Annotated in this window: 53 protein-coding genes (2 of these 53 only partly in view); 31 read left to right on the top strand and 22 right to left on the bottom strand. The window is 71.0% G+C overall.

The window, feature by feature from the left end:
• The 3 genes from ACZ4UV_RS01070 to ACZ4UV_RS01060 form a co-directional block, all read left to right on the top strand.
• Positions 1-144, top strand: the 3' portion of a protein-coding gene (locus ACZ4UV_RS01070; protein ID WP_451018646.1) for an FUSC family protein. The gene continues 1713 nt to the left of window position 1, outside the view; 144 of the gene's 1857 nt are visible here — the last part of the coding sequence; the start codon falls outside the window, past its left edge; the stop codon is at positions 142-144.
• Positions 145-409: 265 nt separating this feature from the next.
• Positions 410-1054 carry a DUF899 domain-containing protein gene (locus tag ACZ4UV_RS01065; RefSeq protein ID WP_451018647.1) on the top strand — a complete coding sequence of 215 codons (645 nt, stop codon included), beginning with the start codon at positions 410-412 and terminating at the stop codon, positions 1052-1054.
• 165 nt (positions 1055-1219) lie between these two features.
• Positions 1220-1399, top strand: a complete 180-nt coding sequence (locus ACZ4UV_RS01060) for a hypothetical protein (RefSeq protein WP_093504414.1) — start codon at positions 1220-1222, stop codon at positions 1397-1399.
• Positions 1400-1403: 4 nt separating this feature from the next.
• On the opposite strand, the gene ACZ4UV_RS01055 is transcribed toward ACZ4UV_RS01060, so the two are convergent.
• The 3 genes from ACZ4UV_RS01055 to ACZ4UV_RS01045 form a co-directional block, all read right to left on the bottom strand.
• Entirely contained in the window at positions 1404-3395 is a 1992-nt protein-coding gene (locus ACZ4UV_RS01055) for an ABC transporter ATP-binding protein (protein ID WP_467835162.1), read from the bottom strand.
• A 348-nt stretch (positions 3396-3743) separates the two neighbouring features.
• Positions 3744-4181 carry a hypothetical protein gene (locus ACZ4UV_RS01050; RefSeq protein WP_351485656.1) on the bottom strand — a complete coding sequence of 146 codons (438 nt, stop codon included), beginning with the start codon at positions 4179-4181 and terminating at the stop codon, positions 3744-3746.
• Positions 4178-4837 carry an ATP-binding protein gene (locus ACZ4UV_RS01045; protein ID WP_451018649.1) on the bottom strand — a complete coding sequence of 220 codons (660 nt, stop codon included), beginning with the start codon at positions 4835-4837 and terminating at the stop codon, positions 4178-4180. Before ACZ4UV_RS01045 ends, ACZ4UV_RS01050 begins: the two co-directional genes overlap by 4 nt.
• A gap of 422 nt (positions 4838-5259) precedes the next feature.
• Between ACZ4UV_RS01045 and ACZ4UV_RS01040 the strand changes: the two genes are divergently transcribed.
• From ACZ4UV_RS01040 to ACZ4UV_RS01030, 3 genes are all read left to right on the top strand, one after another.
• Positions 5260-6120, top strand: a complete 861-nt coding sequence (locus ACZ4UV_RS01040) for a helix-turn-helix domain-containing protein (protein WP_351485660.1) — start codon at positions 5260-5262, stop codon at positions 6118-6120.
• Entirely contained in the window at positions 6121-6396 is a 276-nt protein-coding gene (locus ACZ4UV_RS01035) for a DUF397 domain-containing protein (RefSeq protein ID WP_089100964.1), read from the top strand.
• A 104-nt stretch (positions 6397-6500) separates the two neighbouring features.
• Positions 6501-7283, top strand: coding sequence for an SAM-dependent methyltransferase (locus ACZ4UV_RS01030; RefSeq protein WP_467835158.1), 783 nt, complete (start codon positions 6501-6503; stop codon positions 7281-7283).
• An 83-nt stretch (positions 7284-7366) separates the two neighbouring features.
• Here the strand turns inward: ACZ4UV_RS01030 and ACZ4UV_RS01025 are convergent, their stop codons facing one another.
• The 3 genes from ACZ4UV_RS01025 to ACZ4UV_RS01015 all read right to left on the bottom strand — a co-directional run bounded on the left by ACZ4UV_RS01025 (position 7367) and on the right by ACZ4UV_RS01015 (position 10446).
• Entirely contained in the window at positions 7367-8854 is a 1488-nt protein-coding gene (locus tag ACZ4UV_RS01025) for a glutamate synthase subunit beta (RefSeq protein ID WP_451018650.1), read from the bottom strand.
• 242 nt (positions 8855-9096) lie between these two features.
• On the bottom strand, positions 9097-9576 hold the full coding sequence (locus tag ACZ4UV_RS01020; RefSeq protein WP_451018657.1) for an anthrone oxygenase family protein: 480 nt from the start codon (positions 9574-9576) through the stop codon (positions 9097-9099).
• Between the two features lie 168 nt (positions 9577-9744).
• Positions 9745-10446, bottom strand: a complete 702-nt coding sequence (locus ACZ4UV_RS01015) for a DUF2293 domain-containing protein (protein ID WP_451018651.1) — start codon at positions 10444-10446, stop codon at positions 9745-9747.
• A gap of 185 nt (positions 10447-10631) precedes the next feature.
• Between ACZ4UV_RS01015 and ACZ4UV_RS01010 the strand changes: the two genes are divergently transcribed.
• Complete coding sequence (locus ACZ4UV_RS01010; protein ID WP_451018652.1) at positions 10632-11264, top strand: nucleoside/nucleotide kinase family protein; 633 nt, start codon at positions 10632-10634, stop codon at positions 11262-11264.
• A 45-nt stretch (positions 11265-11309) separates the two neighbouring features.
• Here ACZ4UV_RS01010 and corA read toward each other — a convergent pair whose 3' ends face one another.
• Positions 11310-12437, bottom strand: coding sequence for a magnesium/cobalt transporter CorA (gene corA / locus ACZ4UV_RS01005; RefSeq protein ID WP_451018653.1), 1128 nt, complete (start codon positions 12435-12437; stop codon positions 11310-11312).
• A 219-nt stretch (positions 12438-12656) separates the two neighbouring features.
• Between corA and ACZ4UV_RS01000 the strand changes: the two genes are divergently transcribed.
• Positions 12657-13451: a methyltransferase domain-containing protein gene (locus ACZ4UV_RS01000; RefSeq protein WP_451018654.1), complete on the top strand. Its 795-nt coding sequence runs from the start codon at positions 12657-12659 to the stop codon at positions 13449-13451.
• Between the two features lie 41 nt (positions 13452-13492).
• Here ACZ4UV_RS01000 and ACZ4UV_RS00995 read toward each other — a convergent pair whose 3' ends face one another.
• Both ACZ4UV_RS00995 and ACZ4UV_RS00990 read right to left on the bottom strand, forming a co-directional pair.
• Positions 13493-14452, bottom strand: coding sequence for a carbohydrate kinase family protein (locus ACZ4UV_RS00995; protein ID WP_451018655.1), 960 nt, complete (start codon positions 14450-14452; stop codon positions 13493-13495).
• A complete protein-coding gene (locus ACZ4UV_RS00990; RefSeq protein ID WP_467835153.1) occupies positions 14437-15354 on the bottom strand; it encodes a pseudouridine-5'-phosphate glycosidase in 918 nt (305 codons plus the stop codon). Before ACZ4UV_RS00990 ends, ACZ4UV_RS00995 begins: the two co-directional genes overlap by 16 nt.
• A 97-nt stretch (positions 15355-15451) precedes the next feature.
• Between ACZ4UV_RS00990 and ACZ4UV_RS00985 the strand changes: the two genes are divergently transcribed.
• Positions 15452-15880: a VOC family protein gene (locus ACZ4UV_RS00985; protein ID WP_390038289.1), complete on the top strand. Its 429-nt coding sequence runs from the start codon at positions 15452-15454 to the stop codon at positions 15878-15880.
• A gap of 45 nt (positions 15881-15925) precedes the next feature.
• Here the strand turns inward: ACZ4UV_RS00985 and ACZ4UV_RS00980 are convergent, their stop codons facing one another.
• Both ACZ4UV_RS00980 and ACZ4UV_RS00975 read right to left on the bottom strand, forming a co-directional pair.
• Entirely contained in the window at positions 15926-16480 is a 555-nt protein-coding gene (locus tag ACZ4UV_RS00980; RefSeq protein WP_467835150.1) for a methylated-DNA--[protein]-cysteine S-methyltransferase, read from the bottom strand.
• Positions 16481-16531: 51 nt separating this feature from the next.
• Positions 16532-17401, bottom strand: a complete 870-nt coding sequence (locus ACZ4UV_RS00975) for a glycerophosphodiester phosphodiesterase (protein WP_467835148.1) — start codon at positions 17399-17401, stop codon at positions 16532-16534.
• A gap of 277 nt (positions 17402-17678) precedes the next feature.
• On the opposite strand from ACZ4UV_RS00975, the gene ACZ4UV_RS00970 reads away from it, so the two are divergent.
• From ACZ4UV_RS00970 to ACZ4UV_RS00940, 7 genes are all read left to right on the top strand, one after another.
• Positions 17679-18545 carry an MHYT domain-containing protein gene (locus ACZ4UV_RS00970; protein WP_351485682.1) on the top strand — a complete coding sequence of 289 codons (867 nt, stop codon included), beginning with the start codon at positions 17679-17681 and terminating at the stop codon, positions 18543-18545.
• A 40-nt stretch (positions 18546-18585) separates the two neighbouring features.
• The gene (gene uvrB, locus ACZ4UV_RS00965) at positions 18586-20733 is read left to right on the top strand and encodes an excinuclease ABC subunit UvrB (RefSeq protein WP_467835145.1); all 2148 of its coding nucleotides are present in this window, start codon (positions 18586-18588) and stop codon (positions 20731-20733) included.
• Positions 20734-20890: 157 nt separating this feature from the next.
• Positions 20891-21469 (top strand): TerD family protein, encoded by a 579-nt coding sequence (locus ACZ4UV_RS00960; protein WP_351485686.1) that lies wholly within the window; start codon positions 20891-20893, stop codon positions 21467-21469.
• 211 nt (positions 21470-21680) lie between these two features.
• Entirely contained in the window at positions 21681-23606 is a 1926-nt protein-coding gene (locus ACZ4UV_RS00955) for a TerD family protein (RefSeq protein WP_451020799.1), read from the top strand.
• Positions 23607-23828: 222 nt separating this feature from the next.
• Entirely contained in the window at positions 23829-24830 is a 1002-nt protein-coding gene (locus tag ACZ4UV_RS00950; RefSeq protein WP_351485690.1) for a TerC family protein, read from the top strand.
• A gap of 130 nt (positions 24831-24960) precedes the next feature.
• On the top strand, positions 24961-25263 hold the full coding sequence (locus tag ACZ4UV_RS00945; RefSeq protein ID WP_467835141.1) for a hypothetical protein: 303 nt from the start codon (positions 24961-24963) through the stop codon (positions 25261-25263).
• A gap of 116 nt (positions 25264-25379) precedes the next feature.
• A complete protein-coding gene (locus ACZ4UV_RS00940) occupies positions 25380-26480 on the top strand; it encodes a calcium:cation antiporter (RefSeq protein WP_467835139.1) in 1101 nt (366 codons plus the stop codon).
• Positions 26481-26495: 15 nt separating this feature from the next.
• Here the strand turns inward: ACZ4UV_RS00940 and ACZ4UV_RS00935 are convergent, their stop codons facing one another.
• The gene (locus ACZ4UV_RS00935; protein ID WP_451020795.1) at positions 26496-27806 is read right to left on the bottom strand and encodes an MFS transporter; all 1311 of its coding nucleotides are present in this window, start codon (positions 27804-27806) and stop codon (positions 26496-26498) included.
• A gap of 157 nt (positions 27807-27963) precedes the next feature.
• Here ACZ4UV_RS00935 and aroQ point away from each other — a divergent pair, with 157 nt between their 5' ends.
• Positions 27964-28437 (top strand): type II 3-dehydroquinate dehydratase, encoded by a 474-nt coding sequence (gene aroQ / locus ACZ4UV_RS00930; protein ID WP_451020794.1) that lies wholly within the window; start codon positions 27964-27966, stop codon positions 28435-28437.
• 4 nt (positions 28438-28441) lie between these two features.
• Here the strand turns inward: aroQ and ACZ4UV_RS00925 are convergent, their stop codons facing one another.
• The 5 genes from ACZ4UV_RS00925 to ACZ4UV_RS00905 form a co-directional block, all read right to left on the bottom strand.
• Positions 28442-29194: an amino acid ABC transporter ATP-binding protein gene (locus ACZ4UV_RS00925; protein ID WP_467835135.1), complete on the bottom strand. Its 753-nt coding sequence runs from the start codon at positions 29192-29194 to the stop codon at positions 28442-28444.
• Positions 29191-30120 (bottom strand): amino acid ABC transporter permease, encoded by a 930-nt coding sequence (locus tag ACZ4UV_RS00920; RefSeq protein WP_451020792.1) that lies wholly within the window; start codon positions 30118-30120, stop codon positions 29191-29193. Before ACZ4UV_RS00920 ends, ACZ4UV_RS00925 begins: the two co-directional genes overlap by 4 nt.
• On the bottom strand, positions 30117-31001 hold the full coding sequence (locus ACZ4UV_RS00915) for an ABC transporter substrate-binding protein (RefSeq protein WP_351485702.1): 885 nt from the start codon (positions 30999-31001) through the stop codon (positions 30117-30119). The genes ACZ4UV_RS00920 and ACZ4UV_RS00915 overlap by 4 nt, the downstream gene beginning before the upstream one ends.
• A 353-nt stretch (positions 31002-31354) precedes the next feature.
• The gene (locus ACZ4UV_RS00910; RefSeq protein WP_390038311.1) at positions 31355-32011 is read right to left on the bottom strand and encodes an MBL fold metallo-hydrolase; all 657 of its coding nucleotides are present in this window, start codon (positions 32009-32011) and stop codon (positions 31355-31357) included.
• Positions 32012-32066: 55 nt separating this feature from the next.
• On the bottom strand, positions 32067-32756 hold the full coding sequence (locus ACZ4UV_RS00905; RefSeq protein ID WP_451020791.1) for a maleylpyruvate isomerase family mycothiol-dependent enzyme: 690 nt from the start codon (positions 32754-32756) through the stop codon (positions 32067-32069).
• A 224-nt stretch (positions 32757-32980) separates the two neighbouring features.
• Here ACZ4UV_RS00905 and uvrA point away from each other — a divergent pair, with 224 nt between their 5' ends.
• On the top strand, positions 32981-36013 hold the full coding sequence (gene uvrA, locus ACZ4UV_RS00900; protein WP_467835130.1) for an excinuclease ABC subunit UvrA: 3033 nt from the start codon (positions 32981-32983) through the stop codon (positions 36011-36013).
• Positions 36014-36171: 158 nt separating this feature from the next.
• Here uvrA and ACZ4UV_RS00895 read toward each other — a convergent pair whose 3' ends face one another.
• A complete protein-coding gene (locus ACZ4UV_RS00895; RefSeq protein ID WP_467835127.1) occupies positions 36172-37089 on the bottom strand; it encodes a carbohydrate kinase family protein in 918 nt (305 codons plus the stop codon).
• Positions 37070-38179, bottom strand: a complete 1110-nt coding sequence (locus ACZ4UV_RS00890) for a LacI family DNA-binding transcriptional regulator (RefSeq protein ID WP_451023031.1) — start codon at positions 38177-38179, stop codon at positions 37070-37072. Before ACZ4UV_RS00890 ends, ACZ4UV_RS00895 begins: the two co-directional genes overlap by 20 nt.
• A 298-nt stretch (positions 38180-38477) precedes the next feature.
• On the opposite strand from ACZ4UV_RS00890, the gene ACZ4UV_RS00885 reads away from it, so the two are divergent.
• Positions 38478-38906, top strand: coding sequence for a Rieske (2Fe-2S) protein (locus ACZ4UV_RS00885; RefSeq protein WP_451020246.1), 429 nt, complete (start codon positions 38478-38480; stop codon positions 38904-38906).
• A 26-nt stretch (positions 38907-38932) separates the two neighbouring features.
• Here ACZ4UV_RS00885 and ACZ4UV_RS00880 read toward each other — a convergent pair whose 3' ends face one another.
• Positions 38933-39883: a hypothetical protein gene (locus ACZ4UV_RS00880; RefSeq protein ID WP_390038323.1), complete on the bottom strand. Its 951-nt coding sequence runs from the start codon at positions 39881-39883 to the stop codon at positions 38933-38935.
• 814 nt (positions 39884-40697) lie between these two features.
• On the opposite strand from ACZ4UV_RS00880, the gene uvrC reads away from it, so the two are divergent.
• From uvrC to pgi, 12 genes are all read left to right on the top strand, one after another.
• Complete coding sequence (uvrC, locus tag ACZ4UV_RS00875) at positions 40698-42881, top strand: excinuclease ABC subunit UvrC (protein ID WP_467835123.1); 2184 nt, start codon at positions 40698-40700, stop codon at positions 42879-42881.
• On the top strand, positions 42878-43924 hold the full coding sequence (gene rapZ, locus ACZ4UV_RS00870) for an RNase adapter RapZ (protein WP_451020248.1): 1047 nt from the start codon (positions 42878-42880) through the stop codon (positions 43922-43924). Before uvrC ends, rapZ begins: the two co-directional genes overlap by 4 nt.
• A complete protein-coding gene (locus ACZ4UV_RS00865; protein WP_093504485.1) occupies positions 43921-44988 on the top strand; it encodes a gluconeogenesis factor YvcK family protein in 1068 nt (355 codons plus the stop codon). The genes rapZ and ACZ4UV_RS00865 overlap by 4 nt, the downstream gene beginning before the upstream one ends.
• Positions 44979-45968, top strand: a complete 990-nt coding sequence (gene whiA / locus ACZ4UV_RS00860; protein WP_089100932.1) for a DNA-binding protein WhiA — start codon at positions 44979-44981, stop codon at positions 45966-45968. Before ACZ4UV_RS00865 ends, whiA begins: the two co-directional genes overlap by 10 nt.
• A 168-nt stretch (positions 45969-46136) precedes the next feature.
• Positions 46137-49091: a M14 family metallopeptidase gene (locus ACZ4UV_RS00855; RefSeq protein WP_467835118.1), complete on the top strand. Its 2955-nt coding sequence runs from the start codon at positions 46137-46139 to the stop codon at positions 49089-49091.
• A 274-nt stretch (positions 49092-49365) separates the two neighbouring features.
• Positions 49366-50376 (top strand): type I glyceraldehyde-3-phosphate dehydrogenase, encoded by a 1011-nt coding sequence (gene gap / locus ACZ4UV_RS00850; protein ID WP_181806329.1) that lies wholly within the window; start codon positions 49366-49368, stop codon positions 50374-50376.
• A 151-nt stretch (positions 50377-50527) separates the two neighbouring features.
• Positions 50528-51739, top strand: a complete 1212-nt coding sequence (locus ACZ4UV_RS00845) for a phosphoglycerate kinase (RefSeq protein ID WP_390038332.1) — start codon at positions 50528-50530, stop codon at positions 51737-51739.
• 5 nt (positions 51740-51744) lie between these two features.
• Positions 51745-52521, top strand: a complete 777-nt coding sequence (gene tpiA / locus ACZ4UV_RS00840; RefSeq protein WP_451020251.1) for a triose-phosphate isomerase — start codon at positions 51745-51747, stop codon at positions 52519-52521.
• Positions 52522-52638: 117 nt separating this feature from the next.
• Positions 52639-52869 (top strand): preprotein translocase subunit SecG, encoded by a 231-nt coding sequence (secG, locus tag ACZ4UV_RS00835; protein WP_177233337.1) that lies wholly within the window; start codon positions 52639-52641, stop codon positions 52867-52869.
• A gap of 210 nt (positions 52870-53079) precedes the next feature.
• Positions 53080-53415 (top strand): RNA polymerase-binding protein RbpA, encoded by a 336-nt coding sequence (locus tag ACZ4UV_RS00830; RefSeq protein ID WP_003976875.1) that lies wholly within the window; start codon positions 53080-53082, stop codon positions 53413-53415.
• Between the two features lie 186 nt (positions 53416-53601).
• Positions 53602-54795, top strand: coding sequence for an MFS transporter (locus tag ACZ4UV_RS00825; RefSeq protein ID WP_467836441.1), 1194 nt, complete (start codon positions 53602-53604; stop codon positions 54793-54795).
• 71 nt (positions 54796-54866) lie between these two features.
• Positions 54867-56519, top strand: a complete 1653-nt coding sequence (gene pgi, locus ACZ4UV_RS00820) for a glucose-6-phosphate isomerase (protein WP_467835113.1) — start codon at positions 54867-54869, stop codon at positions 56517-56519.
• Between the two features lie 62 nt (positions 56520-56581).
• Here pgi and pgl read toward each other — a convergent pair whose 3' ends face one another.
• Both pgl and opcA read right to left on the bottom strand, forming a co-directional pair.
• Positions 56582-57364 (bottom strand): 6-phosphogluconolactonase, encoded by a 783-nt coding sequence (gene pgl / locus ACZ4UV_RS00815; RefSeq protein WP_390038337.1) that lies wholly within the window; start codon positions 57362-57364, stop codon positions 56582-56584.
• Positions 57361-57671, bottom strand: the 3' end of a protein-coding gene (opcA, locus tag ACZ4UV_RS00810) for a glucose-6-phosphate dehydrogenase assembly protein OpcA (protein WP_451020330.1). 793 nt of this gene lie beyond the right edge of the window; only the last 311 of its 1104 coding nucleotides appear in the window; its start codon lies off the right edge, out of view; its stop codon occupies positions 57361-57363. The genes pgl and opcA overlap by 4 nt, the downstream gene beginning before the upstream one ends.

Genomic DNA, 57671 nt, shown 5'->3' with positions numbered 1-57671 from the left:
ACCACCGCGTGCGCCGTGCACCTCGACGAGACGGGTCGGCTGACCGCCCGGCAGGCCCGGCAGCTCGAAGACCTGGCGGCAGAGCTGGAGCGCGGTGGGCAGCGGCTCGGGGTCGCGGTGCCGCGGATGCCGGTCGCGGCATAGGCGGCCGCGGCCGCGCCGTCCGCCTCGGTCCCCGAACCGTGCCCGCACCGACGCGTGGTCCGCCGCCGCCCCGCGCCGCCGGATGCTCGCCCACCGACGGCAGGAACGCGAACACGGGTGGCGCATCCAGGAGTACGACACCTGACGGACCCACGCCCGGGCCGACAAGGGTGCCGAAAGCACGGAGAAAAACCTCCGGCCCCACCGATGAGTTCTTTTCCCTCCCGCGGTCACCACCCGGACCGACCGTTGTACAGGAGGGCCCATGTCGCTTCCGGAGATCGTCTCGCGTGAGCGGTGGCGCGCCGCGCGTGCGGAGTTACTGCGCAAGGAGGAGGCGCTCACGCGTGCGCGGGACGCGCTGAGCGCCGAGCGGCGCCGGCTGCCCATGGTCGAGGTGGACCCCGAGTACGTCTTCGAGGGCGGCGACGGCAAGGCGACCCTGCTGGACCTGTTCGACGGGCGGCCGCAACTCGTCGTGCACCACTTCATGTTCGCCCCGGAGTGGGAGGCCGGCTGCCCCAGCTGCGCCGCCTTCCTGGACCAGGTCGGCCACCTCGCCCATCTGCGGGCGCGCGGCACCGCGTTCGCGGTGGTCTCCCGGGCGCCGTTCACCAGGATCCTGCCGTTCAAGGCGCGGATGGGCTGGACGCTGCCCTGGTACTCGTCCTGCCACGGCGACTTCAACCGTGACTTCGAGGCGACCATCGTCGTGGACGACGAACCGGTCGAACGGCCCGGCATCAGCTGCTTCCTGCGGGAGCACGACCGGGTCTTCCACACCTACTCGGTGTACGGCCGGGGCCTCGACGGACTCGGCCCGGCCACCTCCCTGCTCGACCTCACGGCCCTCGGCCGGGTGCCGGAGGGCAGCGACCGCGTCCGTTATCACGACGAGTACGAAGACTGACACAGCCGGTCACGGAAGTGGCCGAAAGTCAGCCGAAAGTCAACGGACCCTCACCGTCCGCGCCGAGGGTGTGTCGGGTATGTCTCAGTAGCGTCACCGGGCGAGCCATTCGCGTTCTCCAGAGCGTTAACTCCTACAGGTACGACGCATTTCTGGAGGTGCAGGATGGTGAACGGGCGAACCGTGCTCGAACGCTTTCCCGCAGGCGGACCGCGAGGATCATGGCCTGCGGAGGAGTTCGCGCAGGCCCGGCGGCTGGAAGGGCTGCCTGCCGAGGTCGTGATGGATCTGGCCACGGACACGTTCCTGGTCATCGTGCGCGGCACCGGCGGGGTGGAGGGCTAGACGGCTAACCGGCTTTACGGACCGGCAGCTTCGCCGTGAACTGGTCCGCCTGGAGCGCGTACAGCTCCGCGTAGACCCCGCCGCTCGCCAGGAGTTCGTCGGGGGTGCCCGACTCCACCACCCGGCCCTGGTCGAGGACGTGCACCAGATCCGCGTGGCGGACCGACGCCAGCCGGTGGGTGATCAGTACGACGGTCTGCCCGTTGCCCGCGAGCGCGCGGATCTTCTCGAAGACCTCCAGCTCGGCCCGGGCGTCCAGGGCGGCCGTCGGCTCGTCCACGATCAGGATGTGACCGCGCCGGTAGGCGGCCCGCGCGATGCCCAGCCGCTGCCACTGACCGCCGGACAGCTCGTGCCCGCCGCTGAAGTTGCGGGCCAGCAGGGTGTCCAGGCCGCGCGGCAGGTCCTCGACCACCTCCTGCGCGCCCGCCTCCGCGACCGAGGCGGCCAGCCGCTCGTCGGTGAGCGGTGCCGACGAGCGGCCGACGGCCACGTTGACCTTGGCGGTGAACGGCCAGCGCTTGAAGTCCTGGGCGACCATGGCGATGCGCTCGGCGAGCCGGTGCCGGTCGGCTCGTGCCGCGTCGACGCCGTCCCACAGGATGCGGCCGTGGTCCGGCTGGTACAGGCCCGCCAGCAGCTTGACCAGGGTGGTCTTGCCGGAACCGTTCTCGCCGACCAGGGCGATGATCCGGCCGAGGGGAAGCGCGAGCGTCACGTCGTCCAGGGCGGGGCGGGCGGCACCACCCGTACGACCACCCGGATCATCGCTCGGGTGATTGCTCGGGTGATTGCTCGGATAGGTGAAGGTAACGTTCTCGAAGCGGATCTCCTGAGGGTCTTCGGGCAGCGGTTCACCGCCGAGCGGGATCGCGCGCTCCGCCGCCTCGACGTACAGCCGCTCCAGGTCGCCCACGAACAGCGCCTCCTCGTGCAGCGTGTTGATCTCCAGCACGAGGGTGCTGAGGCTCGCGGAGCCGCTGCGGATCGCGATCACTGCCGTACCGGCCACCGACAGGGCCATCGCCCCGCTCAGCAGCAGCCCGCCGAGCGTCGCGTACGTGGCGACGGTCGCGAGGCCCGTCCAGGCCGCCGCGATCAGGCCGGTACGGGCCGCGAGCCGCGCCAGCCGGGCCTGCTCCGCCTCCGCCGTCTCCGACATGGCCCGGTAGTGCCGCAGCAGGAACGGGCCGACCCCGTGCACCCGGATCTCCGGCGCCGCCTCCGGTTCGGTGAGCAGGGTGCTGATCAGGTGGCCGGCGCGGACGTGCTGCACCCAGGTGTGGAACGACTCGTAGCGGCGCCGGGCGATGGTCAGGGCGCCCCAGGCGCTCGGGATGGTCATCGTGATCAGCAGCGGGAGCAGGGCCGGGTGCAGCACGGTCAGCACACCGGCCGCGGTGATCAGCGAGATCATGGCGTTCACCACACGCGTGCCGTACATGATCATGCGGCGCGCGGAGGAGGCGCCGTACTGGGCCGTGTCCAGCAGTTTGTGAAAGGCGTGGTCCTCGATCGCGGCGAGTTCGACGGCCGCGGCCCGCTCCAGGTACATCTCGGTCGCCACCCGCTCGACCTTGGGCTCCAGGCGGCCGGTGGCGTAGGTGGACGCGGCGCGCAGCAGGGCGGCCACGAACATGACGGCGGCCATGACCACCAGGGCGGGGGCGGAGCTTCGGAGCCGTTCCTCGAGGGCGCCGGTGCCGATCAGCCGGCCCAGCACGCTGTTCACGGCGAGCAGGCTCACCGCCTGGGCGACTCCGACACCCACCTGTGCGGCCAGCACGATCCGCGCGGCTCCGGCGTCCGCCTGCCGGGCCAGCCGCAGACTGGACGCGAGCATGCCGGGCAGCCGGGTCATCATGGCGCGGAAGTCCAGCTCCAGGAAGGCGTTTCCGTGCTGGCTCCAGCCCATGTCGTAGCGGAGCGGCCCGCCGAACAGCAGCTGCTCGGACTCCGACGTCTCGGGCACCGCCGTGTCCCGCTTCTTCCTCACCGCGATCCTCCCCGGGGTCGTGACCGTGACCGTGAGACTGTCCGTGACCGTGAGCCTGTCCGTGTCCGTGAGCGTGTCCGTGGACGAACGGCCACTATCGCGGGCGGAGTCGCCACCGGGCAGGGCGTGCGACGAGGCTCGTGGGGCGCGGGGGAGTGTGCGGGGGTACGGCCCGAGGCAGGCCCGAGCCGCGGGGAGTGCGCGCGGGTGTGCGGACCGGGACATCCCCGAGCCGCAGGGGGTGCGAGGGAGGTGTGGAGCGTGGCAACCCGAGCGGCCTGGGCGGCCCGAGAGCAGAACCGGCGCGATCGGCTCACCCGGGGCCCTGCCGGCCGAAGCGGCGCAGCGTCACGCGCTCAGGGGGCGGGACCACTCCGGTGTCGTACCCGTCACCCGGCACAGGGCGAGGTACAGCGGTATCGGCGGGGTGTACGGCACCGTGCCCTCGGGGCGGTGGATCAGGCGGGCGGTGCCGGGAAGCGGGGCGCCCGGGCCGTAGCGGGCGGGGGCGGGCCAGGTGAGGGCGTCGTCGGAGTCCGTCGGGACGATCCACCACCAGTGCGTGCCATCGGCGTACACGCATCCCACCCGCGGCAGCCGCGGCACCACCAGCGGCCCGAGCCGCGCCGGCACCGCCACCGCGTCGCAGCCCAGCGGTGCCGTCATGCCCTCGGGCACCGGGAACGATCCCGCGGCACCGCCCGCAAACGACGACCGCCGGTCGCGCTTCAGGCGGATCAGCGTGTCGAGGCCCAGCGAATGGCCGGAGCCGGACACGCCGTTCATGCCTGCCTCCGCCGGGGCACGGACCCCAGCGCCTCGGACCGCCCCGCCGCGCCGGAACCCGACGAGGGCCGGGGCACCGACGTGTGCGCCGGTTCGTGGGACGTGCCGTGCGACGGACCCGGAGCGGGGCGCGCGCCCCAGCCCAGGTCGTTGCGCGGCTCGGCGGCGTCCCGGGCGGCGTCGGTCTGGCGCGGCAGCTCCGCCCAGACCAGCAGCCCGGACCCGTGCTCCTGAGCCCCCCACGCCCGGCACAGCGCCTCGACGAGGAGCAACCCCCTCCCGTGCTCCTCCTCCGGGCGCTGCGGGGACGGGTGGGGCTCGTCGGGCGCACAGCCCTCGTCCTGCACGGCGATGCGCACCGTGTCGTCGTGGTCGTGCAGCTCGCACACGACGCGACTGCTCGCGGTGTGCACGATCGCGTTGGTGACCAGCTCGGATATGACCAGGGCGGCGGTGTCACAGGTGTCCGCGCAGACCGACCAGCCGGTCAGCCGGGCACGCACCAGGCGTCTCGCCTGGGCGGGGGAACCCGGATGAGCGGCCAGCTCGAACCGGAACCGGCGCGTGGCAGTGCCCTCACCTGGGGCGACTGCGAGACCGAGACGGTCTGCGGCGGCGTCTGTTCCTAAGGGCGCGGACGGAATCACGCTTGCCACTATCTCCCCGCCGTGAACACTTGGCAAGTGTCACTCTGAAAAATGCAGAGTGCTGTGTGACGCGGTGAAGGGCCGTGGCACACTGCTCGCAACAGCATGTCGAGCGGCGCCAGTTGGGATCAGTGAGGATCCGACGGACCGATCCGGCCAATGCGATCGATGTGACCGAACAGGATGTTCCGGCTGTTACGGCCAATTCGGTCTCACTGGTTGTTCCGGTCACCCCGTCAGATCGTCGAATGAGTCTTCGAATGGCGCCGCTGGGCTGTCGGCGTGCCGGGTGACACCTGTATGCGCGTGACCGTGTGTGGTTGGCCGCGTACGTGCGTGACGGCGTATGGGGTGTGACCGCGTATGCGTGTGTGGCGGCCAGGACGCCGGCGAGCCTGGCCAGGGAACAGGGAACTTCGTGGAGGTGGAGCGTGAGCGAGCCGCGGTCCGCGCCGACGGTGGGTCAGGTGGTCCTCGGTCGGCGCCTCCTCGACCTGCGGGAACGCGCAGGGCTCAAGCGTGAGGAGGCCGCCCGTGTGCTCCGTGTGGCGCCCGCCACCGTCCGCCGTATGGAGATGGCCGAGGTCGCCCTCAAGATCCCGTACCTGCAACTGCTCCTGAAGGCCTACGGGGTGAACGACGACGAGGCCGACCTCTTCGTCCGGCTCGCCGAGGAGGCCAACAGGCCCGGCTGGTGGCAGCGGTTCCACGACATCCTGCCCGGCTGGTTCTCCATGTACGTCAGCCTGGAGGGTGCGGCGAGCCTGATCCGCTCCTACGAGCCGCACTTCGTGCCAGGGCTGCTGCAGACCGAGGACTACGCGCGCGGGGTGCTGAAGTCGGGCGCCGTCGGCCAGACCGAGCCGGAGGAGATCGAACGCCACGTCGCCCTGCGCATGCAGCGCCAGCAACTGCTCACCCGTGCCGAGGCCCCCCGCTTCTGGGTGGTGATGGACGAGACCGCCCTACGCCGCCCGGTCGGCGGTCCGGAGGTGATGCGCGCACAGATCGACCGACTGCTCGACGTCACGAAGCTGCCCAATGTGACGCTCCAGGTCGCCCCGTTCTCCAGCGGGCCGCACCCGGGGACGTACGGGCCCTTCGTGCTGTTCCGATTTGCCATGCCCGAACTGCCGGACATGGTCTACAGCGAGTACCTGACCGGCGCCGTCTACCTGGACGCGCGCACCGAGGTGGCGACCCACCTCGAGGTCATGGACCGCATGGCGGCGCAGGCCGCTACGGCACAACGCACGAAGGAGATCCTCCGGGATCTCCGCAAGGAGCTGTGAATGGATCGCATAAAGCCCCAGTCCGGGCCGCGGAACCGCACTGAGCGGATCTACAACGGCATGCCTGCCCGGGAGCTGGGCAGCGAGGGCTGGCACAAGCCGTGGAGCGGCGGCAACGGGGGCAACTGCCTGGAGGCGATGAAGCTGGCCGACGGCCGGATCGCCGTCCGTCAGTCGACCGACCCGGACGGGCCGGCGCTGATCTACACCACGGACGAGATGACGGCTTTCATCGAAGGCGCCAAGGCGGGGGAGGCCGACTTCCTGCTCTCCTGAACCTCTTCTGTCTCCTTCTGTCTGCTTTTCTTTCTTCTTATTCAACTTCTTTGTAATGGTGCTGAATTGATCATCGACCACGTCAGACGTTTACGGAGTGCCTCGTGATCGACACCGGCAAGCCGCACCCGGCACGCATGTACGACTGGTATCTCGGCGGCAAGGACAACTACCCCGTCGACGAGGAGATGGGCCGGCAGATGCTCGCCCTCGACCCCCGGGTGCCGGTGATGGCGCGGGTCAACCGCGCCTTCATGCACCGCGCCACCCGGTGGCTGGCCGAGCACGGCGTACGGCAGTTCCTGGACATCGGCACGGGCATCCCGACTGAGCCCAACCTGCACCAGATCGCCCAGGGCATCGCGCCCGACGCCCGGGTGGTCTACTGCGACAACGACCCGATCGTGCTCGCCCACGTGACGGCCCTGCTGCGCGGCACATCCGAGGGCGCGACGGAGTACCTCCAGGCCGACGTGCGCGACCCGGCCGCGATCGTGGCCGGCGCGCGGGCGGTCCTGGACCTCGACCGCCCGGTCGCGCTGTCGCTCGTCGCCCTGCTCCACTTCGTCTCCGACGAGGACGGGGCGCACGAGCTGGTCGGCCGGCTGCTCTCCGAACTGCCGTCCGGCAGCTACCTGATGATGACCCACGCCACCGCCGACTTCACCCCGGAGGAGTCGGCGGCGGCGATCGCCAAACTCAAGGCGGCCGGGGTCACGCTGGCGCTGCGCTCCCGCGAGGAGTTCGGCCGCTTCTTCGACGGCCTCGAACTCGTCGAGCCGGGCGTGTCGGTGGTCCACCACTGGCACCCGGAGCTGGGCGAGCTGGTACCGGGACAGGACGACGGGGTGATCCCGGGCTACGGGGCGGTGGCGCGCAAGCCGTAGACCCTTCGGGCACGGGCGTCACGTCCGCCGGGTGACTTCCCGCCCGGCGGCTTCCCACGGTCGCCGCCCGTCGGCCCCGGCCCTTACACCGTCATCGGCCGGTCGTGCGGAGATATCGGAGACGGCAGCCGCGAACTCCCTGTCAGGTAGTGGTCGACGGCCGCCGCCACCGCCCGCCCCTCTGCGATCGCCCACACGATCAGCGACTGCCCGCGAGCCGCGTCCCCGGCGGCGAACACTCCGGGGACGTTCGTGGCGAACCCCGCGTCCCGGGAGACGGTGCCGCGCGGCTCCGTCGCCACGCCCAGCTGGTCGATGAGTCCGTCCTCCCGGTCGGGCCCGGAGAAACCGAGCGCGAGCAGCACCAGGTCGGCCGGGAGCGTCCGCCCGGTCCCCGGCACCGGCAGCCGCGCCGCGTCCACCTCCACCAGATGCAGCGAGCGCACATGCCCGCTCCCGTCGCCCGTGAAGCGAAGCGTCGACGCCGCGAACAACCGCGCGTCCGCGTCCGCCGAGGGCGCGGTCTCCAGGTCCCGCGCCTCCTCGTGCGCCGCCGAGAGCCGGTAGATCTTCGGATACGTCGGCCACGGCTCGACGTCCTCGTCCCGCTCCGCGCCCGGCTGGGCGTAGATGTCCAGCTGGGTCACCGACGCGGCCCGCTCCCGCAACGCCGTCCCCAGACAGTCCGCCCCCGTGTCACCCCCGCCCACGATCACCACGTGCTTCCCGGCCGCCGACATCGGCGACTCGGCCAGATCCCCCTCGCACACCCGGTTGGCCAGCGGCAGGTACTCCATCGCCTGGTGTATTCCGTCCAACTCCCGGCCCGGCACCGAAAGTTCCCGCCACGCCGTCGCCCCGGTCGCGATCACCACCGCGTCGTACCGGGCCCGCAGCTCCGTCGCCCGCAGATCCCGCCCGACCGCCACCGACGTACGGAACTTCGTCCCCTCGGCCCGCATCTGGGCCAGCCGCCGTTCAAGATGGCGCTTCTCCATCTTGAACTCCGGGATGCCGTACCGCATCAGCCCGCCGAGCCGGTCGTCCTTCTCGTACACGGCGACCGTGTGCCCGGCCCGGGTCAGCTGCTGCGCCGCCGCTAGCCCGGTCGGCCCGGAACCGATCACCGCAACGGTCCGCCCGGACAGCCGCTCCGGCGGCCGCGGCGAGGCGAACCCCTCCGCCCAGGCGTGATCCGCGATGGCGCACTCCACGTTCTTGATCGTGACGGCGGGCTGGTTGATCGCCAGCACGCATCCCGCCTCACACGGCGCAGGGCACAACCGTCCCGTGAACTCGGGGAAGTTGTTCGTGGCGTGCAGCCGGTCGCTCGCCGCCCGCCAGTCCTCCCGCGACACCAGGTCGTTCCACTCGGGGATCAGGTTGCCCAGGGGACACGCGTCGTGGCAGAACGGCACCCCGCAGTCCATGCAGCGGTCCGCCTGCTTGCTGATGATCGGCAACAGCGCCCCGGGGACGTACACCTCGTCCCAGTCCCGGACCCGCTCCTCGACGGGCCGCCGCGGCCACTCCTCGCGCGGCGTGGTCATGAACCCCTTGGGATCGGCCATGGTCGTCTTCCTCGCGTGCGGTACCCCAGGCCGTGCGTCATCGGGCGGCACTCTTTCGGCCACGATACGTCCCCTCGGTTACGCCCGCAGAGTGGCCGACAGCGCCTTCCGACGGGGGTTCCTCAGCAGGGAGCCAGCGGGGTGCCAGCCGGGTGCCAGACGGGTGCCAGACGGGATCCAGCCCCTGTCCAGCCCTGGTCCAGCCCGTGTCCAGTCGGGGCCGGTCCGCTGCCACCTCCTCCTCAGGACAGAGCCAGTACGTAGAGGACCGCCGCCGCGGCCGACGCGACGGTGCGCACGTGGTTCCAGAGCGTCCACTCACGCACGTACACCGGCCAGTAGGAGACGGCCTCCGGGGTGCCGGGCTCCAGCTTGGCCAGCGCCTCGTTCCGGGGCACGTTCGCCATCGCGGTCAGCCCGAACGAACCGAACAGATACAGCCCGCTGCCCAGCAGCAGTGCCACCTTCCCGTGGTCCGGCCACACCACGAACGTCACCACCGCGATCATCGCGCACACCACCGCCGACCCCGCGAACACCAGCATGAACACCGGGGTCAGGGCCGCCCGGTTGATCGCGTTCATCGCGGCGACCCCCTGCGCCGGCGGCAACGAGGCCAGCCCGCGCATCACGAAGGTCGAGAACCCGCAGAACACCCCCGCCACCAGTCCGGCCCCCAGCACCCCCAACAGGACCAGCACGTAATACGGCCCGTCGATCACGACCACCACACCCACTCTCGCCCCTGGACGCCTTCGCCTCTCAGATCAATGCCCATGGGCCGCCCCTCCCCATGAGGGTGAAGCCCGTCCACATACACATCCGGCCACATGCGCCCCCACCTCCTTCCCCACTCCTGCCGGTCCTCCTCGCCCCGTCCCCGCCCGCCGTCACCCGGTCAGGCGGATCTGCACCCCGGCCTCCCACTCCCGCAGCACCGCCTCCACGGTGCGCGCGATCCGCCGCCGCGCCTCGTACCGCGGCACCCCGCTCATCAGCAGCTGGTCGTACGGCGTGTCCACGTGCCGTACCCCCGCCACCACCGCCGAGGCCACCGCCCCCTCCGTCAGCGCCCGCCCGGCCGCAGTCCGCCCGACCCGCCCGCTGCCCCGCACCGAGGCGTGCGCCGCGATCCCCCGGGCCCGCTCCACCGGGCAGCCCGGGAACAGGCGCAGGATCTCCGCCGCGAACGCCTCCGTGAACCGCACGTCCTGCGCCGCCCGCCGCTTAGCGTCCCGTGCCCGGCGCCGCCGCCGTGCCTCGGCGTCGGCCAGGCACCGCGCCTCGGCCCGGGCCAGCGCGGCCTCCTCGACCAGGACGCCCTGCCGCTCGTACCGGCTCTTGCGCCGGTTGAACCGGACCACCACCGCCGACAGCGTGCTCTCCTCCCGCGACCGCCGGGTCAGTGCCGTGTCGCCCCGGGGCAGGAACACCAGATGCCCGAGATCGGCGCACTGCAGGCACCGCGGCACCCCGTCCTCCACCACCAGCAGCGACAACGGCCCCCGCCGGCACGCCGCACACCGCTTGTGCCGCAGCGGCTGCACGACCAGAAGTCCACCGGGGTGAGGGGGAGTTGCGAGGCGTGTCATATGCGGTACTTTCCCCTCCCCGGGGACTGATCTCACGTCGTTCGCGCCCTCCCCTTCGGCCGAGCGAAGGCGTCCTCCCGTCCGGCCCGCGGCCTGGCCCGCGGCCCGTCACGCCGACCGCCACCGCTACCGGCCACGGAACCACCCCCGGCGTACCCGAACCGCCGACCCGGCATCATGATCCTGTGCGTCTCGAAGCGATCACCTGGGACCGGCTCGCCGAGCGTCTCGCCGAGCGGCTGGTCGAACTCAAGCCCGCCGACGGGAGTGCCTGGCCACGCGTCGCCTTCGACGGCGCCCCGGCCGCCCGGCCCGGCGACCTAGCGGAGCGCGTCGGTGAGGCGCTGCGCGTACGGGGCCTGCCGTCGCTCGTCGTGGGCACCGAGGGCTTCCTACGTCCCGCCTCGCTGCGTCTGGAGCACGGGCGGCGCGACGCGGAGTCGTACTACGGCGGCTGGTTCGACACCAACGCCCTGTGGCGGGAGGTCTTCGGCCCCCTCGACCCCGGCGGGACCGGCCGCGTCCTGCCCGATCTGTGGGACCCGGCCACCGACCGCGCCACCCGCAGCCCCTATGTCCAACTCCCGCCCGGCGGCCTCCTGCTGCTGCACGGACCGCTCCTGCTGCGGCACTGGTTCCCGTTCGACCTGACCGTCCACCTCCTCCTGACTCCCGGCGCCCTGCGCCGCCGTACCCCCGAGACCGACCACTGGACCCTCCCCGCCTTCGAGCGCTACGCGGCCGAGACCGACCCCGCCGGCACGGCCGACGTCCTGGTCCGCGCCGACGACCCGCGGCATCCGGCGTGGAGCGGCTGAGCGGTCCTGCGCCGGACCGGCTCAAGGCCGGTGCGGCCGGGCGGCTCAGAGCCAGCCGTTGCGCCTGAAGCCGCGGTACAGCACCAGACACGCCACGGATATGACGCCGATGACGAGCGGATAGCCGAACCGCCAGTGCAGCTCCGGCATGTGATCGAAGTTCATGCCGTACACACCGCACACCATCGTCGGCACCGCGATCACCGCGGCCCAGGCCGTGATCTTCCGCATGTCCTCGTTCTGCGCGACCGTCACCTGCGCCAGATGTGCCTGGAGAATGGAGTTGAGCAACTCGTCGAAGGCCGCGATCTGCTCCTTCGCCCGCATCAGATGGTCGAGCACATCCCTGAAGTACGCCTGTATCTCCGGGGCGATCACCCGTATCGGCCGGGTGGTCAGTTCCTCCATCGGCCTGCTGAGCGGCACCACCGCCCGCTTCAGCTCCAAAAGTTCACGCTTCAGCTGGTAGATCCGCCCTGGGTCGGCCCGCGCGCCGTTCTCCGCGAACACGTCCGCCTCGACCTGGTCGATGTCGGCCTGCACCGAGTCCGTGACGCTCAGGTAGTCGTCGACCACGTGGTCCGCGATCGCGTGCAGCACCGCCGCCGGCCCCTTGGCGAGCTGCCTCGGCGTGGCCTCCAACTCCTCGCGCAGCGGCCCCAGTGAGCCGTGCCGGCCGTGCCGTACCGTGATCACGAAGTCCTCGCCGACGAAGACCATGATCTCGCCGGTGTTCACGACCTCGCTCGTCGCCGTCAACTGCTCGTGCTCGACGTAGCAGACCGTCTTGAACACCGCGAACAGCGTCTCGCCGTACCGCTCCACCTTCGGGCGTTGATGGGCCTCGACCGCGTCCTCCACGGCCAGCGGGTGCAGGTCGAACAGCTCGGCGATGTCCGCGAACTCGCTGTCCGTCGGCTCGTGCAGCCCCAGCCAGACGAACCCGTCGCCCCTCTTGCGCACCCGTTCCACCGCGGAGAACAGGTCGCTGCACTCCGGAACCCGCACCCCGTCCTCGTACGTCACGCAGTTGACCACCGAGGAGCCCAGCGGGGACCGTGCGTGATGGTTCAGGTCGACGCGGGGCCGCCGCCTGGCCAGCCGCGCCACCCTGCGCAGGCCGCCGGTCCTGCCCAGCCCCGTGACCTTCCGCAGATTCCCTGCCATCGTCATCCGGATCTCCTTGCATGGATCCACTCGCGCAACGCTTCCCGCCCTGCCCGGCCAGTCTGCCAGCCCGGTGTGAGACCCGGGTAAGCCTGTGGGAGCGGCGAGTTCCGGTTGGTTCCCTCCTGTGGAAGACCCCGCGTGCCCCGCGCGCGCCGACGGCACGCCCGCCGCGGCGGAACGTCTGCCGGGGCGGACAAGCCGGGCAGCTGAAATCATCGCTTCATGACACAGGCCGACGGATATCTGCTCGACAACCGCCAGAGCGAGGCCGGACAGCGCTTCGACGCCTTCGCGGACCTCTTCGACCCGACCACCTTCCGGCACCTCGACGCATTCGGTGTCGGACCGGGGTGGCGCTGCTGGGAGGTCGGCGCCGGCGGCACCTCCGTGGTGTCCTGGCTGGCCGGGAAGGTCGGGCCGACGGGCCGGGTCGTCGCCACCGACATCGACACCTCGCTGCTCGCCACGGCCGCCCACGCGCCCGTCGAGGTCCGCACCCACGACGTCGGGGCCGAGGAGCCGCCGGGGGAGGGCTTCGACCTGGTGCACGCCCGGCTCGTCCTGGTCCATGTGCCGGACCGGGACCGGGCGTTGCGCTCCATGATCAAGGCGCTGCGTCCCGGCGGACTACTGCTGATCGAGGACGCCGACCCCGCCCTCCAGCCCCTCACCTGCCCCTACGAGTACGGCCCCGAGCAGCGGCTCGCCAACCGCCTGCGCCAGGGCTTCCGCAAACTCCTCGCCGAACGCGGCGCCGACCTCTCGTACGGCCGCAAGCTTCCGCGGCTGCTCCGCGAGGCCGGGCTGCACGACGTGGAGGCCGACGCCTACTTCCCCGTCGCCTCGCCCGCCTGTACCGCCCTGGAGGCCGCCACCGTCCGGCAGATCCGGGGTCGGCTCGTCACGGCCGGCCTCGCCACCGACGAGGACATCGACCAGCACCTGGCCAACGTGGCGACGGGCGGCATGGACCTTGCCACGGCCCCGATGATCTCTGCGTGGGGCCGCAAGGCGTAAGCCCGCCGGCCGCGGTCTGCGCCGTGGCCAGCCGTACGGGCTCATGGCCGCCCTGGTCGGTCGCGGGCGGGCGGTCTCGCACCCACGCGTTCCACCGCTCGTGCGCCCGCCCTGCAGCCCAGCGCCGCCGCCTCCTGGGCATCCCGGCCGGCGACCAGCGCGGCGAGGAACGCCCCGGTGAAGGCGTCACCGGCGCCCGTGGTGTCCCGGGGCGTCGCCGGTGCGGCCGGGACACGGGCGAGGACGTCGCCCGACCGGGCCACCAGGGCGCCGTCCGCCCCCGCCTTGGCCACCACCAGCGGCACCTGGCGGCTCAGCTTGGCCGCGGCGTCCGCCGGATCGGGCAGCCCCGTCAGCAGACAGGCCTCGTCCCGGCTCGGCAGCAGGACGTCGACCCCCTCGACGAGCGCCAGAAAGCGGTTTACGCCCAGCGCCATGAGGAACCCGGCCGACGCCGGGTCCAGGCTCACCGGCACGCCACGCGCGCGGGCCGCCGCCAGGGCCGTCGCCACCAGTGCCCGGCTCGGTTCGGAGAACAGCAGGTAGCCGGAGAGATGCAGCCGGGCCACGCCGTCGAGCAGCGCGTCCGACCAGTCGGCGGGCTCCAGCCGCAGGGATGCCCCGCTGTCCGTGAGGAAGGTCCGCTCGGCCGAGGCACCGCTGTCGACCAGGCAGATCACCGTCCCCGTCGCGGCCTCGGGGTCCACCACCAGCCGGGGTCGCACCCCGGCGGCGGCCAGCTCCCGCTCGTGCCACTGGGCCGCGTCCTCGCCCACCCGCCCGAGCAGCCGTACGTCCGCACAGCCCGTGTGCGCTGCCCAGCAGGCCACATTGGCGCCCGCCCCGCCGGGCAGGGTCCGGATCACGGCGGCCGTGTCGGTGCCGGCCGCGAGCGGCCCCCGGTACCGCGCGACCACGTCGGTGACGACGTCCCCGACGACCAGCAGCGCCCCGCCCCCGCCCGGCGCCGACGCCCGCTCGGTCGTCACCCCCTGGCCCACGCCGAGGCGATCCGTGCCGCCAGCCCGACGTTGCCGCGCACGGCCGCCAGATTGGCCTCCAGCGAGGCGCCGTCCGTGTGCCGGACCAGATAGTCGAGCAGGAACGGTGTCACCGCCTGACCGGCGATCCCTTCCGCGTCGCACGCGTGCAGCGCGTCGGCGAGCACGCGCGCGTGCAGCGCGGGGTCGAGCTGCTCCGCCTCCGCAACGGGGTTGGCGACGATCAGCGCCGAGTCCGCCGAGTCCGCCGCGTCCAGCGCGTCCTGCGCCCGCATGACGTCCGCGACCTGCTCCGGGGTCTCGAGCGTCCAGTCGACCGGATGCCCGGAGTCGGACAGATAGAAGCCGGGGAAGCGGTCCGTGCCGTAACCGGCGACGGCCACGCCCAGGGTCTCCAGGCGCTGGAGGGTCGCCGGCACGTCCAGGATCGACTTCACGCCCGCGCACACCACCGTGATCCGGGTGCGTGCCAGCAGGCCCAGGTCGGCGGACTCGTCCTGGGTCGCCGTCCACTCACGGTGCACCCCGCCGAGACCGCCGGTCGCGAACACCCGGAGGCCGGCCAGCGCCGCCAGCTGCGCCGTCGCCGACACGGTGGTCGCCCCGCTCGCCCCCGCCGCCACGGCGAGCGGCAGGTCGCGGTGGCCCAGCTTGCGGATCCCGTCCTCGTTGGCGATCCGCTCCAACTGGTCCTTGTCCAGGCCGACATGGGGCCGCCCGTCCAGCACGGCGATGGTGGCGGGCACCGCGCCCGCACGCCGTACCGTGTCCTCCAGCTCCAGTGCCACCTGGAGGTTGCGCGGGCGCGGCAGCCCGTGCGCGATGATCGTGGACTCCAGGGCGACCACCGCGCGACCCGCGCCGAGCGCCTCCCTGACCTCTTCCGACACCACCAGCACCACGCCTGCCTCCTGTCCGTCGGTCTTCCCTCATCTCTGGCGGGGGCCGTACCCGGCTAAACGCTTGCGGCCTGTGGGGGACGCCACCAGCCTGGGCGGCATGACGAATCACCCGGCACGTCTGGACCATGTCGTCCTCTGGGGCGCCGACCCGGCCGTCGCGGCCGGCTTCTACGAGCGGATGCTCGGCCTGGAGCCGCTGCGGGTCGCCGAGTTCACCGCGGGAGAGGTGCCCTTCCCCTCCGTACGCGTCAACGAGGAGACCATCATCGACCTCGCGCCGCTCACCCTCGCCGAGCGCATGCCGGCACTCCCCGGCGCCACCGGCAGCGCGGGCCACCCCGTGAACCACGTCTGCCTGTCCCTGCCGTCCGACGCCTTCGACGCCCTGCGCGCCCGCCTCGCCGAGCACGCCGTCCCCATGACCGACATCGGACACGACTCCTTCGGCGCCCGCGGCACCGCCCCGCGCAACTTCTACTTCAGGGACCCCGACGGCAACGTCGTCGAGGCACGGCACTACGACTGACCGCACCGGCGGGGCGCCGCACCGCCAGGGCCCGGGGACCACGCCTCAGAACAGCGGTTCGGGCAGTACGCCCTCCAGGGCGAGCAGCTTCCGCTTGGTCTCCAGACCGCCGCCGAACCCGCCGATCCCGCCGTCGCTCTCCACCACCCGGTGACAGGGCACGACGACCGGCAGCGGATTGGCGCCCATCGCCGCGCCCACCGCCTGCGCCCCGCCGGGCTGCCCGACGCGTCCCGCCAGGTCGCCGTACCCGACCACCGTGCCGTAGGGGACCCCGGCGGCCAGTTCGCGCAGCACCTGCCGGTTGAAGCCGGAGATCAGCGACCAGTCCGGCGGCAGGTCGAAGTCCTGCCGCCGGCCCGCGAAGTACGCCCGCAGCTGGGATATCGCCTCGGCCAGCACCGGCTCCGTGGGATCCTCGACGGGCTCGCCGCCCAGCCGGGCCGCCAGCCGCTCCACCGTCCGCTCCCGCACCGCCTCAGTGGCGTGGAACACCACGTTGACCAGGCCGCTGCCGGTCGCCGCGAGCAGCAGCGGACCGATGTCGGTGCCCACGACGGCCCACACCACCCGCTGCCCGTACTGCCCTTCGCTGTCCATGCGCCCCACCGTACGGCCCGCCACTGACAATGCCCGCCGCCCCAGCCCGGGTCAGCTCGCGCACAGCGCGGCCCGTACCACGTCCGGCTTGTTGGTGATGATCCCGTCCACGCCGTAGCCGACGGCCTTCCAGGTGGTGACCGCGTCGTTCACCGTCCAGGTGAAGACGTGAAGCGGCCTGCCGTGCGGCCCCTCGAACGAGTGCACGTCCTTCACATAGCCGGCGGAGATCGAGTCCACCGACGGGTTGACCAGGTCCACGAAGCCCGCGTACCGGTGCAGGGACCCCACGGACGGTGTGCCGAGGTATCCGGTCGTCACGGCGGGCCGGAGATCGTGCACGGTACGCAGACTGTCCGCGCTGAAGCTCTGCACGACGAGCCGGTCCAGATGCGGGCGGTCCAGCCAGCCCTCGCTGCCCAGCAGCTCGAGGATCTGCCGCTCGATGCCGGGATACAGCTCAGGGTTCTTGATCTCCAGGAGCAGTTTCTCGTGGTTGTGCTCGACCCGGCGCATGTACTGCGCCAGCGTCGGCACCCGCGTGCCCCGGTACGAAGGGGAGAACCAGCTGCCCGCGTCCAGTCGGGCGACCTCGGCCGCGGTGAAGTCCTTCACTTTCCACGGCGCCCGGCCGGGGAAGACCTTTGCGACATCGGTGGTGCGCCGGAGGCTGTCGTCGTGGATGACGACGAGCCGGCCGTCCCTGGTGCGCTGGACGTCGTTCTCGACCCAGGTGAAGCCCAGCGAGGCCGCCTTGTCGATGGCGGCCAGCGTGTTCTCGGGGGCGTAGGCGGAGGCGCCCCGGTGCGCGAGCACCGTGGGTTCGGCGGCGTCGCCGGCCCGGGCGGCGGGGACGGGGCTCAGCAGGGCTGCCGTTCCCAGCAGCGCGGTGGCCGTGGCGGCGACTGCGCGCGCGTGCATGCGCACTCCTCACGTCGGGCGAATACGGACAGCACAAGAGTGACAGCAGTGAGTCAACAGCGGTCGGGTGCGGGATGGCCACAGATTCAATGGAGTCGCCCAAGCCCGCTCACCGTTGCCGCACAACTGCGGCAAGGGCGTGTTTCTTTGCCGGAAAATCGTTCGACCATTCCGGTGCGGGTCATACTCTCTGCGTCAACCCTGACCGCTCGGGCGGTCCTGGGACGGGGGCGCATTGCACATATTCCGGGACGCAAAGGGTGAAGGGCAGCCGCGCATGCAGGGCACGGTCGACGGATTCAGCTATGGGGTCGTCACCCCGCTGGTGGCCTATCTGATGGCCTGCCTCGGTGGCGCTCTCGGGCTGCGCTGCACGACCCGGGCGATGCTGGTGGCCCACTCCTGGCGGCCCGCCTGGCTCGCCCTGGGCTCGGCGGCGATCGGCTCCGGCATATGGACCATGCACTTCGTCGCCATGATGGGGTTCAGCGTCAAGGAGACGCCGATCCACTACGACAAACCCCTCACCTACGCGAGCCTCGGCCTTGCCGTCGTCATGGTGGGCGTCGGGATCTTCATAGTCGGCTACCGGGGCGCCACCGGAACCGCGCTCTTCACGGGCGGCACGATCACCGGCCTGGGCATCGCCTCGATGCACTACCTCGGCATGGCCGGGCTGCGCCTCAACGGAACCCTGGAGTACAACACGCTCACGGTGGCCGCGTCGGTCGTGATAGGGGTCGTCGCGGCCACCTCCGCCCTGTGGGCGGCCGGGCAGGTCCGCGGCTTCCTGTGGAGCGTCGGCGCGAGCCTCGTCATGGGACTCGCCGTCAGCGGCATGCACTACACCGGCATGGCCGCCCTCACCGTGCACCTCCACAGCGCCGGTGTGACGTCCCCGGGCGATTCTCCCGCCTCCCTGCTCGCCCCCATGCTGATCGGCCCGCTGGCCTTCCTCTGCCTGGCCGCCGTCGTCGTGATCTTCGACCCGCTGATGGTCACGGGCAAGCCCGACCGGCTCCGTGTGGAGCACAAGCCGGGCGTCCCGGCCGACGAGGTCACCCACCACCCGAGCCGCCGCCCGCAGCTCCGCGTCGGCCGTCAGCAGAGCCACCACAGCGCGCGCACACCGCAGAATCGCTGATCAGAACCGGTTGTCAGCGCGGGGTCGTACGGTGGAACCCATGCGGCCCGTTTCCCACATCGAACGCACGGTGGCGCCCTTCGAGGTCGTCAGCCCGTACCAGCCCAGCGGCGACCAGCCGGCGGCCATCGCCGACCTGGCCAGGCGCATCGAGGCCGGTGAGAAGGACGTCGTCCTCCTCGGCGCGACCGGCACCGGCAAGTCCGCCACCACCGCGTGGATGATCGAGAAGCTCCAGCGCCCCACCCTGGTGATGGCGCCGAACAAGACGCTGGCCGCCCAGCTGGCCAACGAGTTCCGCGAGCTTCTTCCGAACAACGCGGTCGAATACTTCGTCTCGTACTACGACTACTACCAGCCCGAGGCCTACGTCCCGCAGTCGGACACCTACATCGAGAAGGACTCCTCGATCAACGAGGAGGTCGAGCGGCTGCGCCACTCCGCCACCAACTCGCTGCTCACGCGCCGCGACGTGATCGTGGTCGCTTCGGTCTCCTGCATCTACGGCCTCGGTACCCCGCAGGAGTACGTCGACCGTATGGTCCCGCTGCGGGTCGGCGACGAGATCGACCGCGACGACCTGCTGCGCCGCTTCGTGGACATCCAGTACACGCGCAACGACCTGGCGTTCACCCGCGGCACCTTCCGCGTCCGCGGCGACACCATCGAGATCTTCCCGGTCTACGAGGAGCTCGCCGTGCGCATCGAGATGTTCGGCGACGAGATCGAGGCGCTGTCCACCCTGCACCCGCTCACCGGCGAGATCATCAGCGACGACCGGCAGCTGTACGTCTTCCCGGCCTCCCACTACGTCGCCGGCCCCGAGCGCATGGAGCGGGCCGTCAACGACATCGAGAAGGAGCTGGGGGAGCGCCTGGCCGAGCTGGAGAAGCAGGGCAAGCTCCTGGAGGCCCAGCGGCTGCGCATGCGCACCACGTACGACATCGAGATGCTCCGCCAGATCGGCTCCTGCTCCGGCGTGGAGAACTACTCGATGCACTTCGACGGCCGCCTGCCCGGCTCCCCGCCGAACACCCTGCTCGACTACTTCCCGGACGACTTCCTCCTCGTCATCGACGAGTCGCATGTCACCGTGCCGCAGATCGGCGCCATGTACGAGGGCGACGCCTCCCGCAAGCGCACCCTCGTCGACCACGGCTTCCGGCTGCCCTCCGCTCTGGACAACCGCCCGCTGAAGTGGGAGGAGTTCCAGGAGCGGATCGGGCAGGCCGTGTATCTGTCGGCGACCCCCGGCGCGTACGAGATCTCCCGCGCGGACGGCGTCGTCGAGCAGATCATCCGGCCCACCGGGCTCGTCGACCCCGAGGTCGTCGTCAAGCCCACCGAGGGCCAGATCGACGACCTGGTGCACGAAATCCGCAAGCGCACCGAGAAGGACGAGCGCGTCCTGGTCACCACGCTCACCAAGAAGATGGCCGAGGACCTCACCGACTACTTCCTGGAGCTCGGCATCCAGGTGCGCTACCTGCACAGCGACGTCGACACCCTGCGCCGCGTCGAGCTGCTGCGCGAGCTGCGCTCCGGCGAGTACGACGTCCTGGTCGGCATCAACCTCCTCCGCGAGGGCCTCGACCTGCCCGAGGTGTCCCTGGTGGCGATCCTCGACGCCGACAAGGAGGGCTTCCTGCGCTCGGGTACCTCACTGATCCAGACCATCGGCCGTGCGGCGCGCAACGTCTCCGGCGAGGTCCACATGTACGCCGACAAGATCACCCCGGCGATGGAGAAGGCCATCGACGAGACCAACCGGCGCCGGGAGAAGCAGGTCGCCTACAACAAGGCGAACGGCATCGACCCGCAGCCGCTCCGGAAGAAGATCAACGACATCGTCGCGCAGATCGCCCGCGAAGAGGTCGACACAGAACAGCTGCTCGGCTCGGGCTATCGCAAGCTGAAGGACGGCAAGGGGCCCAAGGCTCCCGTTCCGTCCCTGGGCGACAAGGCGGCCAAGGGTGCGAAGGCCGGCAAGGCCGCCAAGGGCAAGGCCAAGGAAACGGTGCCCACCGACCGCCCGGCCGCCGAACTCGCCGAGCAGATCGAGGAGATGACGGAGCGTATGCGTGCCGCCGCCGCTGATCTGCAGTTCGAGATCGCGGCCCGGCTGCGAGACGAGGTCTCCGAGATGAAGAAGGAACTGCGCCAGATGAGGGAGGCGGGCCTGGCCTGACCCCTGGGCCGCCACCGGACCCCGGTATGGGCGCGAAGTGTTGCAAGACCGACACAAAGCGCGGGCCGGGGTTCGGCGCTGTCAGTGGCGCTGCATAGGGTTTCGGGCAACCGCGCACTTCGCGGCCACCGGGGACATTCGACGAGGGGAAGCAGCCGTGACCGTCAACATGACCAAGGGTCAGGCCATCAGCCTGGAGAAGAAGGACGGCGGCTCCCTGAGCGCGGTCCGCATGGGTCTTGGCTGGAAGGCGGCGCCCCGACGCGGGCTGTTCGGTTCGCGCACCCGTGAGATCGACCTGGACGCCTCGGCGGTGCTGTTCGCCGACAAGCAGCCCGTCGACGTCGTGTTCTTCCGGCACCTGGTGAGTGACGACGGCTCGGTCCGTCACACGGGCGACAACCTCGTCGGCGGCGCGGGTCAGGGCGGCGACGACGAGGCCATCCTCGTCGACCTCGCGCGCGTGCCGGTCCACGTCGACCAGATCATCTTCACCGTCAACTCCTTCACCGGCCAGACCTTCCAGGAAGTGCAGAACGCCTTCTGCCGACTGGTCGACGAGACCACCGGCCAGGAACTCGCCCGCTACACGCTCGACGGCGGCGGCGAGTACACCGCCCAGATCATGGCGAAGGTGCACCGGTCGGGATCCGGCTGGACGATGACGGCCCTGGGCGTCCCGGCCAAGGGCCGCACCTTCCAGGACCTGGTGCCGGCGATCCTGCCGATCCTCTGAGCAGTCCGGGTGAAGTCCACTGCGGTTCGGCAGCGCCACCGAAGGGGTGCTGGGGGTACCCCGGCCGAAGGCTGGGGGAGGAACCGCGCGACCAGCCACGAGGGCGCCGCAGTCGACCGACGGCATATCGCGGCACTTCCAGCGGAGCGCTGAGCGGTGGCCCGACGGCACACGAGGACACGAGCACACGACACACAGGGGGACGTGGGCAATGGCGGCCGAGTTGGTGCGCGGGCAGAACCATCCGCTCTCGCGGAACCGGATCGAGATCCGGATCTCGGCCGACGTGCCGGTCGTGGCCGGGGCCACCCTCGCCGACGAGGGCGGCCGCGTACGGGGTGCCGACGGGGTGGCCCATCCGGGCGCGCCCACGCTGCCCGGGATCGAGGTCTCCCGGCAGGCGGCCGCCGAACACCGGCTCGCGGTCGACCTCGACGCCATGCCCGAGACCGTGCACCGGGTCAGCGTCCTGATCGCCCTGCCCGCCGCCCCCGGCGGTCCGCTCCGCTTCGGCGCCCTCGCCGCACCGCGCGCCGCGGTCACCGGCCTCGACGGCACCGAGGTCGCCGGCTACACCCTCACCGGCCTGGACGCCGAGTCGGCGGTGGTCGTCCTGGAGCTCTACCGCCGCCAGGCCGCCTGGAAGATCCGCGCGGTCGGCCAGGGCTACGCGCAGGGACTGACAGGGCTCCTCACCGACCAGGGCCTGCCCCAGGCCGCCGAACTCGCCCGGGGGATCGAGGACGCGGTGGCGCGCGGCCTGGCCCGCTCGGTCCCGGCCCGCACCACGGACACCGACCGCTCCCGGCGTACGGCCGCCTCCGTCACCGGCCCCGACCTGCCGGGCACCGTCCCGACGCCCGACGACGGCGGCAGCTCCGCGGCTTCCGGCGGGCCGGGCGTCCCGACGGCCGCCACTCCCACCGGCGGTCCCGTCGACTACACACATCCGAAGCGCCGCCGGACGCCCCCGCCCCCGGCCCCCGAGGCTCCGGCCCCGGCGGACGGGCCCGCGCCGCCCGTCGCGGGCGACGCCGCCGGCTGGTCCATGGACGAGCGGCTCTACAACCAGGTCTGGGGCATGTTCGAGGACCTGGCCCGCTCCACCGCCGCCTGTCGTAGTGCTGTCGACTTCGCCGAGTCGCGTATGGAGAAGGAGCTCGACCAGGTCCTCTCCGACCCGCGCAGCCGCCTGGGCTCGGCGGGCGACGCCGCCCGCGAGGCGGCCCAGGCCCGGCAGGCCCAGCTGGTCGACCAGGCGCGAGCGGCACTCGACCGGGACCTCGCGCAGCTCACCGCCGAGTCCGAGGTCGTCGAGCCCGCGCTGCCGCCTGCGTACGCCCGCTGGGACAACCCGGTCTGGCACGGCTACCGGGTGCCGACGGAGCCGCCGATGGCCGTCAGGCTGGGCGACCTCCACCTCCCGGAGAGCGCCCCGCTGCGCATCCCGATGCTGGTCCGGCTGCCCCTGGAGCGGGGCCTGTGGATCGACAGCGGCGTGCCCGACGCATCCCCGTTCGAGGAGCCGGGTGAGCTGCGGCACCTCGCCCTGCAGACGGCGGTGGCGCTCGCGGCCCGGCTGCTCGCCGTCCATCCGGCGGGGGAGTTCGGCGTGCAGGTCATCGATCCGGCGGGTGCCGGGGCGTCCGCGTTCGCACCGCTGACGGGGGCCGGTGCGCTGGACGCGCCACCCGCGACGGGCGCTGCCGGTGTGGCGGGTGTGCTGGGACGGCTCACGGAGCGCGTCGACCTGGTGCAGATGGCGGTGCGGGGCGGTGCGTCCGACGCGCTGCCGCCCGGTCTGGACACCTCGCGGCAGCTGCTGGTCGTGAACGACTTCCCGCACGGCTTCGACGACCGGGCCGTCACCCAGCTGCGCTATCTCGCGGACGAGGGCCCGGACGTCGGCGTCCATCTCCTGCTGGTCGCCGATCGCGAGGACGCGGCCGCCTACGGCCCGTTGCTCGATCCGCTCTGGCGTTCACTGATGCGACTCACGCCGGTACCGGACGATCACCTGGCCGACCCGTGGGTGGGGCACGCCTGGACGTACGAGCCCGGCCTCGTGCCCCCTGGCAGTCAGGTGCTCCAGCAGGTACTGGCCCGGGTCGCGGCAGCCCGTACCAAGCGCATGTAAACTCCTCTGACCAGGCAATTTGATCTTTTTTTTGTCAATCACTTTACCTTTCCTTGGTGGTTGGGGTAGTGTTTTCCGTACGGAGGGGAGTACTCCCTGTCTGCTGCGGCGTACCCGTCAATACGGATCCGGTCGGATCCCGGGGCGTCGGCCCGTCCCGGGTGGAAGAGACCTCCGGTAGCGCAACGTCGAATCTTTGCCGTTCACTAACCGGAGGCAACAGTGGATGTATCCGTGACCCTGTGGGTCCTCACCATCCTGGGGCTGGCCGCCCTGATCGCGGTCGACTTCTTCATCGGCCGCAAGCCGCATGACGTGTCCGTCAAGGAAGCCGGAATCTGGACCGTCGTCTGGATCGCCCTGGCCGGTCTCTTCGGCCTCGGCCTGCTCGTCTTCGGCGGTGGCCAGCCCGCCGGCGAGTTCTTCGCGGGCTTCATCACCGAGAAGTCGCTGAGCGTCGACAACCTCTTCGTCTTCGTCCTGATCATGGCGAAGTTCGCCGTGCCCTCGCAGTACCAGCAGCGGGTGCTGCTCGTCGGTGTCCTCATAGCCCTGGTGCTGCGGGCCGTCTTCATCGCAGCGGGCGCCGCGATCCTCGCCAGCTTCTCGTGGGTCTTCTACCTGTTCGGCGCCTTCCTGATCTGGACCGCCTGGAAGCTGATCCAGGAGGCCCGGGCCGACCAGGAGGAAGAGGAGTTCGAGGAGAACAAGCTGCTCAAGGCCGCCGAGCGCAGGTTCGGAGTGGCCGACCGCTATCACGGCACCAAGCTGTGGATCCAGCAGAACGGCAAGCGGGTCATGACCCCGATGCTGGTCGTGATGCTCGCGATCGGTACGACCGACGTCCTGTTCGCGCTGGACTCGATCCCCGCGATCTTCGGCCTGACGCAGGACCCGTACATCGTCTTCACGGCCAACGCCTTCGCGCTGATGGGTCTGCGGCAGCTGTACTTCCTCATCGGCGGACTGCTGAAGAAGCTGGTCCACCTGTCCTACGGCCTGTCGATCATCCTCGGCTTCATCGGCGTCAAGCTGGTGCTGCACGCGCTGCACGAGTCCGGCGTCCACGTCCCGGAGATCAGCATCCCGGTCTCGCTCGGCGTGATCTGCGCGGTCCTGATCGTCACCACGATCACCAGCCTGCGGGCCTCCAGGAAGCAGGCGGCGGCCGAGGCGGCGCAGGCGCGGAGCGAAGGCGCTCCGAAGGACAGCATCGACGTCTGACCACGTCGGACGTAGGAACAACCACCCCGCGCAGCGGTGCGAAGCGCATTGCCGACCCACCGCTCCGGATGCTTCGTTGGGTGGCGGAACGTCCCCGGTCCGGGGGCGCCGCCGCCCGGTGGAGGCAACCGTGACATTCGTCCAGATCATCGACTTCGAGACCGACCGCATCGACGAGCTGAAGGCCCTCGCCGACGAGATGGGCAGCCGGCTCGCCGGCCGCGAGAACGGCCCCGCGCGCCGCCTGATCCTCAGGGACCGGAACCGGCCGGGACGCTACCTCGGCGTGATCGAGTTCGACTCCTACGAGGAGGCCATGCAGAACAGCGACGACCCCGAGACGAGCAAGTTCGCCGAGCAGATGGCCGCCCTGTGCACCCGGCCGCCGTCCTTCACCGACTGTGACGTCGTGGACCTGACCGACTTCACGTAATCGGCCCGACCGACCAGACCCGTACGCCCCGGGGGCCGCGCCGCGCCGGCGGCAGGCCCCCGGGAGCCGGAAAGGACCGGAATGCGAAGCCCGTACGCCTCTGCCACCATCGCTGCATGATCACTCGGCTCAGGTCGCTCACCACCCGGTGGACGTTCCTCGTGCCGGTGCTCGCGGTCGTCCTGCTCGTGTTCACCTGGGGCCGCAGTCTGCCCGGCGCGGTCGTCGCGCTGGTGACCGTGGTCCTCGCCGGATCGGTCCTCGCCGCGGTCCATCACGCCGAGGTCGTGGCCCACCGGGTCGGCGAACCCTTCGGCTCCCTCGTCCTCGCCATCGCCGTCACCGTCATCGAGGTGGCCCTGATCGTCACCCTCATGGTCGACGGCGGCGACAAGAGCTCCACCCTGGCCCGGGACACCGTCTTCGCGGCTGTGATGATCACCTGTAACGGCATCGTCGGCCTCTGTCTCCTCGTCGCCTCACTCCGCCACGGCACCGCGGTCTTCAACCCCGAGGGCACCGGCGCCGCCCTGGCGACCGTGGCCACCCTGGCCACGCTCAGCCTCGTACTGCCGACCTTCACCACCAGCAGACCGGGCCCGGAGTTCTCCGGCGTCCAGCTGACCTTCGCGGCCCTGTCGTCACTGATCCTGTACGGCCTGTTCGTGGCCACCCAGACCGTGCGGCACCGCGACTACTTCCTGCCGATCACCCGGCAGGGCGAGGTGATCGCCGCCGACGACCATGCCGCGGCCCCGTCCGTACGTGCCGCTTGGGTCGGTCTCGGCCTGCTCGGCCTCGCTCTCGTCGGGGTCGTCGGACTGGCCAAGGGCGTGTCGCCGGCGATCGAGTCCGGCGTGGCGGCGGCCGGTCTGCACCAGGCCGTGGTCGGCGTGGTCATCGCCCTGCTGGTCCTGCTCCCCGAGACCATCGCAGCCCTGAGCTCGGCCCGCCGCGACCGTGTGCAGACCAGCCTCAACCTGGCGCTCGGCTCGGCCATGGCCAGCATCGGCCTGACCATCCCCGCCGTGGCCCTCGCCTCCGTCTGGCTCTCCGGCCCCCTGGTGCTCGGCCTCGGCGCCACGCACATGCTGCTGCTCGCGCTGACCGTGGTGGTCAGCTCCCTGACGGTGGTGCCGGGCCGGGCCACACCGCTGCAGGGCGGCGTCCACCTGGTGCTGTTCGCCGCCTACCTGGAGCTGGCGATCAACCCGTAGCAGGTCCGGCGGTCCTCACCCGGCGACCGGCTCGACCTCCACCACCGGCACCGGCACCGGACGCGTCTCCGGCAGCAGCGCGAAGCACCCCAGGCTCAGCAGCGCGATCGCCGTCAGATACGCCCCCACGGCCCACGGCACCCGACCACTGTGCTCCGCCAGCGCCGTCGCCACGATCGGCGTCAGCGCGCCCCCGAGGACCCCGCCGAGGTTGTAGCCGACCGCGGCACCGGTGCAGCGCACCCGCGGTTCGTACAACTCCGGCAGATAAGCGGCGACCACCGCGAACATGGTGACGAAGGCGACCAGGGCACCGGTGAACCCGAGGAACATCAGCAGCGGCTGTCCGGTCGCGAGCAGCGCGACCATCGGGAACATCCACAGCGCCGAGGCCGTGCACCCCACCAGGCACAGCGACCGCCGCCCGTAGCGGTCGCCCAGCAGGGCCGCCACCGGCGTGAGTGACCCCTTCACCACGACGGCGGCCATGACACACGTCAGCATGACCGTGCGGCTCACCCCGAGCCGCTCCGTGCCGTACGCCAGCGACCAGGTCGTCACCGCATAGAACACCGCGTACCCGACCGCGAGCGCCCCCGCCGTCAGCAGCACCAGCCGCCAGTGGTGCCGTACGACCTCGGCGAACGGCATGCGCGCGGGCTCCTCGATCTCCAGGAACTGCGGACTCTCGGGGAGCGCCGAACGCAGCCACAGCCCGCTCAGAACCATCGCCCCGGCCGCCCAGAACGGCACCCGCCACCCCCACTGCGCGAACTGGGCGTCCGTCAGGGACGCCGACAGGGCCAGCATCACGCCGTTGGCGAGGAGGAAGCCGACGGCCGGACCGATCTGCGGAAAGCTCGACCACAGGGCGCGCCGTCCGGCGGGCGCGTGCTCCGCGGTCAGCAGCACCGCGCCGCCCCACTCCCCGCCGAGCCCCAGCCCCTGCAGAAAGCGCAGCGCCAGCAGCAGTACGGGAGCGGCCACCCCGATTTTGTCGTACGCCGGCACGAACCCGACCGAGACCGTCGACGCGCCCGTCAACAGCAGGGACGCGACCAGCACCGGACGCCGGCCGCGCCGGTCCCCGAGGTGCCCGAACAGCACCGAGCCCAGCGGCCGGGCCACGAACCCCGCACCGAACGTCCCGAACGCCGCCAGCGTCCCCGCGAGCGGCGTGAAGGTCGGGAAGAACAGTGGTCCCAGGACGAGCGCCGCGGCCGTCCCGTAGACGAAGAAGTCGTAGAACTCGATCGCGGTCCCGGTGAGCGAGGCGGCCGCCAGCCGCAGCATCGAGGGGTCCCTTACGGTGCGTGCATCATGCATGCTCCGTCAACTACCCAGGGTGATTGCTGGTTACGGGGGCGCGCGGTGGTGAGACGCCCCTCACAGGAGCCGCCGCGCACCGTGATAGACCGGACCGAGCAGCGGTCCCTCCCGGGCCGTTCGTCTCTCCATGGATTTCCCACGGACCGGAGGAATCGTGCCCCGCACCCTGGCCAACGCCCCGATCATGATCCTCAACGGGCCCAACCTCAACCTGCTGGGACAGCGTCAGCCCGAGATCTACGGCTCCGACACACTGGCCGACATCGAGGCCCTGTGCGCCAAGGCGGCGGCCGCGCACGGCGGCACCGTGGACTTCCGGCAGTCCAACCACGAGGGTGAACTGGTCGACTGGATCCACGAGGCCCGCCTCGGCCACTGCGGCATCGTCATCAACCCGGGCGCCTACTCGCACACCTCGGTCGCGATCCTGGATGCCCTCAACACCTGTGACAGCATGCCGGTGTTGGAGGTCCACATCTCCAACATCCACAAGCGCGAGTCGTTCCGGCACCACTCCTACGTCTCCCTGCGCGCCGACGGAGTGATCGCCGGATGCGGCGTGCAGGGCTATGTGTTCGGCGTGGAGCGGGTCGCGGCACTGGTCGGCGCCGCGACCGCGGACGCGTAGCGCCTCAGAGCCGACCGGCCTCCACGATCCGCCGCAGGAAACGCCGGGTGCGCTCCTGCTGCGGGTCGCCGAACACCTGCTCGGCGGTGCCGCGTTCGAGTACGACACCGCCGTCCAGGAAGCAGACCTGGTCGGCGACGTCCCGGGCGAAGCCCATCTCGTGCGTCGCCAGCACCATGGTCATCCCCTCGCCCTTGAGGTCACGGACCACGGTGAGCACCTCGCCCACCAGCTCCGGATCGAGGGCGGCGGTGATCTCGTCGAGAAGCAGCAGCCGGGGCCGCACCGCAAGGGCGCGCACGATCGCCACCCGCTGCTGCTGACCGCCGCTCAGCCGGTCCGGATAGGCGTCGGCCTTGTCGCCCAGCCCGAGGCGCTCCAGCAACTCCCCGGCCCGCTCCTCGGCCTCCGCGCGGGAGACGCCGTGCACCCGCCGCGGTGCCAGGGTGATGTTCTCCAGCACGGTCATGTGCGGGAAGAGGTTGTACGCCTGGAAGACCACGCCGATACGGCGGCGCACCGCGTCCTGGTGGGCGCGCGGGTCGGTGATCTCCTCGCCGTCCAGCCAGATCGCGCCGTCGTCGATCTCCTCCAGGAGGTTGGCGCAGCGCAGCAACGTCGACTTGCCGGACCCGGAGGCGCCGATCAGCGCCGTCACCGTGTGCGGGGCGACCTCCAGGTCCACGTCCCGCAGCACGACCGAATCCCCGAACGTCTTGCGGACGGACTCCATGCGCAGCACAGGCGCGTCGCTCATATGGATCCTCCCTGGGCCCGCTGCCGGTCCATCCGGGCCGTCACCCAGTCCGTGAAGCGGGTCATCGGAATGGTCAGCGCCACGAAGACCAGCCCGGCGACGATGTACGGCGTGTAGTTGAGGCTGCGCTGGGCGATGATGTCGGACGCCCGTACGGCGTCGATCGCCCCGCCGATCGACACGAGCCCGGTGTCCTTCTGCAGTGACACCAGGTCGTTCAGCAGCGGCGGCACCTGACGGCGCACGGCCTGGGGGAGCACCACGTACCGCAGCGCCTGCCGGTTGGTCAGCCCCAGCGAGCGGGCCGCGGCGCGCTGCGAGGGGTGCACGGACTCGATGCCCGCGCGGAACACCTCGGCGACGTAGGCGGAGTACGTCAGCGTCAGCGCCGCACCGCCCAGCAATACCGGGTCGACGGTCACGCCCTGGAGGCGCAGCGCTGGTACCCCGAAGACCACGATCATCAGGTTGATGATCAGCGGCAGACCGCGGAAGAAGTCCGTGTACGCCGCCGCCAGCGCCCGCAGGGGGAAGAACACGGGCCCCGGCAGCGTACGGGCGATGGCGATCAGCATGCCCAGGGCGAGCACCAGCACGCCGCAGATCAGCAGCAGCCGGACGTTGAGCCACAGGCCTTCGAGGACCTTGGGCAACGCCTCGCGCGCGTACTGCCCGTCGAAGAAGGTCTCCTTGGTGCGCTCCCAGCCCGGCGCGCTGACCACGACCACGTACAGGACGACGGCCGTGACCAGGGTCGACAGCGCGGCGATCGCGGTCGCGCGCCGGGCGCGGGCACGCTTGTAGCGCTCCCGCTCCAGCCGCCTTCCGGAGGGGGTGTATCCGTCGGCGCCCTCGGCGGCACCGGCGGGCATGTCGCCCTTGTCGTCCGCACCCTCCTGGCCGGACTCGTCCATGGTGACCGTCACTTGAGCACCGGAGCGTCGACGGCGTCGGACAGCCACTGCTTGTCCAGCTTCGCCAGGGTGCCGTCCTTGCGCAGGGCGTCCACGGCCGACGTCACGCAGGACGTCAGGGCGCTGCCCTTGTCCAGCACGAGCCCGAACTGCTCGGGCGTGCCGCCCTGGTTCTCGAACTGGCCGACGATCTTGGCGTTCGTCACCTGGGCGGCGGTGACGTAGAAGGCGGTCGGCAGGTCGGTGACGATCGCGTCCACCTGGCCGTTCTTGAGCGCCGAGATGGCCTGGTCGTTCTTGGAGTACGCGGCCGCCTCCTGGGATGGCTTCACCACGTCGCTGATGTAGTTGAGGCTCGTCGTGCCCACCTGGGCGCCCAGCTTGAGCCCCTTCAGGTCCGCGATGCTCGTCGCCTTCGCGGCCTTGCTGCCCTTGAGCGCGATGACCGCCTGGCGCACGTCGTAGTAGCCGGACGAGAAGTCCACGGCCTTCTTGCGCTCGGCGCTGATGGACACCTGGTTGATGTCGAAGTCGAAGGTCTTCACACCGGGCGCGAACGCCTTGTTGAACGGCACGCTCTGCCAGACGACCGCGCTCTTGTCGTACCCGAGCTGCTTGGCCACGGCGTACGCGACCGCCGACTCGAAGCCCTCGCCGTTGGCCGGCTTGTCGTCCTTGAACCACGGCTCGTACGCCGGTTCGTCCGTCGCGATCGTCAGCTTGCCGGAGGTCTGGGTGGCCAACTTGCCCTTGGCGCAGGTAGTTCCGGCGGACGAGGAGGACCCGTCGGACGCCTTGTCGTCCGGCTGCGGAGCGCAGCCGACGGCGGTGGCGAGCAGGGCTATGGTGGCAGCGGCGGCAGCGCGGCGCAGCGCGCTCGGGGCAGGGTGCATGGCGGGAGAGTGACAGCGAACGCCGCGTTTGTCCACGTCAAGCGGGTGTTTGTCCGCATACTGGGAACGGGTGTTGCGGTCCTGTGAACGCCGCGCGGGGGAGAGCGGACACGCCGGGGCCGCCGGTCGAGGGCGGGGAATGATGACCGGCGGCCCGTACCGCGCAGGAGCCGTCATCCTGTGCGGGGCTGACCCCAGTTGACCGCGCGAGGGCGCGCGCGGGGAGCGTGCGCCGGAGGTCGACGCGTGCGAACCGTTCACACGGGGCGCGCGCGAAGGTGCACGCGCCCGCGCTCACTACCCGGCCTTGCGCTCACCACCTGGGCCCGGTGCTCACCACCCGGGCCCCGCGCTCACCACCCGCGCGCGTGCCACTCCGGCAGGTGCGGCCGCTCCGCGCCCAGCGTGGTGTCGTTGCCGTGCCCCGGGTACACCCACGTCTCGTCCGGCAGGACGTCGAAGATCTTCGTCTCGACGTCGTGGATCAGGCTGGCGAACGCCTTCGGGTCCTTGCGCGTGTTGCCGACACCGCCGGGAAAGAGGCAGTCCCCGGTGAAGACGTGCGGATGGCCGTGCGGGTCGTCGTAGACCAGCGCGATGGAGCCCGGGGTGTGACCGACCAGATGGCGGGCGGTCAGCTCGACGCGGCCGACCCGGATCACGTCGCCGTCGCCGACGGGGACGTCGGTGGTGACCGGGATGCCGGCGGCGTCCTCGCGGCCCGCGTACGTCCGCGCGCCGGTGGCGGCGACCACCTCGGCCAGCGCCTGCCAGTGGTCGCCGTGCTGGTGCGTGGTGACGACGGACGCGATGCCGTCGTCACCGATCATGCCGAGAAGCGTCTCCGCGTCGTTGGCCGCGTCGATCAGCAGTTGCTCGTCGGTGGCGCGGCAGCGCAGCAGATAGGCGTTGTTGTCCATCGGCCCGACCGCGATCTTGGTGATCATCAGGTCCTTGAGCTCGTGCACGTCCGCCGGTCCGCCGACCGTGACCTCTCCGCTGTACGTCATGGCGATCAGCCTATAGCGGGGAGCGGGCGCCGATGCGCCGCGCGCTGCACGCGCGTTACAGCGGCGGAAGTGCGGGCAGCGCGCCGCCCTTCACGACCAGGGCCGAGCCGTCGCGGCGGCCGGCGAGCCAGCCCAGCAGGTCGGCGGCGGATCCCTCGACGGCGATGGGACCTCCCGGCGCGCCGCCGCCCGTCGTCCAGACCTGGCCGCTGTGGCTGCGCAGACCGGTCGAGGGGACCTCCCGGTGCCCGTCGAAGCGGTCCGCCAGGAAGTCGATCTCCCGCTCGGTGAACTCCTCCGGGAGGTCCTCCAGCTCGTACCCGATCCCGAGATCGACATGGTGCAGCTCGACCTCGGCCCAGCGGCGGAACGGCACCCGCGCCGCGGTGTCGGTGACCCCGTTGCGCAGCTCCACCGTGCGCGACCAGTCCGCGGGCTCGGCCGCCCGGGCCCGGAATCCGGCGTGGCTCGCGCGCAGGTCGTCGAGCTGGACGTGGAGCGCGCGCGGCGCGTCCCGCTCGATGTCGGCGTCCCGCGCCTCCGCGGAGACGTACATGGGACGTCCGCCCAGCACGTTGGCGAGCGCGTCCGCGTTCCGGGCGAGGTGTGCCAGGACGTGGCCGACCGTCCAGCCGGGCAGCCGTGACGGTCGCGCGCCGGCCGCGTTGTCCAGTGCGGCGGCTGCGGTGAGTAGCCGTTCGGTCGCTTCCTGTACAGACGCCAGGTCATGAGCGTGATCAATCATGGGGCTGACAGTAGCCCCGCCACACGTTCGGGTGAAGGTTTCGCACTGGCTCCGTAAATCGAATGCGCGTGCTATATCGTCGGTGGCGGCGTCGGGCATGCTGGATGGTCCGGGATTGTTTACGCATCCAGGAATCCGACCGGCGTTGTCAGTGGCTCCCCCTAGTCTGAAGAAGCACGGGGCCCTGCCCCTGTCACTTCTCTCAAGAAAGGTGCGGACCGGCTGTGGCCGACCGTCTCATCGTCCGTGGCGCGCGCGAGCACAACCTGAAGAACGTCTCGCTCGACCTGCCTCGTGACTCGCTCATCGTCTTCACGGGTCTGTCCGGGTCGGGCAAGTCCTCCCTGGCCTTCGACACGATCTTCGCCGAGGGCCAGCGTCGCTACGTGGAGTCGCTCTCCTCGTACGCCCGCCAGTTCCTCGGCCAGATGGACAAGCCGGACGTGGACTTCATCGAGGGTCTGTCCCCGGCGGTGTCCATTGACCAGAAGTCGACCTCGCGCAACCCGCGCTCGACGGTCGGCACCATCACCGAGGTCTACGACTACCTGCGGCTGCTCTTCGCGCGCATCGGCAAGCCGCACTGCCCCGAGTGCGGCCGCCCGATCTCCCGCCAGTCGCCACAGGCCATCGTGGACAAGGTCCTGGAGCTGCCGGAGGGGAGCCGCTTCCAGGTGCTCTCGCCGCTGGTGCGCGAGCGCAAGGGCGAGTTCGTCGACCTCTTCGCCGACCTCCAGACCAAGGGCTACTCCCGCGCGCGCGTGGACGGCGAGACCGTTCAGCTCTCCGAGCCTCCGACGCTGAAGAAGCAGGAGAAGCACACCATCGAGGTGGTCGTCGACCGCCTCACGGTGAAGGACACCGCCAAGCGCCGCCTCACCGACTCCGTGGAGACCGCGCTCGGCCTGTCCGGCGGCATGGTCGTCCTCGACTTCGTCGACCTCCCCGAGGACGACCCGGAGCGCGAGCGCATGTACTCGGAGCACCTGTACTGCCCGTACGACGACCTGTCCTTCGAGGAGCTGGAGCCCCGCTCCTTCTCCTTCAACTCGCCCTTCGGCGCCTGCCCCGAGTGCACCGGCATCGGCACGCGCATGGAGGTCGACCCGGAGCTGATCGTCCCGGACGAGGACAAGTCGCTCGACGAGGGTGCCATTCACCCCTGGTCGCACGGCCACACCAAGGACTACTTCGGCCGCCTGATCGGCGCCCTCGCGGACGCGCTGGGATTCCGTATGGACATCCCCTTCGCCGGCCTGCCGCAGCGCGCCAAGAAGGCCCTGCTCTACGGCCACAAGACGCAGATCGAGGTCCGCTACCGCAACAGGTACGGCCGCGAGCGCGTGTACACCACGCCCTTCGAGGGCGCGGTGCCGTTCGTCAAGCGTCGGCACAGCGAGGCCGAGAGCGACGCCAGCCGTGAGCGCTTCGAGGGCTACATGCGCGAGGTGCCCTGCCCGACGTGTCAGGGCACGCGCCTGAAGCCGCTCGTCCTCGCGGTCACGATCATGGAGAAGTCGATCGCCGAGGTCTCGGGCATGTCCATCAGCGACTGCGCGGACTTCCTGGGCGAGCTCAAGCTCAACGCACGCGACAAGAAGATCGCCGAGCGCGTGCTGAAGGAGGTCAACGAGCGGCTCCGGTTCCTGGTCGACGTAGGCCTGGACTACCTCTCGCTGAACCGCGCGGCCGGCACCCTGTCCGGCGGCGAGGCCCAGCGCATCCGCCTGGCCACCCAGATCGGCTCCGGCCTCGTCGGCGTCCTCTACGTCCTCGACGAGCCGTCGATCGGCCTGCACCAGCGCGACAACCACCGGCTGATCGAGACGCTGGTCCGGCTCCGTGACATGGGCAACACGCTCATCGTCGTCGAGCACGACGAGGACACCATCAAGGTCGCCGACTGGGTCGTCGACATCGGCCCCGGCGCCGGCGAGCACGGCGGCAAGGTCGTGCACAGCGGCTCCCTGAAGGAGCTGCTCGTCAACGCGGAGTCGCAGACCGGCCAGTACCTGTCCGGCAGGAAGTCGATCCCGCTGCCCGACATCCGCCGCCCGCAGGACCCGTCCCGCCGGCTCACCGTGCACGGCGCCCGCGAGAACAACCTCCAGGACATCGACGTGTCCTTCCCGCTGGGCGTGTTCACGGCCGTCACGGGCGTGTCCGGCTCCGGCAAGTCGACACTGGTCAACGACATCCTGTACACGCACCTGGCCCGCGAGCTGAACGGCGCGCGGAACGTCCCCGGCCGGCACACGCGCGTGGACGGCGACGACCTCGTCGACAAGGTCGTGCACGTCGACCAGTCGCCCATCGGCCGCACCCCGCGATCGAACCCGGCGACGTACACCGGCGTCTTCGACCACATCCGCAAGCTGTTCGCCGAGACCACCGAGGCGAAGGTCCGCGGCTACCTGCCGGGCCGCTTCTCCTTCAACGTCAAGGGCGGCCGCTGCGAGAACTGCGCGGGCGACGGCACCATCAAGATCGAGATGAACTTCCTCCCGGACGTCTACGTCCCGTGCGAGGTCTGCCACGGCGCCCGGTACAACCGGGAGACCCTGGAGGTCCACTACAAGGGCAAGTCCATCTCCGAGGTCCTGAACATGCCGATCGAGGAGGCCACGGGGTTCTTCGAGGCCGTCCCGTCGATCGCCCGTCACCTGAACACGCTGAAGGACGTCGGTCTCGGCTACGTCCGTCTCGGCCAGTCCGCGACCACGCTGTCCGGCGGTGAGGCACAGCGTGTGAAGCTCGCCAGCGAACTGCAGAAGCGCTCCACCGGGCGCACGGTCTACGTCCTGGACGAGCCGACCACCGGTCTGCACTTCGAGGACATCAGCAAGCTGCTGAAGGTCCTCGGCGGTCTCGTCGACAAAGGCAACACGGTCATCGTCATCGAGCACAACCTCGACGTGATCAAGACCGCCGACTGGGTCGTCGACATGGGGCCGGAAGGCGGCGCCGGCGGCGGACTCGTCGTCGCGGAGGGCACACCCGAGGAGGTCGCCGGCGTCCCGGCCAGCCACACCGGCAAGTTCCTGCGCGAGATTCTCGGCGCCGACCGCATCAGCGACGCCAGTTCGGTGAAGGCACCGCGCAGGACGGTGGCGAAGAAGACGGTCGCGGCGAAGTCGACGGCGAGGAAGACGGCGACCGCGACGACCGCCGACAACACGGTCACGAAGAAGGCGGCCGGTGCCACGAAGAAGGCGACGCCCGCGAAGAAGACGACGACGCGGGCCCGCAAGGCCTGAGGATCCGCCCGCGCACCTGCTCCGGCAGATCCAGGCGGATCCGGGTGGATCGGATGAAACGCGGCGCCTCACGGGAACTTCCCGTGGGGCGCCGCTCGTTCCACGATCAGCCGCCCGATTTCCGCGGCCACGACGGACCTTGACCCCTCAACAGCGAGTCAGAGAGAGAAGCCTTCGAGCTCGGAGGCGTGCGGCGGCTCCGCACCCGCCCGGGAGCACGTGATCGCTGCCGCGCGCGCCGCGAATCGCAGCAGCCTCGTCCAGCCGTCGGCGCCCAGTCCCAGGAGCGCCTCGGCGGAGAGGGCGTCCTGAGCGGCCAACCCGTGCAGCAGAGCCGCGTTCACCGTGTCACCGGCGCCGATCGTGTCCACGACGGCGACCTCCTCACCGGGGACGGCGTACACGGTGCCGTCCTGGGTGAAGGCACTGAGACCGTCACCGCCGTGGGTGATCACCACGGCCGAGGGCCCCGCCGTCAGCCATTCGTGCGGGGTGCCGCCCAGCCACAAGGCGTCCTCCTCCGAGAGCTTGAGGAGCGTCACCGAGGGCAACCAGCTCTTGAAACGGGCCCGGTAGGCGTCCGGATCCGCGATCAGACCCGCCCTGATGTTCGGGTCGAGTGCGGTGAACAGGCCCTGCCCGGCCGCGTCGCGCATCAGCTCCTCATAGGCGCTCGCCCCCGGTTCCAGGACGAGCGAGAGCGTGCCGAAGGAGACGGCCCGGGTTGCGGCGGGGAGGACGGCGGGGGCGGTGAACAGGCGGTCGGCCGTGCCTTCGACGTAGAAGGAGTACGAGGCGGAGCCCCGCGGGTCGATCGTGGCGGCCGCGAGGGTGGTCGGTTCCGGGCCGCGCTCCACCAGGGAGACGTCCACACCCGCCCGCCGTAGCCCGTCCAGCAGGGCCTCGCCGAAGGCGTCACGGGAAGCCCGGGAGCAGAACGCGGTGGGGGAGCCCAGGCGGCCGAGGGCCACGGCCGTGTTGTACGGCCCGCCGCCGAGCGCCGGCTGCAGGGCCGCGAGGGCGCCCGTGCCCTGCGGTACCAAGTCGATCAGTGCTTCACCGGCGACGACGATCACGAGAGGGGTCCTTTCCCGGGTGGTGAAGACGCTTGGGTTGCCAGGAGTGAGTGCCAGGGGGTCCCGCGGCGTCCTCCTCCCGGCACCCGCACGACGTCCGGTGCACGAAGGCGCAGGGGAGCCGTACGGTCCGGGCGGGCCGGCCCGGTGAGGCCAGCCGTTCCAGGAGCACCCGGACCGCCTCGGCGCCGAGTTCCCGGCTGGGCTGGGCGATGGCGGTGAGCCGGGGCGAGAAGAGGTCGGCCCAGGCGAAGTCGTCGAAGCAGCACAGGGCGATGTCGTCCGGTACCGAGAGGCCCTGCGCGCGCAGGGCGCGCAGGGCGCCGATGGTCATCGCGTTGTTGGCGGTGACGAGCGCCGTGGGCGGGGCAGCCAGCGACAGCAGGGCGGCGGTGGCCTGCGCGGCGCCCGCCGACTCCGAGTTCCCCGGGACGATCAGGTCCTCGTCGGGCGGCAGCCCGGCCGTGACCAGTCCCTGCCGGTAGCCGACGACCCGCTCGCCGGTGGTGCTCAGCCCGGGCAGGCCCGCGACCAGGCCGATCCGCCGGTGCCCGAGACCGGCGAGGTGGGTGACGAGCCGGGCCGTCGGCTCCGTGTTCTCGGCGCAGACCTGGTCGAAGGGCGAGGTGGTGGCCGCGCGGCCGTCGACGACCCGGTCGAGGAGGACGGTCGGCACGGCATGACGGCCGAGGTAGGCGAGGAGTGCGCGCGGGTCGGCGGAGGGGGCGACGATCAGGCCGTCGACGCGGCGTTCGTGGAGGAGTTGGACCACCTTGCGCTCGTGCTCGGGGTCGTCGTGCGGGTCGGCGATGAGCAGGCTGTAGCCGTGTTCCAGGGCAGCGGCCTCGACGCCCTGGAGGAGCTCCGTGAAGTAGGGGTTGCTGATCGCCGACACCGCGAGCCCGATGGAACGGGTGCGGGACGTGACCAGGGAGCGGGCGAGGGTGTTGGGCGTGTAGCCCAGTTCCTCGATGGCGTCGAGCACGGCCTGGCGGGTGTGGGGCAGCACCGGGCGGGTGTCGTTCAGCACATGGGAGACGGTCGCCACGGAGACACCGGCGCTCCGGGCGACGTCGGCCATGGTGGGCATGAGGCTCCCCTCGTCGCTTCCCGCCCAGGGCAAGGGCTCTGTGGTTCCGGCTCGGGCTCCGGGTCCGATCGATACGTCGGTCCCGATCGAGCCGCCCGCGGGGCCTTCGGCCGGAAGCTACCCCATCCGGCAGGGCCGCGTAAACGCTTGCGTAAGCGTTTACGCGCCATCGAGTGATCCTCGCCCTCAACGCCCCCACCCCGAAGCGGGACGATCCGCCCAGGTAGTGTCGTCCCGCGCGGTTCCGGGCGGCTGTCTCCCGGAGTCCCGAACCGCCCCGATCCACCAGGAGCCCCTCGTGCCCGCCCGCCCCTTCACGAGCCGTCGTAGCGTCCTTCGCGGAGCCGCCGTCACATCGGTCGCCGGACTGGGGGCGGCCGCCTGCAAGGCACCCGGCGGTGCGGCCACGGCGGAGGCCACGCCGACCGCGCCGGTCGACCTCGGAGCCGAGAGCGAGGTCGCCGCGGGCGGCGCCCGGCTCTACCGGGAGCACAACGTGGTCGTCAGCCGGTCCGCCGCGGGCGTGCTGAAGGCGTACAGCACGGTCTGCACGCACGCGGGGTGCCCCATCAACAAACTCCAGGGCACGACCCTGGTCTGCCCCTGCCACGGCAGCGAGTTCGACGCCGTGACCGGGAAGGTGGTGCGGTCGCCGGCCACCGAGCCGTTGAACGAACTGCCGGTCAGGGCGTCGAACGGCCGGATCGTGGCGGGCCCCGGCGCCTGACCCGGGGGCCGGGTCTCAGCTCCGGCTCATTCCCAGTCCCAGCCGATCCCCAGCAGCCCCGGCCGTACCCGGGGCTCGACCAGGTGGACGGAGCGGTGCAGCCCGCTCAGCGGCAGGGTCTGTCGGCCGCCGCGGGGGGCCGCCGCCGAGTGCTGGGCGAACCGGTGGCAGCGGGTCGGCAGTGCGTCGGCGGCGAAACGCACCTGAAGGGTGTACTGGCCGCCCGGAAAGCCGAAACCGCGGACGTACTCGCGTGAGACACCGGCCGTGCCGTCCTCGACGGCGTAGCGGAAGAGGAAGGTGTCGCCGGAGCGCAGACGCGTGCCGAAGAGGAGTTCGGCGACGAGGAGGCCGGTCTCGGGGTCCGCGCGGACACGTCCCGCGCGGCAGTTCTCCAGCGCGCGCACGGTCATGTGCTGCGGGGCACAGCCGGGGTCGCCGTGGTGGACGGCCACGAAGCGGTCGACGCCGTCCCGGTGGGCGCGCACGATGTGCTGCGACTCGCGGGCGGCCAGTTCACGGTGGGCACCGATCCGCACCCGCTCGTGGTGTCCCAGGGTGTGCAGGCCGCCGTCGAGGGACCAGCCGAGCTCGGCCTGCATCCGGTCGATGACGTCGCAGGCCTCGACCAGGGAGCGGTAGGAGCGGGCGGCGGGGCGGCGCTCGGCAGACTCCTGGTCGGGGGTCTCGGCGAGCAACCGGATCAGGGACTCGTCCGGGAGCTGGAGGATCTCCTCCAGCGCGCGGACGGCCCGCAGCGACTCCGGGCGCTGGGGCCGGCGGGCGCCCTGCTGCCAGTAACTGAGGCTGGTGACGCCCACTTTGACGCCGTAGCGGGACAGGTGGTGCTGCACGCGCTGGAGCGGCAGCCCGCGGGCGGCGATCGCGGCGCGCAGGGCCACATGGAAGGGGCCGCCGCGCAGGGCCGAGTCCAGTTCCGCGGTCGCGACGTCCGCGTGCTGTGTGCCGTGCCGCATGCAGGGGGCCTTTCTGTCGGGGGGTTCAACGGCTGGTCAGGCCGTTGGCGCGGTTCGGGGCCACCCCGTCGGCGCCGGGGCGGCCGCACCTGGGCAGGCCGCGTCCGCAGGCCGTCGCTCACGGCCCCGAGTTCCCAGGCATTGAAGCGTGTTGACCAAGCCCCGACAACACCTTCGGCCGGTCGAGAGCGCCCACCTGGCCGGGGCACGACCCCGTCCACCGACGGAACCGTGCGGTCGCGGCCGTGCCGCTCTCGGCCAGGAGGCCGGAGATCGTCGGCGGGCGAGGGGGTGATTTGGGGAGGAAGCAGAGCAAGATCCGTGACGACCGGCGAAGCCGCGCCGGACCGGCCGCGCACCGGGCCCGCGCCTGCGGCATGCGGGAACGGCTCGCGATGTCGCCGAGGTGTCCGATTTCGCGACCCGCTCTCCAGGTGGGCAGGGGCAGCGGGCGGGAGGCCACGGGGCCGGCTGGCCGCCGTGCTCGCCCGGAGGCGCGGAGTCCTCGCACCGAGTTCCGACAGTGCAACGGTCTATCTCCCCACAGTGCGTCGCCGTACCTCCGCGATCCCCGGCCCGCCGCCGGTGCGCAGCTGCCACCGGCCACGCGTCCCCGGCGCCCACTCGACGGGGCGTCCCGAAAGCCCTGGCAGCCTTGCTGCCCGTCTCTGTCCCGTCGGCTCGGCCTCTCCGTCCCGTCGGCTCTGCTCCCGGAGTCCCCGAAGCCCCCGCCGCTCCGCCCACCCCGCCCGCCCCGCCGACGGTTGTCCACAGGCTCGTCGCGGTGTCGGTGCTCGCCAGTAGGGTGTGAGACATGGCCGACCCCTCCAGCTACCGCCCCAAGCCGGGACAGATCCCGGACACTCCCGGGGTGTACAGGTTCCGTGACGAGCACCGCCGGGTGATCTACGTCGGAAAGGCGAAGAGCCTGCGCCAGCGCCTGGCGAACTACTTCCAGGACCTGGCGGGCCTGCACCCCCGCACCCGGACGATGGTCACCACCGCGGCGTCCGTGGAGTGGACCGTGGTGTCCACGGAGGTCGAGGCGCTCCAGCTGGAGTACTCCTGGATCAAGGAGTACGACCCCCGCTTCAATGTGAAGTACCGCGACGACAAGAGCTACCCGTACCTCGCGGTGACGATGAACGAGGAGTTCCCGCGGGTCCAGGTGATGCGCGGTCACAAGAAGAAGGGCGTGCGCTACTTCGGGCCGTACGGCCACGCGTGGGCGATCCGGGACACCGTCGACCTGCTGCTGCGCGTGTTCCCGGTGCGCACCTGCTCGGCCGGGGTGTTCAAGAACGCCGCCCGCACCGGCCGCCCCTGCCTGCTCGGCTACATCGGCAAGTGCTCGGCCCCCTGCGTCGGCCGGATCGAGCCGGAGGAGCATCGCGAACTGGCCGAGGAGTTCTGCGACTTCATGGCCGGCCGCACCGGCACCTACCTCCGCCGCCTGGAGAACAGGATGATGGAGGCCGCCGAGGAGATGGAGTACGAGCGGGCCGCCCGGCTGCGCGACGACATCGAGGCCCTGAAGAAGGCCATGGAGAAGAACGCGGTCGTGCTCGCCGACGCGACCGACGCCGACCTCATCGCCGTCGCGGAGGACGAGCTGGAGGCGGCCGTCCAGATCTTCCACGTGCGCGGCGGCCGCGTGCGCGGCCAGCGCGGCTGGGTGACGGACAAGGTGGAGGACGTCACCACCGGGGCTCTCGTCGAGCACGCCCTCCAGCAGCTCTACGGCGAGGAGACCGGCGACGCCGTCCCCAAGGAGGTGCTGGTCCCGGCCCTGCCCGAGCCGGTCGAGCCGGTCCAGGAGTGGCTCACCGGCCGCCGCGGCTCGAACGTCTCGCTGCGCATCCCGCAGCGCGGCGACAAGAAGGCCCTGATGGAGACCGTGCAGCGCAACGCCCAGCAGGCGCTCGCCCTGCACAAGACCAAGCGTGCCTCCGACCTCACCACCCGTTCGCGCGCGCTGGAGGAGATCGCCGACGCCCTGGACCTGGACAGCGCCCCGCTGCGCATCGAGTGCTACGACATCTCGCACCTCCAGGGCGACGACGTGGTGGCCTCCATGGTCGTCTTCGAGGACGGCCTGCAGCGCAAGAGCGAGTACCGCCGCTTCCAGATCAAGGGCTTCGCCGGCCAGGACGACGTGCGTTCCATGCACGAGGTGATCACCCGCCGCTTCCGCCGCTACCTCGCCGAGAAGGAGCGGACCGGCGAGTGGGCGGAGGACGGCGCCGAGGACGCCCGCACGGAAGCCGAGGACACCCGCACGGAAGCCGAGGACACCGGCACGGAATCCGACGCCACCGCGGAATCCGACGCCACCGCGGTATCCGGCAGCCCCGCGACCGATCTCGGAGCCGCCTCCGTGAACGGTTTCAAGGACGAGGACGGCCGTCCCAAGAAGTTCGCCTACCCGCCCCAGCTCGTGGTCGTCGACGGCGGTCAGCCGCAGGTCGCCGCCGCCCAGCGGGCGCTCGACGAGCTCGGTATCGACGACATCGCCGTCTGCGGCCTCGCCAAGCGCCTCGAAGAGGTCTGGCTGCCGGGGGACGACGACCCGGTGGTCCTGCCCCGCACCAGCGAAGGCCTCTACCTGCTCCAGCGCATCCGTGACGAGGCACACCGCTTCGCCATCACCTACCAGCGCACCAAACGGGCCAAGCGCTTCCGTTCCAGCCCCCTGGACGACGTACCGGGGCTCGGCGAGACCCGCAAACAGGCGTTGATCAAGCATTTCGGCTCGGTGAAGAAGCTGCGGTCCGCCACAATCGAACAGATCCAGGAAGTGCCCGGGATAGGCCGCAAGACGGCCGAGACCATCGCCGTGGCCCTCGCCCAGGCGGCCCCGGCCGCACCCGCCGTGAACACGGCGACCGGAGAGATCATGGATGACAGGGAAGACGAGGCGCCCGAGACGACGGCGGACGCCTCGGGGGAGCCCGTACCCGCGGGCGCCCCGGACGATCGACGGGGCCAGGAGAGATGACCGAGCGCGACGCACAGCCCACAGCACAGCGAGATCCGGCGTTCAGCGAAACGCAGGGCGAGCCCGAGGAAACGCACAACGAGGCACGCCAGGATCAGCCGCAGGAGGCGCAAGCCGACGCGGTCCAGGAAAACGGAGCAGAAGTGAGTACGGACGCCACCGCTGCCGGGGTGCCCGAGGCGGCCATCCCCGAGCTGGTGATCATCTCCGGCATGTCGGGAGCCGGCCGTTCCACGGCGGCGAAGTGCCTGGAGGACCTCGGCTGGTTCGTCGTGGACAACCTCCCGCCAGCCCTCATCCCCACCATGGTGGAACTGGGCGCTCGCTCCCAGGGCAACGTGGCGCGGATCGCGGTCGTCGTCGACGTGCGCGGCCGGCGCTTCTTCGACAACCTGCGCGAGTCCCTCGCCGATCTCGACAGCCGGGGCGTCACCCGCCGGATCGTCTTCCTGGAGTCCTCCGACGACGCCCTGGTCCGCCGCTTCGAGTCGGTGCGCCGCCCGCATCCCCTCCAGGGCGACGGCCGGATCGTGGACGGCATCGCCGCCGAGCGGGAGCTGCTGCGCGAGCTGCGTGGCGACGCCGACCTGGTGATCGACACCTCCAGCCTCAACGTGCACGAGCTGCGCGCCAAAATGGACGCCCAGTTCGCCGGCGAGGAGGAGCCCGAGCTGCGGGCCACCGTGATGTCGTTCGGCTTCAAGTACGGCCTGCCGGTCGACGCCGATCTGGTCGCCGACATGCGGTTCCTGCCCAACCCGCACTGGGTGCCGGAGCTGCGCCCGTACACCGGCCTCAACGAGGAGGTGTCGGCGTACGTCTTCAACCAGCCGGGCGCCAAGGAGTTCCTCGACCGGTACGCCGAGCTGCTGCGGCTGATCGCGACCGGGTACCGGCGTGAGGGCAAGCGCTACGTGACGATCGCGATCGGCTGCACGGGCGGCAAGCACCGCTCGGTCGCCGTGTCCGAGAAGCTCGCCGCCCGCCTGGCCGCCGAGGGAGTGGAGACCGTAGTCGTGCACCGGGACATGGGGCGCGAGTGACCGAGCGCAGTCCAAGGCTGAGCAGGCTGCGCCGGATGGTGCCCGAGTCCCGCGCGGGCCGTCCCGTCGAGGCCCGCGGCGCCCGGCCGCGGCGCCGCGGTGCCCAGCCCAAGGTGGTCGCCCTGGGCGGCGGCATGGGCCTGTCCGCCTCGCTCGCCGCCCTGCGCCGGATCACCGGCGACCTCACCGCCGTCGTCACCGTGGCCGACGACGGCGGCTCCAGCGGGCGCCTGCGCGACGAGCTGGGTGTGCTCCCGCCGGGTGATCTCCGCAAGGCCCTCGCCGCCCTGTGCGGTGACGACGACTGGGGCCAGACCTGGGCCCGGGTCATCCAGCACCGTTTCCAGTCCAAGGGTGACCTGCACGAGCACGCGGTCGGCAATCTGCTGATCGTCGCCCTGTGGGAGCAGCTCGGCGACCACGTCCAGGCCCTGGACCTGGTCGGCAGGCTGCTCGGCGCGCACGGACGTGTGCTGCCGATGTCCGCGGTGCCGCTGGAGCTCCAGGCCCTGGTCAAGGGGCACGACCCCGAGCGGCCCGAGGAGGTGGACCTCGTCCGCGGGCAGGCCACCGTGGCGCTCACGCCCGGCGAGGTGCAGTCCGTGCACCTGGTGCCGCACGACCCGCCGGCCGTGCCGGAGGCGGTGGCGGCCGTCCTGGACGCGGACTGGGTGGTGCTCGGCCCCGGCTCCTGGTTCTCGTCGGTGATCCCGCACCTGCTCGTCCCCGATCTGCTGGACGCGCTCACCGAGACCAAGGCCCGCAAGGTCCTCTCCCTGAACCTGGCACCGCAGCCGGGAGAAACCGAAGGCTTCTCACCGCAGCGTCATTTGGAGGTTTTGGGGCGACACGCCCCTAAACTCGCCCTGGACGTGGTGCTGGCCGACGAGGCCGCCGTGCCCGACCGCGACTCGCTCACCGAGGCCGCCAAACGGCTGGGAGCCGCGGTCGAGCTGAGCCCCGTGGCCCGGACCGACGGTTCACCCCGGCACGACCCGGAGCTGTTGGCCGCCGCGTACGACCGTATTTTTCGGATGCATGGAAGGATCGGCCCATGGCGATGACGGCAGCGGTGAAGGACGAGATCTCCCGGCTACCCGTCACCCGGACCTGCTGCCGGAAGGCGGAGGTCTCCGCCATTCTGCGGTTCGCGGGCGGCCTCCACCTGGTGAGCGGGCGCATCGTGATCGAGGCGGAGCTGGACACCGCGATGGCGGCCCGGCGCCTCAAGCGGGACATCCTGGAGATCTTCGGCCACAGCTCCGAGCTGATCGTGATGGCACCCGGCGGACTGCGGCGCGGCTCGCGGTACGTCGTGCGGGTGGTGGCGGGCGGCGACCAGCTGGCCCGCCAGACCGGGCTGGTGGACGGCCGGGGCCGGCCGATCCGGGGCCTGCCCCCGCAGGTCGTCTCCGGGGCCACCTGTGACGCCGAGGCGGCCTGGCGCGGTGCCTTCCTGGCGCACGGCTCGCTGACCGAGCCCGGCCGCTCCTCCTCCCTGGAGGTGACCTGCCCGGGCCCGGAGGCCGCGCTGGCGCTGGTCGGTGCGGCCCGCCGGCTGTCCATCGCGGCGAAGGCGCGTGAGGTGCGCGGCGTGGACCGGGTGGTCGTCCGCGACGGTGACGCGATCGGCGCGCTGCTGACCCGGCTCGGCGCGCACGAGTCGGTGCTGGCCTGGGAGGAGCGCCGGATGCGCCGCGAGGTCCGCGCCACCGCGAACCGCCTCGCCAACTTCGACGACGCCAACCTGCGCCGCTCCGCCCGCGCGGCGGTCGCCGCCGGAGCCAGGGTCCAGCGTGCCCTGGAGATCCTCGCCGACGAGGTTCCCGAGCACCTCGCGGCGGCCGGCCGGCTGCGCATGGAGCACAAGCAGGCCTCCCTGGAGGAACTGGGCGCGCTCGCCGACCCGCCGCTCACCAAGGACGCCGTCGCCGGCCGGATCCGCCGTCTGCTCGCGATGGCCGACAAGCGTGCGTCCGATCTGGGCATCCCGGGCACCGAGGCCAACCTCTCCGAGGAGCTGGCCGACAACCTCGCAGGCTGAGGCACCGTCACCCCGCCGGTGCCGACGGCCGCGACGGTCGTCGGCACCGGTGTTTGCGTCCCTTTTAAGCCACCGTGAACTGGCCATGAGGCGCCCTTGACTGGATCATGAAGTGTCATGAGCCTGGCAGGAGTTCGCCGCCGTGGCGAACCACTGCTAGGGGGGTTCATGAGACACAGAGCGAGATCGATCCTCGCTGTCGGCGCGCTCCTGATCGGCTCGGCCGCACTCGCACCCATGGCGCAGGCGCAGACCGGGAGTTCCCCGAAACCCGACCCCGACCAGGTCAAGGTCTTCCACGCCGACGTCACCAAGAAACAGATTCCCCTCCTGCTCCAGGCCGGGCAGGACGGCAACGAACTCGGCGACCAGGTCACCGGATCCGGCAAGACGGAAGTCGAGCTGTACCTCACCGACCAGCAGGCGAAGAAGCTGGCGAAGCAGGGCGTCGACCTCACCGAGCACACGGTGTCGGCCAAGGCCGAGGCTCGGGTCGAGGACGCCTCCCAGGGCGTGTTCCGCCCGTACGGCGGCACCGGCGGGCTCGAACAGGAGATCCTCGCGACCGCGCAGGCCAACCCCGGTCTGACCAAGGTCGAGTCCATCGGCAGGACGGTCGACGGGCAGGACATCCTCGCGCTCAAACTGACCAAGGGCGCGAAGAAGTCGAAGGACGGCTCCAGGCCCTCCGTGCTGTACGTGTCCAACCAGCACGCACGCGAGTGGATCACGCCGGAGATGACCCGCCGGCTGATGCACTACTACCTGGACAACTACAGCACCGACAAGCGCATCAAGAAGATCGTCGACTCGACCGAACTGTGGTTCGTGCTGTCCGCCAACCCGGACGGCTACGACTACACGTTCCAGAACTCCGACACCCGCCTGTGGCGCAAGAACCTGCGGGACGTCAACGGCGACGGGGTCATCGGCACGGGTGACGGCGTCGACCTCAACCGCAACTTCGGCTACAAGTGGGGCTACGACGACGAGGGATCGTCCCCCAACCCCACCAGCGAGACCTACCGCGGCGCGAGCCCCGAGTCCGAGCCCGAGACCAGGGCGCTGGACGACTTCGAGAAGCGGATCGGGTTCACGTACGGCATCAACTACCACTCCGCCGCCGAACTCCTCCTCTACGGCGTCGGCTGGCAGGTGGCCACCCCGACCCCGGACGACGTCCTCTACAAGGCGCTCGCCGGTACCCCGGACAACCCGGCGATCCCCGGCTACCACTCGCAGGTCTCCTCGGAGCTGTACACCACCAACGGCGAGGCGGACGGCCACGCGTCCAACGTCAACGGCATGGCGATGTTCACGCCCGAGATGTCGACCTGTCAGACGGCGTCGAACATCGATCCGAACGACGCCTGGAACGCCGCCGACTGCCAGTCGGTCTTCAACTTCCCGGACGACGAGAAGCTGATCCAGGACGAGTTCGAGAAGAACATCCCCTTCGCGCTCTCCGTCGCCGAGACCGCCGCCCACCCCGACCAGCCGGCCTCCTCGGTCGGGCTGAGCGCCGCCGACTTCACCCCGGCGACCTTCGCCACGTCGTACTCGCGCGGCGCCGACCAGGAGGTCTCCGTCGTCGCCCGCAGGGCGGTCCGTGACAAGGAGCTCAAGTACCGGGTCAACGGCGGCCGCACACGGGACAGGGCGCTCAAGCCCTGGAAGGGCGGCGAGACCTACGGCGGCGCGGACAACCTCTACTTCGACGAGTACCGGGCCAAGGTGAAGGACGGCGACCCGGGCGACAAGGTCGAGGTGTGGTTCACCGGGGAGACGAAGAGCGGCAAGAAGGTCTCCAGCGCGCACTTCACCTACACCGTCGCCGAGCGGGCCAAGGCGGACACCCTGGTGGTCGCCGAGGAAGGCGCCAAGGCCACCCAGGCGCAGACCTACGTCGACGCGCTGAAGGCCGCCGGGCACAAGGCGGTCGTCTGGGACGTCGCCACCCAGGGCGCGCCCGACGCGCTCGGCGTGCTGAAGCACTTCAGGAACGTCGTCCACTACTCGGGCGCCAGCGGCCCCGGCAACGACACCCAGCTCCAGCTGCGCGCCTACCTCAACGAGGGCGGCAAGCTGATCGAGGCCGGCGAGCTGGCCGGCGGCAGCGTGAACCTCGCCGACGGCACCCCGTCGAACGACTTCAGCCAGTACTACCTGGGCGCCTACTCCCGTACGTCGACGCCCGGAGCCACCGGCTTCACCGGCTCCGGCACCCTGGACGGCTTCAGCGGGGCCCTGAGCGGGACCTCCGCCAACCCGCTCGACAAGGCCGGGACCTACGCCGTCACCGCCGACGAGCTCTCGCCCGCCACGTACCCGCAGTTCGCCAGCGCGGGCGCGGGCCAGTTCGCCGGGACCGTCAACCCGTACGGGCCGTACTCCGGGTCGTACATGGCCGCGGCCGTCCACACCGACGACGCCTACAAGCGCCTCACCCGCACCGTCGACCTCACCGGTGCCACCGCGTCCCAGCAGCCGACCCTCAGCGCCAGGCTGCTGTGGGACACCGAACCCGGCTACGACCACGCGGTCGTCGAGGCGCACGTCGTCGGCAGCGACGACTGGACGACCCTGCCGGACAAGAACGGCGCCACCAGCAGCACCGTGCCGAGCGAGTGCGGGGCGGGCTTCCTGATCGCCGAGCACCCGTGGCTCAAGCACTACCTGACCATCGCGGACAACCAGTGCACCGCGAGCGGCACCAGCGGCGCCTGGAACAGCTTCACCGGCAGCTCGGCGGGCTGGCAGCCGGTGAGCTTCGACCTGAGCGCCTACGCCGGGAAGACCGTCGAGATCTCCATCGGCTACATCACCGACCCGAGCACCGGCGGCCACGGCGTCCTCGTCGACGACGCCTCGCTCGTGCTCGGCGGCACGGCCACCGAGACCGAGGGCTTCGAGTCCTCCCTCGGCGCCTGGAGCGTCACCGGACCGCCCGCGGGCAGCCCGGCCGTCCTCAAGGACTGGGAGCGCACCGGGGCCCTGTTCAAGACGTACGGAGCCGTCACCACCGACCGCACCGTGCTGCTCGGCTTCGGCCTGGAGCAGGTCGCTTCCGCGGCCGATCGTGCCGCTCTGGTGAAGAAGGCGTTGACAGCACTCGACAACTGACTCCGAGGGCACGCGACAAGTGAGCCGACCCGCTCACGAACGAGTGAAAGGGCGGTAAAAACGGGACGGCATTCCCTGGCAAACCAGGGCAATACGACCCCCGATCCGAGGTGGTCCGTACCCCTACTGGCGGGTACGGACCGCCTCGCCGTGTATGGGGCATCTGGATGTCACCACGGAAGCCTCAGGGAGGTAGGGTCATGGGTGGTCGGGGACATCCCAAATACAGCTCGCCGGCACCGCATGGCCGGCGTACCAACGAGGAGATCGGTTCGTGACGATCCGCGTAGGCATCAACGGCTTCGGTCGTATCGGTCGCAACTACTTCCGCGCGCTGCTGGAGCAGGGCGCTGACATCGAGATCGTGGCTGTCAACGACCTGGGTGACACCGCGACCACCGCGCACCTGCTGAAGTACGACACGATCCTCGGCCGCCTCAAGGCCGAGGTGTCGCACACCGCCGACACGATCACCGTCGACGGCCACACCATCAAGGTGCTGTCCGAGCGCAACCCCGCCGACATCCCGTGGGGCGAGCTGGGCGTCGACATCGTCATCGAGTCGACCGGCATCTTCACGAAGAAGGCCGACGCCGAGAAGCACATCGCCGGCGGCGCCAAGAAGGTCCTCATCTCGGCTCCGGCCAAGGACGAGGACATCACCATCGTGATGGGCGTCAACCAGGACAAGTACGACCCGGCGAACCACCACGTCATCTCCAACGCCTCCTGCACCACCAACTGTGTGGCGCCGATGGCGAAGGTGCTCGACGAGAACTTCGGCATCGTCAAGGGCCTGATGACGACGGTGCACGCGTACACCAACGACCAGCGCATCCTGGACTTCCCGCACAAGGACCTGCGTCGCGCGCGTGCCGCCGCCGAGAACATCATCCCGACCACCACGGGTGCCGCCAAGGCGACCGCGCTGGTCCTCCCGCAGCTCAAGGGCAAGCTGGACGGCATCGCCATGCGCGTCCCGGTCCCGACCGGCTCCGCCACCGACCTGGTCGTGACGCTGCAGCGCGAGGTCACCAAGGACGAGGTCAACGCCGCGTTCAAGAAGGCCTCCGAGGACGGCGACCTGAAGGGCTACCTGGCGTACACCGAGGACGAGATCGTCTCCTCGGACATCGTCAGCGACCCGGCCTCCTGCACCTTCGACTCCTCCCTGACCATGGTCCAGGAGGGCAACACGGTGAAGGTCCTCGGCTGGTACGACAACGAGTGGGGCTACTCCAACCGCCTCGTCGACCTCACGGTCTTCGTCGGCGAACAGCTCTGATCGGCCGAACAGGCACCACGATGCGGTAGCAGGGCTCGGGCAGCGCACGGTCGCGCCGCCCGGGCCCTGACGCACGTAAGGATCGACCCGACGACATACGGTTCGATCAGTCCTCGTACGATCAAGAGCCCTCCTGTAGGAGTCCCCAACCATGAAGACGATCGACGAACTCCTCGCCGAAGGGGTCGACGGCAAGCGGGTCTTCGTCCGTGCCGACCTCAACGTGCCGATGGCCGACGGTCTCATCACCGACGACGGCCGCATCCGCGCCGTCCTGCCCACCGTGAAGGCCCTCGCCGACGCGGGCGCCAAGGTGGTCGTCGCCTCCCACCTGGGCCGCCCCAAGGGCGCCCCGGACCCGAAGTTCTCCCTGCTCCAGGCCGCCGAGCGGCTCGCCGAACTGCTCGGCGCCCCGGTCGCGTTCGCCCAGGACACCGTCGGCCCCGCCGCCCACGACGCGGTGAACGGCCTCCAGCCCGGCCAGGTCGCCGTCATCGAGAACCTGCGCTTCAACGCCGGCGAAACCTCGAAGGACGACATCGAGCGCGGCGAGTTCGCCGACCAGCTCGCCGCCCTCGCGGACGTCTACGTCGGCGACGGCTTCGGCGCCGTGCACCGGGGGCACGCCTCCGTCTACGACCTCCCGGCCCGGCTGCCGCACTACGCCGGCTACCTGATCGCCACCGAGGTCGGCGTCCTGAAGAAGCTCACCGAGGACGTCCAGCGGCCCTACGCCGTCGTGCTCGGCGGCGCCAAGGTCTCCGACAAGCTCGCCGTGATCGACCAGCTGCTCGGCAAGGCCGACCGCATCCTCGTCGGCGGCGGCATGGTCTACACCTTCCTCAAGGCCAAGGGGTACGAGGTCGGCAGCTCCCTCCTCCAGGAGGACCAGCTCGCGACCGTCACCGAGTACCTCGAGCGCGCCGAGAAGACCGGCGTCGAGATCGTGCTGCCCGTCGACACCCTGGTCGCCCCTGAGTTCCCGGACCTGTCGGCCAAGGCCTCCACCAACCCCGCCACGGTCCCCGCGGACGCCATGCCGGCCGGCCAGATGGGCCTGGACATCGGCCCGGAGACCAGCAAGCTGTACGCCTCGAAGCTCGCCGACGCCGCCACCGTCTTCTGGAACGGCCCCATGGGCGTCTTCGAGCACCCCGACTACGCCGCGGGCACCCGGGCGGTCGCCCAGGCCCTCGTCGAGTCCAAGGGCTTCACCGTCGTCGGCGGCGGGGACTCCGCAGCCGCCGTGCGCATCCTCGGCTTCGACGAGAACGCGTTCGGACACATCTCGACCGGTGGCGGCGCCTCCCTCGAATACCTCGAGGGCAAGACGCTCCCCGGCCTCGCCGCACTGGAGGACTGACCCACATGAGCACGCGCACGCCGATCATGGCGGGCAACTGGAAGATGAACCTCAACCACCTCGAGGCCATCGCGCACGTCCAGAAGCTCGCCTTCGCCCTGGCCGACAAGGACTACGAGGCCGTCGAGGTCGCCGTCCTGCCGCCCTTCACCGACCTGCGCTCCGTGCAGACCCTGGTCGACGGCGACAAGCTCAAGATCAAGTACGGCGCCCAGGACCTCTCGGCACACGACTCCGGCGCCTACACCGGCGAGATCTCCGGCCCCATGCTGGCCAAGCTGAAGTGCACGTACGTGGTCATCGGCCACTCCGAGCGCCGCCAGTACCACGCCGAGACCGACGAGATCGTGAACGCCAAGGTCAAGGCCGCCTACAAGCACGGCCTCACCCCGATCCTGTGCGTCGGGGAGGAGCTGGACGTCCGCGAGGCGGGCAACCACGTCTCCCACACCCTCGCCCAGGTCGAGGGCGGTCTCAAGGACCTCCCGGCCGAGCAGGCCGAGACCGTCGTGATCGCCTACGAGCCCGTGTGGGCCATCGGCACCGGCAAGGTCTGCGGCGCCGCGGACGCCCAGGAGGTCTGCGCCGCGATCCGCGCCAAGCTCGCCGAGCTGTACAGCCAGGAGCTGGCCGACCAGGTCCGCATCCAGTACGGCGGCTCCGTCAAGTCCGGCAACGTGGCCGAGATCATGGCGCAGGCCGACATCGACGGCGCCCTGGTGGGCGGCGCCTCGCTGGACGCGGACGAATTCGTCAAGATCGTGCGCTTCCGCGATCAGTGATCGGGCGGAGCGAGTAGGCCACGGGGGCGATCCGTCGTACCCTTGCGGGGACAAGGCGGTCAGCTGCCTTGTCCCCGTCGTTCATCCGAATCCGAGAGAGTTGGTCCAGCCGTGGTTTTGGGGTTCTCGATCGCCCTGATCGTCTTCAGCCTGCTGCTGATGCTGCTGGTGCTGATGCACAAGGGCAAGGGCGGCGGCCTCTCCGACATGTTCGGTGGCGGTATGCAGTCCTCCGTCGGCGGCTCCTCGGTCGCCGAGCGGAACCTGGACCGGATCACCCTGGTGATCGGTCTGCTGTGGCTCGCGTGCATCATCGTCCTCGGCATCCTGATGAAGACGAACAGCTGATCCGCGACTCGCACACACGCACAATCCGTACGTAAGGCCCCATGTTCGGTACGCGCACCTGAGCGCGGCCTATCATGGGGCTTGCGTCTAGGTGCTGGGGCGGTAACTCCCACCACTGGACGCGCGTTGGGCCTTACGTAGACTGAGGCGCTCGCAACGAAGCGACACGCCGACTCGCTTCGCGGCACCATCACGCAGGGAGTTACGACCGTGGCAAGTGGCAACGCGATCCGAGGTAGCCGGGTCGGGGCGGGGCCGATGGGCGAGGCCGAGCGCGGCGAGTCCGCGCCGCGTCTGCGCATCTCCTTCTGGTGCTCCAACGGGCATGAGACGCAGCCGAGCTTCGCCAGCGACGCGCAGGTGCCCGAGACCTGGGACTGCCCGCGCTGTGGCTTCCCGGCCGGTCAGGACCGGGACAACCCGCCGGACCCGCCGCGCACCGAGCCGTACAAGACGCACCTCGCGTACGTACGGGAGCGGCGCAGCGACGCGGACGGCGAGGCGATCCTCGCCGAGGCGCTCGCCAAACTGCGGGGCGAGATCTAGGAGTTGAGACCGGCCGGGTGCCCACGAGGCGCCTGGCCGGAGCTGTCTCCGCGGCCGGGGCCCGGCCCGTTGTCAGTGGTGCCCTCTACGGTTCGTGTATCGGCGGATCGTGAGGGGGCGGCGGTGACGGTGGGCGAGGGGGCACCGGTGTGGCGCGGGGGATTCGGGCGGCTGTGGACGGCCGCCGTGGTCTCCCGGTTCGGGGACGCGTTACGGTCGTCCGCGCTGCCCCTGCTGGCCGCGCGCCTGACCGACGACCCGCTCGCCGTCGCCTCGGTGACAGCCTGCGGCTATGCGCCGTGGCTGCTGTTCGGGCTGCTCGGCGGTGCCGTCGCGGACCGGGTGGACCAGCGGCGCGCGATGTGGGCCGTGGACACGGTACGAGGGCTGCTCGTCGCCGCCTTCGCACTCGCCGTGGCGGTCGGTCACGCCTCGATCCCCCTGCTGCTCCTGCTCGCCTTCGCGCTCACCACCCTGCAGACACTCTTCGACAACGCCTCCACGGCCCTGCTGCCCTCCCTGGTGGACCGGCACGCCCTCGGCGGTGCCAACGCCCGGCTGATGACCGGCCAGCAGATCGCCGGCGGCCTGCTCGGCGCCCCGCTCGTGCCGCTGCTCCTGGCGGCCGGCGCGACCGTGCCCTTCGCGGCCGACGCGAGCACCTTCCTCGCGGCCGCCGCCCTGGTCGCCTCGCTGCGGACCCGGCCGGCGGAGCGGGCCCCACGCCCGGCCGGCAGCACCCTGCGCACGGAGATCGGCGAGGGCCTGCGCGCCCTGTGGCAGGACCGCCCCCTGCGGGCCGCCTGCGTGGCCACCCTGCTCTGCAACATCGGCATGGGCGCCCTGATCGCCACCCTCGTGCTGCACGTCACGCGCTGGCTGCACGCCGGCACCGCCGGATACGCCGCGGCCATGACCGCGTACTCGGCCGGCAGCATCACCGGCGGCTTCCTCGCCCAGCGCATCGCCCGCCGCACCGGCCGGGTCCGGGCCCTGCTGGTCGCCGGCACGGTGCAGACGTCGTCCCTACTGCTCATCGGCACCGTCCGGCACCTCGGTGCCCTCGTCGTCGGCATGCTGCTGCTCGGCGCGATGAACATGGTGTGGAACGTCAACCAGGTCACGCTGATGCAGCAACGCGCGCCCGAGTCGATGACCGGCCGGATCGCCGCCGCCTTCCGCACCTCCTCCACGTCCGGCGCGCCGCTCGGCGCCCTCCTCGGCGGAGCCGTCGCGGGAGCCTACGGCCTGAACGGGCCCGCGCTGCTGGGTGCCGTCCTCTTCGGCCTGGCCGTCACCTCGTTGATACCGGTGCGCAAGCCGGACGTACCTGTTGTTGCGCCGCGGGACGGCGCGACGGCAGGCCGTGCCCCGAGCTGATCAACTAGGTTGGAACGGCAGCGGCACAGGCGCGCAACAGGACAGGTGCAAGGAAGAAGGCTGAAGTCGGAATGAACGCAGACGGCCGTACCAGGCTCAACCAGACGCCCGAGTGGACCGCGCTCGCCAAGCACCGGGAGGAGCTCGCCGAGACCCATCTGCGGGACCTGTTCGACGCCGACCCGGGACGCGGCACGGGCTACACACTCCAGGTCGGCGACCTCCACATCGACTACTCGAAGCACCTGGTCAACGACGAGACGCTGCGGCTGTTGCGGGAGCTGGCCGCCGCCACCGACGTGTTCGGCCTGCGGGACGCCATGTTCCGCGGCGAGAAGATCAACGTCACCGAGGACCGCGCCGTGCTGCACACCGCCCTGCGCGCCCCGCGCGACGCGGTGATCGAGGTCGACGGCGAGAACGTGGTGCCGCAGGTGCACGCCGTCCTGGACAAGATGGCCGACTTCGCCGGCCGTGTCCGCTCCGGCGCCTGGACCGGCCACACCGGCAAACGCATCAAGAACGTGATCAACGTCGGCATCGGCGGTTCCGACCTCGGCCCCGCGATGGCCTACGAGGTGCTGCGCAGCTTCACCGACCGCGACCTCACGGTCCGCTTCGTCTCCAACGTCGACGGCGCCGACCTGCACGAGGCCACCCGCGACCTGGACGCGGCCGAGACCCTCTTCGTCATCGCCTCCAAGACGTTCACCACCATCGAGACGATCACCAACGCGACTTCCGCCCGCAACTGGCTCCTCACCGAGCTGAAGGCCGGTCAGGAAGCGGTCGCCAAGCACTTCGTGGCCCTGTCCACGAACGCCGGGAAGGTGACGGAGTTCGGCATCGACCCGGACAACATGTTCGAGTTCTGGGACTGGGTCGGCGGCCGCTACTCCTACGACTCGGCGATCGGTCTCTCGCTGATGATCGCCATCGGCCCGGACCGCTTCCGGGAGATGCTGGACGGCTTCCACCTGGTCGACGAGCACTTCCGCACCGCTCCCGCCGAGTCCAACGTGCCCCTGCTGCTCGGCCTGCTGGGCATCTGGTACGGCAACTTCCACGACGCCCAGTCGCACGCGGTGCTGCCCTACAGCCACTACCTCTCCAAGTTCACCGCCTACCTCCAGCAGCTGGACATGGAGTCCAACGGCAAGTCGGTGGACCGGGACGGCCGGCCGGTGCAGTGGCAGACCGGCCCGGTGGTGTGGGGCACGCCCGGCACCAACGGCCAGCACGCGTACTACCAGTTGATCCACCAGGGCACCAAGCTGATCCCGGCGGACTTCATCGGCTTCGCCGAGCCGGTCGCCGAGCTGAGCGGTGAACTCAAGGCGCAGCACGACCTGCTGATGGCGAACTTCTTCGCCCAGACCCAGGCGCTGGCCTTCGGCAAGACGGCGGAGGAGGTCCGCGCGGAGGGCGTGGCCGAGGAGCAGGTCCCGCACCGCACCTTCAAGGGCAACCACCCGACGACGACCATCCTCGCGCGGGAACTCACCCCGTCCGTGCTCGGCCAGCTGGTGGCGTTGTACGAACACAAGGTGTTCACCCAGGGCGCCGTCTGGAACATCGACTCCTTCGACCAGTGGGGCGTGGAGCTGGGCAAGGTGCTCGCCAAGCGCATCGAGCCCGCCCTCACCGAGGGCACCGAGGTACCCGGCCTGGACGCGTCGACGACGGCGCTGGTGGCCAAGTACCGGGAGCTGCACGGGCGTTAGGCCCGGCCGTGAAAGAACCCGTACGGCCGCGACGGCCGTACGGGTTCTCTGTCAGTGCTTCGTCACGCCGAAGCCGGCGGATACAGCGACCTTGGCAGCTGGGAGGCCGCCGTCGAGTCCAGCAGCCAGAGCGTGCGTTGGCGGCCCTGGGCGCCTGCTGCCGGGGCCTGGATCTCGCCCGCGCCGGAGAGGGCGATGGCGACGGCCTCGGCCTTGTCCTCGCCCGCCGCCAGGAGCCAGACCTCGCGGGCCGAGCGGATGGCGGGGAGGGTGAGGGAGACCCGGGTCGGCGGGGGCTTGGGGGCGCCGTGGACGCCGACCACCGTGCGTTCCGTCTCGCGAACCGCGGGCAGCTCCGGGAAGAGCGAGGCCACGTGGGTGTCCGGGCCGACTCCCAGCATCAGGACGTCGAAGGTGGGCACCGAGCCGTGGTTCTCGGGGCCGGCCGCGCGGGCCAGCTCCGCCGCGTAGGCCTCGGCCGCCGCGTCCACGTCCGTGCCCCAGGGGCCGTCCGACGCGGGCATGGCGTGCACGCGCTTCGGGTCCACCGGGACCTGGTCGAGCAGGGCGTCGCGGGCCTGGGTGACGTTGCGCTCCGGGTCGCCCTCGGGCAGGAAGCGCTCGTCGCCCCACCAGAGGTCGAGCCGGCCCCAGTCGATGGCGTCCCGGGCCGGGGCCGCCGCCAGGGCCGCCAGCAGGCCGTTGCCGTTGCGGCCGCCCGTGAGGACCACGGACGCCTCGCCCCGGGAGGCCTGGGCGTCCACGATCTTCGTGATCAGGCGGGCCGCGGCGGCCTGCGCCATCAGCTCCTTGTCGCGGTGCACGACCAGCTGGGGAGTGCTCATGTCGCCTTCGCCCTCTTCTTCAGCGGCGGCCTTTCCTGCGGTGCCGCTTCTGTCGTGGGAGCCTCGGCAGCGGCTTCGGGGGCTGCTGCCGCACGGGTGACCGGTTCTCCTTTGGGGGAGACCTCCGGAGCCGGAGCTTCCGGAACCGGCACCGGTTCCGTGGCCGGGGAGGCCGACGCGTTCAGGCGCTCCACGCCGAACCGCAGCGCGGACGCGTAGGTGTCGTCCGGGTCGAGCCGGCGCAGCTCCTCCGCGATCAGCTCGGCCGTGTCGCGCCGCTTCAGCGCCACCGCACGGTCCGGCTGAC

The organism is Streptomyces sp. NPDC028289 (assembly GCF_055565975.1).
The sequence above is the reverse complement of the archived record's forward strand: the minus strand, read 5'-3'. Positions and strand labels throughout refer to the sequence as shown.

Excerpts from the sequence above, each read along its gene's own strand:
- ACZ4UV_RS00910 (WP_390038311.1), bottom strand. The coding sequence starts at position 32,011 with ATGACGTACAGCGGAGAGGTCACGGTCGGCGGACCGGCGGACGTGCAC.
- tpiA (WP_451020251.1), top strand. The coding sequence starts at position 51,745 with ATGAGCACGCGCACGCCGATCATGGCGGGCAACTGGAAGATGAACCTC.
- corA (WP_451018653.1), bottom strand. The coding sequence starts at position 12,437 with ATGACGATGGCAGGGAATCTGCGGAAGGTCACGGGGCTGGGCAGGACC.
- ACZ4UV_RS00905 (WP_451020791.1), bottom strand. The coding sequence starts at position 32,756 with ATGATTGATCACGCTCATGACCTGGCGTCTGTACAGGAAGCGACCGAA.
- ACZ4UV_RS00855 (WP_467835118.1), top strand. The coding sequence starts at position 46,137 with ATGAGACACAGAGCGAGATCGATCCTCGCTGTCGGCGCGCTCCTGATC.
- ACZ4UV_RS00970 (WP_351485682.1), top strand. The coding sequence starts at position 17,679 with ATGCAGGGCACGGTCGACGGATTCAGCTATGGGGTCGTCACCCCGCTG.
- pgi (WP_467835113.1), top strand. The coding sequence starts at position 54,867 with ATGAACGCAGACGGCCGTACCAGGCTCAACCAGACGCCCGAGTGGACC.
- ACZ4UV_RS01025 (WP_451018650.1), bottom strand. The coding sequence starts at position 8,854 with ATGGCCGATCCCAAGGGGTTCATGACCACGCCGCGCGAGGAGTGGCCG.
- ACZ4UV_RS00935 (WP_451020795.1), bottom strand. The coding sequence starts at position 27,806 with ATGCATGATGCACGCACCGTAAGGGACCCCTCGATGCTGCGGCTGGCG.
- ACZ4UV_RS00980 (WP_467835150.1), bottom strand. The coding sequence starts at position 16,480 with ATGGACAGCGAAGGGCAGTACGGGCAGCGGGTGGTGTGGGCCGTCGTG.
- ACZ4UV_RS00845 (WP_390038332.1), top strand. The coding sequence starts at position 50,528 with ATGAAGACGATCGACGAACTCCTCGCCGAAGGGGTCGACGGCAAGCGG.
- pgl (WP_390038337.1), bottom strand. The coding sequence starts at position 57,364 with ATGAGCACTCCCCAGCTGGTCGTGCACCGCGACAAGGAGCTGATGGCG.
- ACZ4UV_RS00955 (WP_451020799.1), top strand. The coding sequence starts at position 21,681 with ATGGCGGCCGAGTTGGTGCGCGGGCAGAACCATCCGCTCTCGCGGAAC.
- ACZ4UV_RS00925 (WP_467835135.1), bottom strand. The coding sequence starts at position 29,194 with ATGAGCGACGCGCCTGTGCTGCGCATGGAGTCCGTCCGCAAGACGTTC.
- ACZ4UV_RS01060 (WP_093504414.1), top strand. The coding sequence starts at position 1,220 with ATGGTGAACGGGCGAACCGTGCTCGAACGCTTTCCCGCAGGCGGACCG.
- ACZ4UV_RS01035 (WP_089100964.1), top strand. The coding sequence starts at position 6,121 with ATGGATCGCATAAAGCCCCAGTCCGGGCCGCGGAACCGCACTGAGCGG.
- ACZ4UV_RS00975 (WP_467835148.1), bottom strand. The coding sequence starts at position 17,401 with ATGCACGCGCGCGCAGTCGCCGCCACGGCCACCGCGCTGCTGGGAACG.
- ACZ4UV_RS00940 (WP_467835139.1), top strand. The coding sequence starts at position 25,380 with ATGATCACTCGGCTCAGGTCGCTCACCACCCGGTGGACGTTCCTCGTG.
- ACZ4UV_RS00985 (WP_390038289.1), top strand. The coding sequence starts at position 15,452 with ATGACGAATCACCCGGCACGTCTGGACCATGTCGTCCTCTGGGGCGCC.
- uvrC (WP_467835123.1), top strand. The coding sequence starts at position 40,698 with ATGGCCGACCCCTCCAGCTACCGCCCCAAGCCGGGACAGATCCCGGAC.
- ACZ4UV_RS01015 (WP_451018651.1), bottom strand. The coding sequence starts at position 10,446 with ATGACACGCCTCGCAACTCCCCCTCACCCCGGTGGACTTCTGGTCGTG.
- whiA (WP_089100932.1), top strand. The coding sequence starts at position 44,979 with ATGGCGATGACGGCAGCGGTGAAGGACGAGATCTCCCGGCTACCCGTC.
- ACZ4UV_RS01050 (WP_351485656.1), bottom strand. The coding sequence starts at position 4,181 with ATGAACGGCGTGTCCGGCTCCGGCCATTCGCTGGGCCTCGACACGCTG.
- uvrB (WP_467835145.1), top strand. The coding sequence starts at position 18,586 with ATGCGGCCCGTTTCCCACATCGAACGCACGGTGGCGCCCTTCGAGGTC.
- ACZ4UV_RS00890 (WP_451023031.1), bottom strand. The coding sequence starts at position 38,179 with ATGCCCACCATGGCCGACGTCGCCCGGAGCGCCGGTGTCTCCGTGGCG.
- rapZ (WP_451020248.1), top strand. The coding sequence starts at position 42,878 with ATGACCGAGCGCGACGCACAGCCCACAGCACAGCGAGATCCGGCGTTC.
- ACZ4UV_RS01065 (WP_451018647.1), top strand. The coding sequence starts at position 410 with ATGTCGCTTCCGGAGATCGTCTCGCGTGAGCGGTGGCGCGCCGCGCGT.
- ACZ4UV_RS01000 (WP_451018654.1), top strand. The coding sequence starts at position 12,657 with ATGACACAGGCCGACGGATATCTGCTCGACAACCGCCAGAGCGAGGCC.
- ACZ4UV_RS00915 (WP_351485702.1), bottom strand. The coding sequence starts at position 31,001 with ATGCACCCTGCCCCGAGCGCGCTGCGCCGCGCTGCCGCCGCTGCCACC.
- ACZ4UV_RS00880 (WP_390038323.1), bottom strand. The coding sequence starts at position 39,883 with ATGCGGCACGGCACACAGCACGCGGACGTCGCGACCGCGGAACTGGAC.